This window comes from Ectothiorhodospira variabilis, assembly GCF_022227625.1.
GTDB lineage: Bacteria > Pseudomonadota > Gammaproteobacteria > Ectothiorhodospirales > Ectothiorhodospiraceae > Ectothiorhodospira > Ectothiorhodospira haloalkaliphila.
On record NZ_JAJNAO010000013.1, the window covers coordinates 1 to 57,256 of the forward strand.

Annotated in this window: 54 protein-coding genes, 1 tRNA gene and 1 pseudogene (1 of these 56 cut by a window edge); 33 read left to right on the plus strand and 23 right to left on the minus strand. The window is 59.8% G+C overall.

The annotated features are described in order from the left end of the window. The first annotated feature begins 97 nt into the window (after window positions 1–97). Window positions 98–1,249, plus strand: coding sequence for a transposase (locus tag LPW30_RS12245; protein ID WP_239680986.1), 1,152 nt, complete (start codon window positions 98–100; stop codon window positions 1,247–1,249). A 141-nt stretch (window positions 1,250–1,390) separates the two neighbouring features. Here LPW30_RS12245 and LPW30_RS12250 read toward each other — a convergent pair whose 3' ends face one another. Further along, a complete protein-coding gene (locus LPW30_RS12250; RefSeq protein ID WP_238624599.1) occupies window positions 1,391–1,753 on the minus strand; it encodes a HepT-like ribonuclease domain-containing protein in 363 nt (120 codons plus the stop codon). Further along, a complete protein-coding gene (locus tag LPW30_RS12255; protein ID WP_239680987.1) occupies window positions 1,750–2,040 on the minus strand; it encodes a nucleotidyltransferase family protein in 291 nt (96 codons plus the stop codon). Before LPW30_RS12255 ends, LPW30_RS12250 begins: the two co-directional genes overlap by 4 nt. A gap of 503 nt (window positions 2,041–2,543) precedes the next feature. Here LPW30_RS12255 and LPW30_RS12260 point away from each other — a divergent pair. Beyond that, the gene (locus tag LPW30_RS12260) at window positions 2,544–3,062 is read left to right on the plus strand and encodes a coiled-coil domain-containing protein (protein WP_239680988.1); all 519 of its coding nucleotides are present in this window, start codon (window positions 2,544–2,546) and stop codon (window positions 3,060–3,062) included. A 342-nt stretch (window positions 3,063–3,404) separates the two neighbouring features. Here the strand turns inward: LPW30_RS12260 and LPW30_RS12265 are convergent, their stop codons facing one another. Then, on the minus strand, window positions 3,405–3,806 hold the full coding sequence (locus LPW30_RS12265) for a CCDC90 family protein (protein WP_239680989.1): 402 nt from the start codon (window positions 3,804–3,806) through the stop codon (window positions 3,405–3,407). 222 nt (window positions 3,807–4,028) lie between these two features. On the opposite strand from LPW30_RS12265, the gene LPW30_RS12270 reads away from it, so the two are divergent. Beyond that, window positions 4,029–4,439, plus strand: a complete 411-nt coding sequence (locus LPW30_RS12270; protein WP_025282622.1) for a coiled-coil domain-containing protein — start codon at window positions 4,029–4,031, stop codon at window positions 4,437–4,439. A 170-nt stretch (window positions 4,440–4,609) separates the two neighbouring features. On the opposite strand, the gene LPW30_RS16060 is transcribed toward LPW30_RS12270, so the two are convergent. Then, complete coding sequence (locus LPW30_RS16060) at window positions 4,610–4,732, minus strand: hypothetical protein (protein WP_274520833.1); 123 nt, start codon at window positions 4,730–4,732, stop codon at window positions 4,610–4,612. 97 nt (window positions 4,733–4,829) lie between these two features. Here LPW30_RS16060 and tnpA point away from each other — a divergent pair, with 97 nt between their 5' ends. The 8 genes from tnpA to LPW30_RS12310 all read left to right on the plus strand — a co-directional run bounded on the left by tnpA (window position 4,830) and on the right by LPW30_RS12310 (window position 11,260). After that, window positions 4,830–5,234 carry an IS66 family insertion sequence element accessory protein TnpA gene (tnpA, locus tag LPW30_RS12275; RefSeq protein ID WP_025282621.1) on the plus strand — a complete coding sequence of 135 codons (405 nt, stop codon included), beginning with the start codon at window positions 4,830–4,832 and terminating at the stop codon, window positions 5,232–5,234. After that, window positions 5,231–5,596 (plus strand): IS66 family insertion sequence element accessory protein TnpB, encoded by a 366-nt coding sequence (gene tnpB / locus LPW30_RS12280; RefSeq protein WP_025282620.1) that lies wholly within the window; start codon window positions 5,231–5,233, stop codon window positions 5,594–5,596. Before tnpA ends, tnpB begins: the two co-directional genes overlap by 4 nt. A gap of 59 nt (window positions 5,597–5,655) precedes the next feature. Then, a complete protein-coding gene (tnpC, locus tag LPW30_RS12285; protein WP_239680990.1) occupies window positions 5,656–7,155 on the plus strand; it encodes an IS66 family transposase in 1,500 nt (499 codons plus the stop codon). A 59-nt stretch (window positions 7,156–7,214) separates the two neighbouring features. Beyond that, window positions 7,215–8,447, plus strand: coding sequence for a tyrosine-type recombinase/integrase (locus LPW30_RS12290; RefSeq protein WP_239680991.1), 1,233 nt, complete (start codon window positions 7,215–7,217; stop codon window positions 8,445–8,447). A gap of 188 nt (window positions 8,448–8,635) precedes the next feature. Continuing rightward, window positions 8,636–9,397 carry a tyrosine-type recombinase/integrase gene (locus LPW30_RS12295; protein WP_051582526.1) on the plus strand — a complete coding sequence of 254 codons (762 nt, stop codon included), beginning with the start codon at window positions 8,636–8,638 and terminating at the stop codon, window positions 9,395–9,397. Continuing rightward, window positions 9,394–10,410, plus strand: coding sequence for a tyrosine-type recombinase/integrase (locus LPW30_RS12300; protein WP_239680992.1), 1,017 nt, complete (start codon window positions 9,394–9,396; stop codon window positions 10,408–10,410). Before LPW30_RS12295 ends, LPW30_RS12300 begins: the two co-directional genes overlap by 4 nt. Before the next feature lie 189 nt (window positions 10,411–10,599). Beyond that, window positions 10,600–10,758, plus strand: a complete 159-nt coding sequence (locus tag LPW30_RS12305) for a transposase domain-containing protein (protein WP_274520835.1) — start codon at window positions 10,600–10,602, stop codon at window positions 10,756–10,758. Between the two features lie 13 nt (window positions 10,759–10,771). Then, window positions 10,772–11,260, plus strand: coding sequence for a hypothetical protein (locus tag LPW30_RS12310; RefSeq protein ID WP_239680994.1), 489 nt, complete (start codon window positions 10,772–10,774; stop codon window positions 11,258–11,260). Here LPW30_RS12310 and LPW30_RS12315 read toward each other — a convergent pair. The 3 genes from LPW30_RS12315 to LPW30_RS12325 all read right to left on the minus strand — a co-directional run bounded on the left by LPW30_RS12315 (window position 11,240) and on the right by LPW30_RS12325 (window position 12,410). Next, a complete protein-coding gene (locus LPW30_RS12315) occupies window positions 11,240–11,680 on the minus strand; it encodes a secondary thiamine-phosphate synthase enzyme YjbQ (protein ID WP_239680995.1) in 441 nt (146 codons plus the stop codon). The two genes, LPW30_RS12310 and LPW30_RS12315, sit on opposite strands and share 21 nt — an antisense overlap. Before the next feature lie 112 nt (window positions 11,681–11,792). Continuing rightward, window positions 11,793–11,869: transfer RNA gene (locus LPW30_RS12320), tRNA-Val, on the minus strand. Window positions 11,870–12,176: 307 nt separating this feature from the next. Then, complete coding sequence (locus LPW30_RS12325; protein WP_239680996.1) at window positions 12,177–12,410, minus strand: helix-turn-helix domain-containing protein; 234 nt, start codon at window positions 12,408–12,410, stop codon at window positions 12,177–12,179. A 101-nt stretch (window positions 12,411–12,511) separates the two neighbouring features. Between LPW30_RS12325 and LPW30_RS12330 the strand changes: the two genes are divergently transcribed. Genes LPW30_RS12330 through LPW30_RS12345 form a run of 4 tightly spaced genes read left to right on the plus strand, consistent with a single transcriptional unit; the run spans window position 12,512 to window position 15,201 of the window. Further along, window positions 12,512–12,754, plus strand: a complete 243-nt coding sequence (locus LPW30_RS12330; protein ID WP_239680997.1) for a hypothetical protein — start codon at window positions 12,512–12,514, stop codon at window positions 12,752–12,754. Continuing rightward, window positions 12,747–13,958 carry an Arm DNA-binding domain-containing protein gene (locus LPW30_RS12335; protein ID WP_239680998.1) on the plus strand — a complete coding sequence of 404 codons (1,212 nt, stop codon included), beginning with the start codon at window positions 12,747–12,749 and terminating at the stop codon, window positions 13,956–13,958. The genes LPW30_RS12330 and LPW30_RS12335 overlap by 8 nt, the downstream gene beginning before the upstream one ends. Further along, window positions 13,955–14,236 (plus strand): hypothetical protein, encoded by a 282-nt coding sequence (locus LPW30_RS12340; RefSeq protein WP_238625347.1) that lies wholly within the window; start codon window positions 13,955–13,957, stop codon window positions 14,234–14,236. The genes LPW30_RS12335 and LPW30_RS12340 overlap by 4 nt, the downstream gene beginning before the upstream one ends. Further along, on the plus strand, window positions 14,227–15,201 hold the full coding sequence (locus tag LPW30_RS12345) for an HD domain-containing protein (RefSeq protein ID WP_238625346.1): 975 nt from the start codon (window positions 14,227–14,229) through the stop codon (window positions 15,199–15,201). The genes LPW30_RS12340 and LPW30_RS12345 overlap by 10 nt, the downstream gene beginning before the upstream one ends. A gap of 175 nt (window positions 15,202–15,376) precedes the next feature. On the opposite strand, the gene LPW30_RS12350 is transcribed toward LPW30_RS12345, so the two are convergent. Genes LPW30_RS12350 through LPW30_RS12360 form a run of 3 tightly spaced genes read right to left on the minus strand, consistent with a single transcriptional unit; the run spans window position 15,377 to window position 20,820 of the window. Beyond that, entirely contained in the window at window positions 15,377–17,740 is a 2,364-nt protein-coding gene (locus LPW30_RS12350; protein ID WP_239680999.1) for a tyrosine-type recombinase/integrase, read from the minus strand. After that, on the minus strand, window positions 17,730–20,021 hold the full coding sequence (locus LPW30_RS12355; protein WP_239681000.1) for a hypothetical protein: 2,292 nt from the start codon (window positions 20,019–20,021) through the stop codon (window positions 17,730–17,732). The genes LPW30_RS12350 and LPW30_RS12355 overlap by 11 nt, the downstream gene beginning before the upstream one ends. 4 nt (window positions 20,022–20,025) lie before the next feature. Beyond that, window positions 20,026–20,820, minus strand: coding sequence for a hypothetical protein (locus tag LPW30_RS12360; protein WP_238625343.1), 795 nt, complete (start codon window positions 20,818–20,820; stop codon window positions 20,026–20,028). Between the two features lie 728 nt (window positions 20,821–21,548). Between LPW30_RS12360 and LPW30_RS12365 the strand changes: the two genes are divergently transcribed. After that, window positions 21,549–22,061, plus strand: a complete 513-nt coding sequence (locus LPW30_RS12365) for a type IV toxin-antitoxin system AbiEi family antitoxin domain-containing protein (RefSeq protein WP_239681001.1) — start codon at window positions 21,549–21,551, stop codon at window positions 22,059–22,061. Then, window positions 22,061–22,334 (plus strand): annotated as a pseudogene (locus LPW30_RS12370) (IS66 family transposase); the annotation flags it as partial. The gene LPW30_RS12365 and the pseudogene LPW30_RS12370, both read left to right, overlap by 1 nt. Here LPW30_RS12370 and LPW30_RS12375 read toward each other — a convergent pair. Next, the gene (locus LPW30_RS12375; RefSeq protein ID WP_420797721.1) at window positions 22,312–23,976 is read right to left on the minus strand and encodes a DUF7379 domain-containing protein; all 1,665 of its coding nucleotides are present in this window, start codon (window positions 23,974–23,976) and stop codon (window positions 22,312–22,314) included. The pseudogene LPW30_RS12370 and the gene LPW30_RS12375 overlap by 23 nt on opposite strands. A gap of 482 nt (window positions 23,977–24,458) precedes the next feature. On the opposite strand from LPW30_RS12375, the gene LPW30_RS12380 reads away from it, so the two are divergent. Further along, window positions 24,459–25,157: an outer membrane protein gene (locus LPW30_RS12380; protein WP_238625340.1), complete on the plus strand. Its 699-nt coding sequence runs from the start codon at window positions 24,459–24,461 to the stop codon at window positions 25,155–25,157. 377 nt (window positions 25,158–25,534) lie between these two features. Here LPW30_RS12380 and LPW30_RS12385 read toward each other — a convergent pair whose 3' ends face one another. The 3 genes from LPW30_RS12385 to LPW30_RS12395 are packed head-to-tail and all read right to left on the minus strand — an operon-like array spanning window position 25,535 to window position 29,435. Further along, window positions 25,535–25,750 carry a hypothetical protein gene (locus LPW30_RS12385; protein ID WP_239681002.1) on the minus strand — a complete coding sequence of 72 codons (216 nt, stop codon included), beginning with the start codon at window positions 25,748–25,750 and terminating at the stop codon, window positions 25,535–25,537. A 56-nt stretch (window positions 25,751–25,806) separates the two neighbouring features. Further along, window positions 25,807–27,234, minus strand: coding sequence for a hypothetical protein (locus tag LPW30_RS12390; protein WP_239681003.1), 1,428 nt, complete (start codon window positions 27,232–27,234; stop codon window positions 25,807–25,809). Continuing rightward, window positions 27,234–29,435, minus strand: coding sequence for a hypothetical protein (locus LPW30_RS12395; protein ID WP_239681004.1), 2,202 nt, complete (start codon window positions 29,433–29,435; stop codon window positions 27,234–27,236). The genes LPW30_RS12390 and LPW30_RS12395 overlap by 1 nt, the downstream gene beginning before the upstream one ends. Window positions 29,436–30,195: 760 nt before the next feature. Here LPW30_RS12395 and LPW30_RS12400 point away from each other — a divergent pair. Further along, complete coding sequence (locus tag LPW30_RS12400) at window positions 30,196–32,448, plus strand: S8 family serine peptidase (RefSeq protein WP_239681005.1); 2,253 nt, start codon at window positions 30,196–30,198, stop codon at window positions 32,446–32,448. Between the two features lie 38 nt (window positions 32,449–32,486). Here LPW30_RS12400 and LPW30_RS12405 read toward each other — a convergent pair whose 3' ends face one another. Next, window positions 32,487–33,404, minus strand: coding sequence for a response regulator (locus LPW30_RS12405; protein WP_238625333.1), 918 nt, complete (start codon window positions 33,402–33,404; stop codon window positions 32,487–32,489). A 378-nt stretch (window positions 33,405–33,782) separates the two neighbouring features. Between LPW30_RS12405 and LPW30_RS12410 the strand changes: the two genes are divergently transcribed. Together LPW30_RS12410 and LPW30_RS12415 are read left to right on the plus strand one after the other, a co-directional pair. Continuing rightward, on the plus strand, window positions 33,783–34,040 hold the full coding sequence (locus LPW30_RS12410; protein WP_239681006.1) for a hypothetical protein: 258 nt from the start codon (window positions 33,783–33,785) through the stop codon (window positions 34,038–34,040). 99 nt (window positions 34,041–34,139) lie between these two features. Next, on the plus strand, window positions 34,140–35,921 hold the full coding sequence (locus tag LPW30_RS12415; protein ID WP_239681007.1) for a hypothetical protein: 1,782 nt from the start codon (window positions 34,140–34,142) through the stop codon (window positions 35,919–35,921). Here the strand turns inward: LPW30_RS12415 and LPW30_RS12420 are convergent. The 8 genes from LPW30_RS12420 to LPW30_RS12455 form a co-directional block, all read right to left on the minus strand. Continuing rightward, entirely contained in the window at window positions 35,884–36,522 is a 639-nt protein-coding gene (locus LPW30_RS12420; protein ID WP_238625329.1) for a response regulator, read from the minus strand. The genes LPW30_RS12415 and LPW30_RS12420 overlap by 38 nt on opposite strands. Then, entirely contained in the window at window positions 36,519–37,034 is a 516-nt protein-coding gene (locus tag LPW30_RS12425; protein ID WP_238625328.1) for a response regulator, read from the minus strand. The genes LPW30_RS12420 and LPW30_RS12425 overlap by 4 nt, the downstream gene beginning before the upstream one ends. A 151-nt stretch (window positions 37,035–37,185) precedes the next feature. Beyond that, window positions 37,186–39,474, minus strand: a complete 2,289-nt coding sequence (locus LPW30_RS12430) for a GAF domain-containing hybrid sensor histidine kinase/response regulator (protein ID WP_239681008.1) — start codon at window positions 39,472–39,474, stop codon at window positions 37,186–37,188. Continuing rightward, on the minus strand, window positions 39,471–40,619 hold the full coding sequence (locus LPW30_RS12435) for an FIST signal transduction protein (RefSeq protein ID WP_238625326.1): 1,149 nt from the start codon (window positions 40,617–40,619) through the stop codon (window positions 39,471–39,473). Before LPW30_RS12435 ends, LPW30_RS12430 begins: the two co-directional genes overlap by 4 nt. Then, a complete protein-coding gene (locus tag LPW30_RS12440; RefSeq protein WP_239681009.1) occupies window positions 40,600–42,648 on the minus strand; it encodes a PAS domain-containing sensor histidine kinase in 2,049 nt (682 codons plus the stop codon). The genes LPW30_RS12435 and LPW30_RS12440 overlap by 20 nt, the downstream gene beginning before the upstream one ends. A gap of 374 nt (window positions 42,649–43,022) precedes the next feature. Further along, window positions 43,023–44,255, minus strand: coding sequence for an FprA family A-type flavoprotein (locus LPW30_RS12445; RefSeq protein ID WP_238625323.1), 1,233 nt, complete (start codon window positions 44,253–44,255; stop codon window positions 43,023–43,025). A 232-nt stretch (window positions 44,256–44,487) separates the two neighbouring features. Next, the gene (locus tag LPW30_RS12450) at window positions 44,488–45,111 is read right to left on the minus strand and encodes a hypothetical protein (protein WP_238625322.1); all 624 of its coding nucleotides are present in this window, start codon (window positions 45,109–45,111) and stop codon (window positions 44,488–44,490) included. A 64-nt stretch (window positions 45,112–45,175) separates the two neighbouring features. Next, window positions 45,176–45,628 carry a low molecular weight protein-tyrosine-phosphatase gene (locus LPW30_RS12455; protein ID WP_239681043.1) on the minus strand — a complete coding sequence of 151 codons (453 nt, stop codon included), beginning with the start codon at window positions 45,626–45,628 and terminating at the stop codon, window positions 45,176–45,178. Between the two features lie 315 nt (window positions 45,629–45,943). Between LPW30_RS12455 and LPW30_RS12460 the strand changes: the two genes are divergently transcribed. The 12 genes from LPW30_RS12460 to LPW30_RS12515 form a co-directional block, all read left to right on the plus strand. Next, entirely contained in the window at window positions 45,944–46,912 is a 969-nt protein-coding gene (locus LPW30_RS12460) for a type IV pilus biogenesis protein PilM (protein WP_239681010.1), read from the plus strand. Continuing rightward, on the plus strand, window positions 46,909–47,514 hold the full coding sequence (locus LPW30_RS12465; protein WP_239681011.1) for a PilN domain-containing protein: 606 nt from the start codon (window positions 46,909–46,911) through the stop codon (window positions 47,512–47,514). Before LPW30_RS12460 ends, LPW30_RS12465 begins: the two co-directional genes overlap by 4 nt. Continuing rightward, window positions 47,511–48,164, plus strand: a complete 654-nt coding sequence (locus LPW30_RS12470; protein WP_239681012.1) for a hypothetical protein — start codon at window positions 47,511–47,513, stop codon at window positions 48,162–48,164. Before LPW30_RS12465 ends, LPW30_RS12470 begins: the two co-directional genes overlap by 4 nt. A gap of 32 nt (window positions 48,165–48,196) precedes the next feature. Next, window positions 48,197–48,532 carry a general secretion pathway protein GspB gene (locus LPW30_RS12475; protein ID WP_238625317.1) on the plus strand — a complete coding sequence of 112 codons (336 nt, stop codon included), beginning with the start codon at window positions 48,197–48,199 and terminating at the stop codon, window positions 48,530–48,532. Further along, the gene (gene mshL, locus LPW30_RS12480) at window positions 48,529–50,247 is read left to right on the plus strand and encodes a pilus (MSHA type) biogenesis protein MshL (RefSeq protein ID WP_239681013.1); all 1,719 of its coding nucleotides are present in this window, start codon (window positions 48,529–48,531) and stop codon (window positions 50,245–50,247) included. Before LPW30_RS12475 ends, mshL begins: the two co-directional genes overlap by 4 nt. Window positions 50,248–50,298: 51 nt before the next feature. After that, window positions 50,299–52,026 (plus strand): GspE/PulE family protein, encoded by a 1,728-nt coding sequence (locus LPW30_RS12485; protein ID WP_239681014.1) that lies wholly within the window; start codon window positions 50,299–50,301, stop codon window positions 52,024–52,026. Beyond that, window positions 52,026–53,246, plus strand: a complete 1,221-nt coding sequence (locus tag LPW30_RS12490) for a type II secretion system F family protein (RefSeq protein WP_239681015.1) — start codon at window positions 52,026–52,028, stop codon at window positions 53,244–53,246. Before LPW30_RS12485 ends, LPW30_RS12490 begins: the two co-directional genes overlap by 1 nt. Before the next feature lie 302 nt (window positions 53,247–53,548). Further along, complete coding sequence (locus tag LPW30_RS12495; protein WP_239681016.1) at window positions 53,549–53,971, plus strand: prepilin-type N-terminal cleavage/methylation domain-containing protein; 423 nt, start codon at window positions 53,549–53,551, stop codon at window positions 53,969–53,971. Between the two features lie 566 nt (window positions 53,972–54,537). Then, window positions 54,538–55,014, plus strand: a complete 477-nt coding sequence (locus LPW30_RS12500; RefSeq protein ID WP_239681017.1) for a pilus assembly FimT family protein — start codon at window positions 54,538–54,540, stop codon at window positions 55,012–55,014. 119 nt (window positions 55,015–55,133) lie between these two features. Continuing rightward, window positions 55,134–55,940: a PulJ/GspJ family protein gene (locus LPW30_RS12505; RefSeq protein WP_239681018.1), complete on the plus strand. Its 807-nt coding sequence runs from the start codon at window positions 55,134–55,136 to the stop codon at window positions 55,938–55,940. Between the two features lie 68 nt (window positions 55,941–56,008). Continuing rightward, a complete protein-coding gene (locus LPW30_RS12510; protein ID WP_239681019.1) occupies window positions 56,009–56,389 on the plus strand; it encodes a hypothetical protein in 381 nt (126 codons plus the stop codon). A 23-nt stretch (window positions 56,390–56,412) separates the two neighbouring features. Then, window positions 56,413–57,256 carry the 5' portion of a DUF6701 domain-containing protein gene (locus tag LPW30_RS12515; RefSeq protein ID WP_239681020.1) on the plus strand. Its footprint extends 92 nt past the window's final position, so the window shows 844 of its 936 coding nt (coding positions 1–844); its start codon is at window positions 56,413–56,415; the stop codon falls past the right edge of the window.

The window sequence follows — 57,256 nt, forward strand, 5'->3', positions numbered from 1 at the left end:
AGGGGGAGGAGATCCAGTTTAGTCCACTTTTGAGTTTAGTTTAGGACACCCACTTTGTTATTGACGCCCACCCACCACACCCCACTAAGCTCACCCCATGACCCAGCCCCGCGCCTCCCAGATCTGCCTTGATGACACGCCCTGGTATCACGTGGTGTCCCGCTGCGTGCGGCGGGCGTTTCTCTGTGGCCGGGATTCGATCACCGGCAACGACTATGAGCACCGGCGCGGGTGGATAGAGGAACGCGCCCTGGGGCTGGCTTCCGTGTTTGCCATTGATGTGGCTGCCTACGCGGTCATGAGCAACCACTACCACCTGGTGCTACGGGTGGATGCTCAGCGGTCCAGGCGCTGGGATGACCGGGAGGTGCTGTCACGCTGGACGCGTCTGTTCAGCGGCCCGGAGGTGGTGCAGCGCTACCTGTCGGATGCCTGGGAGACGCTTTCAGCGGCAGAGGTGGCGAGTGCCGAGGCCTATGCCGATGAGTACCGCGGCCGGTTGCATGATCTTTCCTGGTTCATGCGGGTCTTGAACGAGTCCATTGCCCGCCGCGCCAATGCGGAAGACAAGGTGCGGGGGCGGTTCTGGGAGGGTCGCTTCAAGAGTCAGGCGCTGCTGGACGAGCAGGCGTTGCTGGCCGCCATGAGCTATGTGGATCTGAATCCGGTTCGGGCGGGGGTGTGTGAGGGCCTGGAGGACAGCACGCACACTTCCATCGCCCGCAGGTTGAGTCAGCCTCAGGAAGAGGCTACGGCCACCCGGGTGGGTGAGGCGCTGCCCGAGCGCGAGGATGACCGCCCTCCCCTCCTTCACAAAGCCAATACAGACGCCCCCACCGACCCTGCCATCATCAGTGGGATCTTCAATAGTGAGGTCCTGCGCGAGGAGCGCGTGTTGCGGTCGTTACAGCCGGCTCCACTGATGCCTTTTGACGGCACGGGTCGATTCGAGGCAGGTATCCCCTTCTCATGGCCGGATTATATGGAACTGACCCAGACCCTGGGCCGCTGCGTTCATCCCACCAAACGGGGACGCATTCCGGAAGGCACACCGAAACTGCTGGCGCGCATGGGTATGGGGACTGAAGCCTTTATCGCGCATGCTGGTGATCTGTTTCATTCCTTTGGCTCGGCCATCGGGGCGCCAGCGAGTCTGGTGGATCTGGCGGCGCGAAGGCAGTGTCGGTATCTGCGGGGTATCCGGACGGCTCGGGATATGTTTGGGCAGGAGCTTTTGGCAGCGTCTTGACCACCTGGCTCCAGTAGCCCGTACGGGGAAACGATATCAGTGCGCTCCGATTTTCGCGGCCGAGGGCCGCTCCCACCTATCTTGTTGCCGTTCCATCGTCGCACGCGCATGGCCATTCAGCAGAACCAGTCTTGCGCGCGATCAACCAGCATCCTCGGCTTTTTGACGCACGGCAGGCAGCTGCTTGATCAACGTCGGCAACCATTTCTGTACCGTCTCCCACACCACATCGAGGTCGATGTCAAAATAGCCGTGGGCCATGCGATTGCGCATATTGCGCATGCTGCGCCATGGTACTTCGGCGTGCGCTTGGGTGAACTCGGCGTAGCTATCCATCACCTTGGTAGCGGCCTCGCCGATGATGATAAAGTTCATGATGACGGCCAGCTGGGTGCGTTTGTCGGCCAGGAAGTCGTCCTTGGACAATCCTTCCACGAAACTGCAGGCATCGGCTGCGGCCTGCTGTATGTGGTCAAGATAGTCGGGGAGCCGATTTTCACTCATACCGGTTCAGCCTCCGCAAGCACCTTGACCCGGAACTTCGGCGGCAGGTCGCCAGGTGTCAGCAGATCGATGTCCACGCCGAGCAGTGTTTTGAGCTCTTCTTCCAAATCGCCCAAGTCCAACAGCGTTGCACCAGGCAGCGCGTCAACCAGTAGATCAAGGTCGCTGCCATCCCGGTCGGTGCCATGCAGCACGGAACCGAAGATGCGCGGGTTCGCGGTGCGGAAGCGACCGACTACCTGACGCACTGCGTCTCGCTTCATATCAAGTGCAGCAGACGGTCGCATGAATATCCTTTCTTATCGAAGCTCGTTGGGACAACATGAACCGATGATAGCACTGTTCAAGAATCATCTCCGCAATAGTGAGACCCTGCGCGAGGAGCGTGTGTTGCGGTCCCTGCAGCTGGCTCCGCTGATGCCTTTTGACGGCACGGGCCGATTCGAGGCAGGTATCCCCTTCTCATGGCCGGATTATGTGGAACTCACGCGGACCCTGGGCCGCTGCGTTCACCCCACCAAACGGGGACGCATTCCGGAAGGCACACCGAAACTGCTGGCGCGCATGGGCATGGGGACTGAGGCCTTTATCGCGCATGCTGGCGATCTATTCCGTTCCTTTGGCTCGGCCATCGGGGCGCCGGCGAGTCTGGTGGATCTGGCGGCGCGCAGGCAATGTCGGTATCTGCGGGGTATCCGTACGGCTCGGGGACAGCAAGGGCCACGTCGCTTGGCGTTCAGCCTATCGCCTCATCTGGCACCCCCAACCAAGCGGTGTCATACTGCCCACCATGACCTCCGTGATCGAACTCTACGAACAGATCAGCAGCGCGCCAGACGAGAAGACCCGGGCGCGATTGATCGTGGAAGCCATCGAGCATGTGGAACGCCGCTTCCCGGCTGTGAACGATCTGGCTACCAATGCAGCGCTACGGGAAACTGAGCTGCGGCTGCAGAAGGAGATCGAGCAGCTGCGGGCCGAAACGCGGGAGATTGAAGGGAATCTGCGCCGGGATATCGAGCAGCTGCGAGGGGATCTTCAGAAAGAGATCGAGCAGCTGCGGGCCGAAACGCGGGAGATTGAAGGGAATCTGCGCCGGGATATCGAGCAACTGCGAGGGGATCTTCAGAAAGAGATCGAGCAGCTGCGGGCCGAGACTCGACAGATTGAAGGGAATCTGCGCCGGGATATCGAGCAGCTGCGGGCCGAGACTGCGCACCACAAGGTAGATATCATTAAATGGACGCTAGGTGCGCTGCTGGCCTACGCCGTCCTGATCCTGGGTGCGATGCGATTTTTCGCTGGTTAGCATCATCCCTTTGCGGGCAGGCCCCGCTCCCACGAAACGGCAGCCCTCACCTGGGGTCAGATCCTGCAGCAGGCCGGCACCTCCACGTTTTGCCAGACGCTACTTGGTGGCGCTTGGCGGCGAACATGGCTCCCACTTCATCATTCGAACGGCCACGGTATCTGCGGGGCATCCGAACGCGGCTCGGAATGTGTTTGGGCAGGAGCTTTTGGCAGCATCGTGAACGACGGGGCACGCAGTGGCCCGCGCGGTGCGGGGAATGTTCATGTCCATCTGGCCGACGTGGGGGCAGCAAAGGAGGTTGAGCAACTGCGGGCCGAGACTGCGCACCACGCCGCCATGTCATCCCAGTAGGTAGCGCAGGCCTCCCAGGATGAGTGTCGCCTGAGCCAGCAGTAAGCCTCCGGTCCAGGCCACCGTCCATTTGATGGTTTCAATCTTGCTTTGGGCGATATCGCCCCGAACTTCGGCGACGTCCTTTTTCACCTCCCCCCTGAGCTTTTCAATGTCTTTCTGCACGTCCCCCCTGAGCTTTTCAATGTCTTTCTTGACCTCGCCTCGAAGTTGCTCTATTTCTTTCTGCAGCCGCAACTCTGTTTCACGCAGTGCCGCTCCCGTGGCCAGGTCGGTCACCTCAGAGTAGCGTTGTTCCATTTGTTCGAAGGCCTCGGCGATCAGGCGAGCGCGCGTCTTATCATCCGGGGCGCTGGATAGCTGTTCGTAGAGTTCGATGACGGAGGTCATGTGAGTATCCTTGACGATTTACCCTTCCATTATCTCAGGCCGCGAGGTGAGCGGCAATAAAGGGGCAAGCTACCCTTGCCCTCCATGGGAACTGCCCTCGCCCTCGGCCGGCGACAGGCGGTGTGTACGAAACCCGAACTACGGGGAACGGTCATGTCCATCGGGCCGGCGTGGGGACAGCAAGGGCCACGTCGCTTGGCTTGCGGTGTTATACTGCCCGCCATGACCTCCGTGATCGAACTCTACGAGCAAATCAGCAGCGCCCCGGACGAGAAGACCCGGGCGCGCCTGATTGTGGAAGCCATCGAGCATGTGGAACGCCGCTTCCCGGCCGTGAACGATCTGGCCACCAATGCGTCGCTACGGGAAACTGAGCTGCGGTTGCAGAAGGAGATCGAGCAGCTGCGTGGGGATCTTCAAAAGGAGATTGAGCAACTGCGAGGGGATCTTCAGAAAGAGATCGAGCAACTGCGGGCCGAGACTCGACAGATTGAAGGGAATCTGCGCCGGGATATCGAGCAACTGCGGGCCGAGACTGCGCACCACAAGGTGGATATCATTAAATGGACGCTAGGTGCCCTGCTGGCCTACGCCGTCCTGACCCTGGGCGCGATGCGATTTTTAGTTGGTTAGCATCGTCATCCCAAGGTAGCCGTAGCGCAGGCCTCGCAATTCCCTTTTTTGCGATCGCAACTCCGTTTCACGCAGCGCAGCACCCGCAGCCCGGTCGGTCACCTCGCCACATCCCTTCGCGGGCAGGCCCGCTCCCACAGGGGAAGGTTCTATGGGGCACCACTGCCCCCTCAAGCCCCCCACACCCCGATGCACCGCCCTTCCACGGTCCGCTCCATCTCCCAGATCCGTTCCTCCCAGCTCACCTCGGGATCCCGGTTGAAGATCACCAGGTGGGCCTCGTCAGCACCCACCTGGCTGTACGCGTCCTGTAGAACCCGTATTCCCTAAATCTCCCTGATTCCCCATTGTGCCCGGCACGATCTCACCCAACCAAGGAGATGAGCCGGCATGAGCAGGGGCATTCAACAACGCAGGCGCGCCTTCTGGCAGGACCTGGTCCGGCGGTGGGCGGTCTCAGGTCAGAGCAAAGCCGCCTTTGCCCGCCAGCATGGGGTGTCACCCCGGCAGTTATCGCAGTGGGCAGCGCGCTACCCGGAATGGGTGGTGGTCGCGGCCGGCCCCCAGGAGAAGGATTCGTCACCGGGCCGCGCGGCCGATGTGCAGCGGTTTTTGACGGTGCATCCGGTGGAGGACGAGCCTGCTCCCGCACCCACTGCGGTCACCGAGATGACACCATCGCCCCAGCCTGGCGGGCCGGTGGTGGTGGCTCTGAGTAATGGTTGCCGCCTAGAGCTCCATCCGGGGTTTTGCGCCCAGACTCTGCAACGAGCCATGGAGGTCCTGGAGGCATGATCGCCTGGCCCACGGGGGTAGCCATCCATCTGGCGGTGGCGCCGGTGGATTTCCGCAAGGCCTTCGATGGTCTGTGCATTGAAATCGTTGAGGCTCTGGACCGTGATCCGCTCAGCGGCGAGCTGTTCGTCTTCCGCAACCGGGCCGGGGACAAGCTCAAGGCCCTGTACTGGGATGGCCAGGGCTTTGTGATGATCTACAAGCGCCTGGAGAAGGGGCGCTTCAAGTGGCTCCAGCAGGTGGATGGGGATGCAGAGGGTGAGGTTCGACTCTCCCGCAGCCAGTGGCAGGCGCTGTTCGAAGGCATCGACTGGCGGCGCCTGGAAAGTCCTCGAAAATGCCTTGCCACAGCCACCCGCTGATAGATAAATACCATCGATAAGTCAGCCACTTAGCTTCGCATTCATGGTAGAATACGAGCATGTTGAGTGGTGCTGCACAAGGCCTGACTTCATCGCTTTCCAGCCAGGGCGAGGCGCAACTTCGCGCCGCCCTGGCGGAGCGTGACGAGGTCATCAGGCAGCAGTCCGACTTACTCGTCCAGCAGCAGTCCACGATCAATGAGCTGAGCGAGCAACTGCAGGATCTCAAGCGCCAGATCCTCGAGGCCCAGCGCAAACGCTTTGGGCAAAGCTCCGAGCGCGGGTGTTACCTCCAGGAGGATCTCTTCCATCCACTGGAAGCCCCGATCCCCGAGCCGGAGGAAGAAGAAACCACCGAGGCACCCAGGAAGCGGCGCAAGACCCAACCACCCCGAGGTCGTCGCCCCCTGCCACCGGAACTGCCCCGGGAGACGCAGCGCTACGACTACGACGATGAAACCCGGGCCCAACTGGAAGCCCAGAACGGCGGCCCGCTGGTGGAGATCGGCGTCGAGGTGACCGAGACCCTGGAGTACCAACCCGGGCAGCTTTACGTGAAGCGCCACGAGGTGCCCAAGTATGCAATCCAGGGGGATGACGGAGAGCGCACCATCGTCTCTCCATCGCGCCCTTCGCCACCGATCCCCGGTGCCCAGGTGGGTGCCAGCCTGCTGGCCCATACCGTGATCAGCAAGTTCGCGGATCACCTGCCGCTCAACCGCATCAGTCAGCAGCTGGCCCGGGATGGTTATGACATCCCTCGCCAGCGGCTGTGCGACTACGTGCTGCTGTCCGCTTCGGCCCTGGCCCGACTGGCCGACTTGGTCCGCCAGGATGCCCTGGCCAGTCCGGTAGTGCACAGTGACGACACCACGGTGCCGCAACTGGAAAAGGGCCGACGACAAACCCGAACCTGTCGCCTGTGGCTCTACCTGGGCCGCGGGCGGGAGGACGGCATCATCCCGGTGTTCTACGACTACACCACCAACCGATCCCAGGAAGGTCCGCTGGAACACTTGCGTGACTACGAGGGATATCTGCAAGCCGATGCCTATGCGGGCTACCTCAATGCCGAACGGATCCAGGAGGCGCTGATCTGGTGTGCCTGCTGGTCCCACGCGAGGCGACCGTTCGAAAAGATCGCCCGCAAACACAAAAAGCGTGGCCGGGTACATCTGGTGATGAAGCTGATCGCGGCGATCTACCAGGTGGAATCGCGCCTGCGCCAACAAGGGATCACCGACCCCGAGCAGATCCGCGAGGCGCGTCAGCGCCGCACGGTGCCCATCCTCAAGCGCTTGCGTCGCCTGCTGGATCGCATCCTGCCCAGCCTGCCGCCCCGGGGAGACTTCGCCAAGGCGATCGGTTACGTCCTCAACCACTGGCAGGCCCTGATGCGCTTCACCGAGGATGGCCGCCTGGAGCCGGATAACAACCGCGGCGAACGCGCCCTCCGTGGGGTGTGCGTGAGTCGGAATTATGACGAGTCCCCGATTATGTGGAGACCAGCATCTGGAACGAGGTTCACAGCGGGACCTGCGGCACCACCGGGGAGGTGACAAAGCTTCCCAAAGAGCGCATAACCGGGAAGTACTTACGCCGATGGAGGGCATAGACCTTGTCGGACGTCTTTGGCATCACGCACCCCGAAACGGCTCAGCGAGGATCATGGACATCGCTCCGTGATCTGTTTCGACACCACCTCATTGAGAGGGGCTACGCGCTCGGCACAGCGCGGATGTACGAGCAGGCGATCCTCCAGTACGAGAGGTGGGCATGGCCGGAGCCCGTTGCCGCGATCGACGCGGCCTCGGTCGAGGAGTTTCTCGCCTACTTCCGTGAATCTTGGACTAAACACCAGCCCTCCCAGCTAGAAGGGACAGTGCGCGCTGCGCTTCGGCAGTTACTCAAGATGCTCGGTCGTCCGATCAAGCGGCCGTTGTGGTGCCCGGAGAGCAGTCACATGGTGGCTTTGTACGATGCGTACATGGCGGATGTGGCGGGACTTGGTGAATCGACTCGCCGATATCGTCGGCGCGAGGCCGGTAACCTGCTCAATGCCTTAGTAAGCGAGGGCCAAACGGGTCTCTGGTCCCTGTCCCCGAGCGAGGTCAGGGACTATGTGCGGGAGCGCGTCGAAGGCCTTAAACCCAAGAGTGTGGGTGTCATTTCGGTCGCGATCCGCAGTTTCCTCAGATATGGTCATCTGTGCGGCCACTGCGGACCGGAGTTGGCCCGATCTGTCCCGGGGGCAGCAAGTTCCTGCACGCGGCGCTTGCCGAAAGCGTTTGATCCCGAAGTTCTTCGGCAGCTTCCAGCGAGTTTCGATCTGACTCGGGCAACCGGGCAGCGTGATTATGCGATGTGCCGCGTCCTCATGGACTTGGGGATTCGCACCGATGAAGCTGCACGGCTGCAACTGGATGACATTGACTGGCATCGAGGCACGGTCACAGTGCCTGCCGGAAAATCAGGTCGATCGAATACCCTGCCACTGCCCTCAATGACCGGCGAGGCCATCGTAGCCTACCTTCGTGGTGGACGACCACGCACTCAGTCTCGCGCGTTGTTCGTCCATCACAGGTCACGGAGTGGCTACCCAGTAACGGCTGCAACCGTCCGTGCGGCACTACGCGCGGCATTCCGCCGCATTGGGCTACCGGATTCTCTTAGTCAGGTTCACCGGCTTCGGCACAGCGTTGCGACGCGGCTGCTTGAGACCGGGACACCGCTGAAGAGCATTGCAGATGTTCTTGGCCATCTCAGCTACGACACCACGGCCGGCTACCTTTCTGTAGACGTCGGGCGGCTGAGAAAGGTCGCCATGCCCTGGCCGGAGAACATGTCGTGAGCGTCAGGTGCTGGCACGAGCGCCTCGATCGTTATCTCGCACAGCGACGAGCACTTGGCTATCTCCTGGCGAGAGAGAGCCACCAGCTCCGATCTCTGGCGGACCTACTCGAAGAGCATGCTGCGAATGCCTCTTTCACGACGGCCCTGGCTTTACGATGGGCCCGGCAGGCGCCCTCGGGCTCGGACATGGCCCAATCCCGTCGCCTTCAGATCGCGCGCGGCTTCGCACGGTTTCTGCTGGTTGATGACCCTGGTACGGAAGTACCGCCGCAGCGCCTTCTCGGTCCCACGCACCGACGCGTCCCGCCCCGGATCTTCACAGAGAGTGAGGTGAGGGCATTGATGGAGGCTGCTGACCAGCTTCACCCTGCGGGATCGGCGCGTGGCTTGTCGATGCGCGTACTTATCGGATTGCTTGTGGCGACAGGACTCCGCCCCGGTGAGGGGGTACGCCTCAGCAACGAAGATGTCGACACTGCAAGGGGCCTGATCGTCGTTCGTAGTGGTAAGTTCGGCCATGAGCGCGTCGTTCCCCTCCACGAAAGCACGGTTGCCGCCTTGATCAGCTACCGGGTCGCCTGCGCCGGATTGACCATCGGATCAGAGTGCGGAGCGTTCTTCCGTCGCGGCAACGGTGAGTCCTTGGAAATCATCCACGCTGATTATGCGTTTCGATGCCTATGTCGGACGCTCGGTTTCAGCGGCGCGCCAGCCGGACATCGATGGCCAAGGCTCTATGACCTTCGCCACACCTTCGTATGCAGACGGCTGCTCGCCTGGCACGAAGCCGGTGAGAGCGTTGATGTAAAGATGCCCTACCTTGCGGCGTACCTTGGTCACCAAAAGATCAGCTCGACGTACTGGTATCTGAGCGCAATCCCCGAACTGATGAACGTGGTCAGCGAGCGCTTCGCAGCCTTCGCGGCCAGAGCGGAGAAACCACTGTGACCAAGGCACCCACTGGGGCTGACTCACCGAAACTCGGGTGGCTTCTTCAGAGTTACTTCTACGACTATCTGATCGCACAGCGCCAGGCGAGTCCGCGGACAGTGACTGCATACCGGGACGTATTCCGGCTGCTACTGCGCTTCGCCGTACGCCGCGATCGGCACGCCCTTGCGGAGATGGGGCTTCAGGATTTGAACCGTGAACTCGTACTCGCCTTCCTGGATCACCTCGAACGCGAGCGAGGCAATACCGCTCGGACCCGCAACGTCCGCCTTGCTGCGATCCGATCATTCGTGAGCTATGCGGTTCTTCAAGACCCGCTTGCCCTCTCGACTGTGCAGCAGGTACTGGCTATCCCGATGAAGCGGCATGACCGCGGGCCGATCCACTATCTCTCGGTTGTCGAGATGAACTCGCTTCTTGAGGCGCCCCAAACATCCACTTGGAGCGGTCGACGTGACCAAGTACTCCTGCGAACCCTTTACAACACCGGAGGCCGTGTTTCGGAGATAGCGGCGTTACGACGAAAAGACGTCGACGCCGAGGATCGTCTGGTGGTCCATCTTCGTGGCAAGGGCAGGAAGGCAAGAGTGATTCCGCTATGGCGTGATACAGCGAGCCTCCTGCGGAAGTGGCTCGAAGAGCTACCAGACGAACCTGGAACACCGCTCTTCCCGAATCGTGCGGGGCAAGCCATGACCCGAAGCGGAGTGTCTCAGCGCCTGAAGGTTGCCGTGGCGGCCGCCGGTTGCTCTTGTCCCTCCCTGGGCAGAGCGAAGGTCACACCGCACGTGATCCGTCACACGACCGCGATGCATCTCCTGCAGTCTGGTGTTGAGCTGTCCGTCATCGCCCTCTGGCTTGGACACGAGAGCATCGAAACCACGCACGGCTACGTGGAAGCGGACCTGGCCTTGAAAGAGCAGGCCTTGGCCCGACTCGCACCACCGAGCATTGAGTCCACCCGCTATCGGCCGCAGCCGGAACTCCTCGCCTTCTTGGACTCTCTCTGATTATGCGAACAACAAACGGGCGGCATCGCGGCATCGCAAGGAGATTCGGCCGAGCCACCACCCCGCCTACTCCACATAATCGGGGACTCGTCATAATTCCGATTATGCTGTGCTCCGCATAATCGCAAGAACTGGAACTTCGCTGGCTCCGAGAACGGAGGCCACGCCCTGGCGATCCTGCTCACCCTCCTGGAGACCTGCAAGCAGAACGGGGTGAACCCCCGTCACTATCTGATCGATGTGCTTGAGCGCATCCAGGATCATCCCACCAACCGTCTCCACGAACTGCTGCCCTATCACTGGGAGCCGCGCACCCAGGCCTGCGGAGAGAATGCCAGCGGGGAGTGAGGAGTGGGTATACGTGCCCTACCGGACGCGTACCCTGGCTGGCATAGGCGACCGTCTGGACAAGCCCCTGGCTGATGACGCCCTCCAGGGTGCCACGCTGCAGCTTGAGCTCGATGACAATACGCTGCATCGGTCCATGAAAACCCCTGGCCGGGTCCGTCGGCCATTCAATGAAAAGGTCCGTGCGCTTGCGGCCCAGGCCATATTCCCGGCTGATGCGGCCACCGCCATTGACGATCCGCTGCAGGAACGCCTGCATCAGCAACTGCGGGCCCGCCTCCTTGTAGTCAAAGCGCTCCAGCCAGGCATCAGCCTGTTCGCGGAAGAACTGCTGGAAGGCACGCAGCAACTTCGGCAATCCATGTGGCGGGACCCCATGTCGCGCGGCAATAAATCCATCCAATGGACCCTCCGTGATGCACTACCTTTCATCCCTGATTGCCCTCACTGGCGACGGGGTATCGGGGTGCTTACGATGGCTTTACTCTGCCCTTGTCCTTGACCCACGTCCCAGGCAAGTCACCACAACCTCGCGAGCATGCCCACGGGCGCGATGTTCCCAGAGAAAGACCCCCTGCCAGGTGCCAAGCATGAGCCGACCCTGAGCAAATGGCACCGTGAGGCCACTGCCCGTGAGAATGCTGCGGATGTGCGCCGACATGTCGTCCGGCCCTTCCATATCATGGGCATACCTGGGATCGCCATCCGGCACCGTGCGGGTCATGTACCCTTCCAGATCCTTGAGCACTGTGGGATCAGCATTTTCCGTGATGGCAAGAGAGGCGCTGGTATGACGACAGAAGATCTGGCAGATACCGACCTGCAAGCCCGATGCGATTAGAGCGTCATTCACCGCCGCCGTAATCTCCGACTGCCCCCGACCCTGGGTATTGATGGTGATGCTCGCTTGATGAATGTCCATGACGCTACCCTCAACGTGCCCGATTTCAGCATCAGGATAACGGATTCGACACATACGAAAAGGCCCCTTCCTCAAGGTGGAAGGGGCCTTTTCAAGTTGATTCAAAACGATCTGGTAGGCGCGATTGGACTCGAACCAACGACCCCTACCATGTCAAGGTAGTGCTCTAACCAGCTGAGCTACGCGCCTGTCGTGTTCGAATGGCGCATTATACAGGCTGCCTTCGGGGTGTCAACACCCAATTCAACTCATTGATTCGTCACTGCTTTTTCCTTCCCCTTCTCGCCTCACTGGACCACCGAAAGCCCCAGATCCCCTACCCTCCTGGCGGCCCACTCCCGGGCTCCCGGCAAGCTGTAGCCCATCTGTAGCCCAAATATAGCCCATTTTGTAAACCAGGGGGCTTGGGAGGACCAGCCAGCAGTAGACCCAAGTGAGTACAACCTCACCGGGGCCCGGGCTTGTCAACCCCTGCCGCATCCCCCTCCCCTCTTCCCTATTCGTTCGGGATTTCCTTTACACGCTCTGCCAGTTCACAGACCGAGCAGTCGAAGTAGGCGCAGAGCGCATCCAGGTTGTCGGTGGTCGTGTTGTACCCCTTCTGATTGGCGATCTTGGAGAGCGTAGTGCGGTTAATGCCTGTCGCCTGTGCGATTTCCTCGTACGTAAGTCGCCTGCCCTCCTGAAAGGACTTTTCTGCCATGAGCTCTTTGAGCCTGAATCGGATCATCTGAATGCACCTCAAAAACCACAAACGTGCTTGACAAGCACATTTGTAGGCTATACTATTTGTTGCGTAGAGTTAACAAAAACCTATTAAAGGAGACGAAAGTGACTGACAAGACCTATCTTACACCCGAACAGACGGCGGCGCGACTGCAGTTCAACCCCAGGTACTTCCGCAACGTCGTCATGAAGAAACACCTGCTGGAAGGCGTCCACTACGTGCGTGCCTTCGATGGCCGCAAGCTTCTGATTATTTGGGAGCGCGTCGAGGAGGAGCTTCTCGGCGCAGGTGGGACCGGCAACACCCCGGTGATCCCCATGGCCCGCGGGGGGCGCTGCCATGTCTAAGGTCCGCGTGCACAACAACGGCAAGCTGTTCTTCGATTTTCGTTACCAAGGTGTGCGGTGCCGCGAATACACCACATTGGAGGACACAGCCAAGAACCGGAAACTGATGCAGAAGGCCCTGGACCGCATCGACGCGGAGATTGCGCTCGACACCTTTGATTACGGCAAGACCTTTCCCAACAGCACCCGTGCCAATCGGTTTGCATCGCCCAATCAAGACAAGGCCAGTGCAGCCCCTGGAGCAGTCATCGCGGATAGCCAGGACACGCCCAAACTCAAGGCATTCGCCCAAACCTGGTTCGCCGAGAACGACCTTCGCTGGAAGCGCTCCTACCGGAAGAAGCTGCACGACATCTGGGAGAAGAAACTGCATCCGCAGTTCGGAGAGAAAAAGGTCAGCGACATCTCCAAACCCGAGATCCTCCAGTTCCGCGCACAACTCGCCAAAGTCCGCCGCGGAAAGGAGGAAGGCCTTTCACCCTCCCGGATCAACCAGATCATGAATCTGCTTGAGCAATTGCTGGAAGAAGCCGCCGACCGGTTTGACTTTAACACGCCGTTCAAGGGAATCAAGCCGCTCCGGATCCCCCGCACCCAGATCGACCCCTTCTCGCTGGAAGAGGTCCAGCAGTTCCTGGCCACCGTACCTGCCAGTTGGCGGCCCTACTGGTTGGTGCGTTTCTTCACCGGCATGAGGACAAGCGAGATCGACGGCCTGAAGTGGAAGTACGTGGACTTCGAACGTCGCGAGATCATCGTGATGGAAACCCGCGTCGAGGGTGAAGAAGACACCCCGAAAACCGACGGGTCACAACGGGCGATCCAGATGTCCGATATCGTCCTTCAGGCACTCGAGGACCAGAAGGCCCACACGGCAGAACTCAGCGAATACGTCTTCTGCACCCGCTACGGCTATCCGCTGACCTACCGGAACGTCAACAACCGAGTCTGGTATCCCACGCTGGCAAAGGCCGGTCTCAAGCGGCGCAACCCGTACCAGACCCGTCATACCGCCGCGACTCTCTGGCTGGCTGCAGGTGAAAGTCCCGAGTGGATCGCCCGGCAAATGGGCCATTCCAACACCAAGATGCTCTTCACCACCTATTCCCGCTACGTGCCCAACCTCACGCGCCAGGATGGGTCCGCCATGGACCGTCTGCTCAAGTCCCGGTTCAACGAACAGGCATGGAGGGCACCGGAATGACAGGCATCAACCACAACGCATCGCACACATACCCACCCGACCGTGTCGTGCTGAGGATGGCCTCCGCACTGCACACCACTTTCCAGATCCCCGAGGGGGTTGGACTCTGCCAGGCCCTCGGCGCCCCGAATTGCGACAACAATCGGGAGGCTTTGGTGCACTGGGTGGAACAACAGGTAGATCAACTGGAGCCGGCCGTCTGGACGGCGGTCATGAGCCAGTTGGTGGGAGAACTGGACGAAGTACTGAGACGCGAGGAGAAACGGTCATGGCTCTGAAAGTAAAAGATGTTCAACGGGTGCTGGAACACCCGGAAATGGAGGTGGACACCGTGCTCATGGGGCGGTTCGGCCTGGAAATCACCAACACCGCCATCTCCCAGAACGGCGAGTTGTATGGTGCGGCCCACCTGTACGACTATACCGGTTCTGTCCGAGTCTATACCTCGGCCGAGCATTGGGGAGGCAGTTTGCCCCAGGAACTGACAGACGCAAACCTGGCCATCCAGTTCGAGTTCTCCCGCAATGGCGATCTCGTCCCCGTGGCCTTGCCAGTGAAACAGGAGGTCATGCCGCCGCGGTCCAGCATTGAACTGCTGCCGGCTCATCGCGTACCCAAACCCGAGGATCTGCCCAGGCTGGTCGCGCTGGCAGAAAGCCTTGAAAGCGAGGCCTACCGGCAGTTCATGGTCTCGGTGTTTTCCGATCCACCCTTCGCTGTCGACTTCCTCACCCTGCCCGCCGCATATCGTTGCCATCATGCAGAACCCGGTGGCCTGCTCAGGCACAGCCTGGAGGTAGCGGAAGGGATCCAGCGGCTGGACCTCAAGATGCACCCACTCAAGCGCGACGCGGGTATTCTGCTCGGTCTGTTCCACGATGTGGGCAAGGTGCTTCTGTCCCAGGACAAGGCGCGCACACTCCCATGCAGGTTTCACCATCATCCCGACCTGATCGGGATCGTCCTGGATGATAGCCTTTCCATGCTGAAATGGCTGGATCCCGATGCCTACTGGGCCTTCTGGCAGGTCATGCATGCCTACCAGACCAAGAACTATTTCGATGCCCCATTGGCAAAAGTGGTGGCCGGACTGGACGGGGTCAGCGCCCAGCAGGATGTCGAGACCCGGGGACGTGACCAGAGGTCCAACCGCAGCTATTGGCGGCACATGGAGTCTCGACCTGGCGGCCCGCTTGTGCGGGTCTGGTCGCCGCCAGACGACCGCGATTTGATCAGTCCCTGATTGATCCGCGGATTCGGGGGCACTGGTACGCTAAGTAATAAACCTTGTCGCGACGGAATGCTGTGGCAAGGCCTGCCCCCCTCCCTTCCTAATCTGGGTTTAGGCGATGCCCGATAGTGACGCCGGATGTTCTCGGCACCTTGACTTGGTGCACTACTGACTATGGAGTGACCAGTTAAAATACGCTGGGTGCCCGACAATCTACCTTTATCCGATTTGCATGTGACACCCACTCATCAGCAGACGTTAAAGCGTGGCTATGAATCGGCCCGAGTGTATGCGTATAAGTTAAAATCAAGGTTCTCAGATTCGCATGCCCTATGATTTTTGCAATGTGTACAAGAAACTTCTCCTCACCCGCCGAGGCTTGAGGCTCATAGGCCTCGAATAAACCGCGAAGCCGCTGCAAAGAAGTGTCGCTAAAAATGGCATGATCAGCATGGATCAGGCTCTCTCTGATATCGGCATGATAGGCAGCGTATCCACGTAACACCAACCAGGAAGCTGCACAGTGCCTCAGGCCATGGAAGTCGATATCGGTCCGCAAGGCCTGCCTCAGTATGTGAATCGGTTCTGCGATCACCTCCTGCCAAGTGGGCCTGCGATTGACGATAAGTGGACCTACCATGGGCATTTTCCCCAAAGCCATGCCGCCCTTTTCCCGCTTAGCCATCATGAAGCGGTCATGACACCACGACATGAGAATACTTAGAGTGTCGTCTGGTACAAGACGGTGGAGAGGTACGGACCTACGCCCGGCTGGCGTTTTGGTCTGTCGTATGAGCACATAGAACTCTTCCAAACTACTCACCACGTCAGTCACTGTGAGATTCAGAATCTCTGAAGCCCTTAATCCCCCATAGAATCCCAAGGCCAGTATAGCCTGCAATTCCTGTCTTTTTTCTTTCGGTAAGTCCTCACGTTTATCCAGCATCTGGAGCACGAAATCAAACTGCGCAGGGGTGATCAGTATCCTGCGACCCACATGTACTTCTTCCCTATTATTTTTTTGATCAAACCGTGGTAAGTCGTTAGGCGATATCACACCAATATCATCCCGCGCGCAATACTTGAGGAACTGCATCCATTTCTCAATGAACTCTCGCTGCGTCTTGTGAGACCACCTTGGATTTTCGAGTAGTTGAAGAGTGATATGCTCAATAAACTCGTCATCCCAGGATGCCATATCAACGCTTTCCGCGATATCGAAAAGACGCGGCTGGAAAAGTCTCCCAACATACGACCGAGCAGTACTCAGCCGTATATCCTTGTTTCCAAGCTTTTCTGCCAACCAGTGCAGCGCCATATGAAGGACACTTCGGGTCGATGGCTGTAGCCGATCAGCTCTTTCAAGTGCTGCCACGACCAAGTGCGAGAATACCTTGCCCTTGGACCCGACCAGGAGACCTCCCTCCCGATTCGCGCAATGCCTTTCGCATTCACGGAGAAAATTTTGCAATTCATGGCGAGCTGCAGTGCTCCAATCCCCCACGGGCTGTTCACTGTCCGCGCTCACTCTGGGCTGAGGCGCAGGCAATCGCCCAGCAGACTCGGCGAGATAGGCTGAGGATCCAGACTCTGGCCGGGTGCGCCTCGAGTCCCTTGAGTGCTCTGTACGGTGAAGCTCCAAGTCCAGCGGGGCCACAGGGAGTGGATAGACAGCAAGAATTTCGAGGATCGCCGGGGGTACGCCATGCCGTCTGGCCAGCCAACGCCCTGCTTGGGATAACCCCGTCCAGGTACGGGGCAAAGCAATACCCATCTGGCGCGTCGTCAGTGCATTGGCGACCTTTTTAAGATACTGGTTCAGGATTTTTCGAACGCGGTCATCAAGGCACCCTTCTTTGACCTCCCCCCCCTGAATTGCCTCGTGAAACAACAATGCTTGGGGCCCCAACGACGACTGGATCCTGCGATGGTGCTGTAGCAACAGATCGCGCAAGGGTCTGGGCGGTATGAACCAATGGCAGCAATCATGACCGGCGGCTCCGTGGATGGGTATGAAGATTCTTCCCTTGTTCGGTGGCGTTATATCCAGGTCACAGACTCGCAGTCTTGAAAGGATGCCGGCTGCCACTTGCCCACTGGTTCCGCAGCGCGTCACCAGCAGCAAGGCCGCCAGGAACAGACACCCCTTTGGGTCGCGAGAGTGGTGAGTCCATTCACGCCTCATTAGTCGCTCGAGGCGATCCACCTCAAGCGACTGCGCCGCCAGTCTTTGGCTGGATGGTATGGCAAGTGGTCGCTGGGGTTTGGTTGGGCGTGGCGGCACTGCACACTGCCAACCCTGACGATTCAGCCCGGTCAGGAGTTGGCGCAGAAGACGGTCGTTGACCTTGCCCCTTGTTTTGGGATTGGCGCGGCGCAATGCATCCAGGTCAGATGCAGCGAGCACATTGCCGGGTTTTGCATATTCAATCACCAAAGATAGGAGGTGTTGCCATCTCTTTAACACGGTGGCCGAAGTTGACGAATCCGTCACACCCAACGAAGTGAGAATCTCCCCGATCCGATCCGGCTCTTGGTCGTCAATACTCATACCGTCCCATGGGATTTATTGCCCTGAAGCCCCCTCTTCTCACAAAATCGGACAGTGCCTTTTTGGCATGATCCGAGTATGGAGTGGATGTCATTGAAATGGTTGACTCGCGAAACCACCCTCCTCCTGAATGACCCAGCATGGCATTCAACTCAGATTCTGAAATACAATTGCGCAAAGTGGCAACAAAGGTATGGCGCGTGGCGCGTGGCTCCAGGCCATGATTGATGCCTACCACATCAAAATCCCTTTGCTGCATACGCCTGACGCGGATACCCCGTGCGGTTTGCTCCATCCAAAGGGGCAAATCCTGGTCTTTTTTATAAGTACTTGAGAGCTCCATTCTCTTCAATGAGGGGGCACATGTCATCAGTTCCTCTGTCAACTGCCGATGCCATGTCATCTGATCGACAACCGATTGTAGTGCGGGAATCATTCGCCGCTCCTCATAATCCGTGCTGTCCTTGTCCTGTACGTGCCAGCATTCCCCAATCAAGCGTAGCTGGGTGCGCTTAACAATCGGGCGAATGCCAGTACTGAACAGCAAGGCCAGATAGGTCAATCTCGCATGCGTCTGCTGGAGATTAAGAAGGGTTTCCGCGGTGACCCCGGTGATCCCCTTCTCTCTGTAGGTTTGAGATGCGGCCTTGTCGAATTCATCTGAAAGATGAGTGAAAACACCCTGAAAGTGCTCAGGTGGTAATGCCCGGCTCGATCCCGCAAATCCACCTTTTTCAGTGTGCGCTGCATCCGGATCCACATCATGAATAGGAAATGCCCCAGAATCATCAAGCCCAAGCGGTTTGGCCAGCGACCTGAGATGGCTGGTTACGCTTGAAAAGAGGACATTGAGTTCTCGATATTCAAGTTGACGATAGGCTGCAGCTCCCCTTGATGCATGGCCAAATTCCCCTCGAAGTGCCAGTGCCGCTGAATTATCCTTGGCCAATCCCTGGATAATCGCCTCACCGGTCGATCGAATCCGGTTGGCCGTTGGTGTCAGGCCTGGATGTTCTTGAAAGGCCCGACGCAATGCATGATCTATGTAGCCGGGTGCCTGACTTAGTGGATACCTCTGGCCTGAATCCGACAGGATCGAACCAATTTCGGTCGGGATTTTGAGAAGTACCAAGCGATGAGCAGAACCAGCCGGGCCGCTGGGACCATCAGATAGATGAATTTCGAGTACGTCAGTTTGCCGATGATATCGGCAGCCGCCTTCATCTGCGACGGCATCGTTATCCTCATTGATAAACTCGAGATTCCTGATCCTGCGCGCAGAAAGCCCTGTCGTAGACATCAACCAGGCGCAGGCCCATTCTCCCCATTTTCTAGAATGATACAAACGGTAGATTGCCTGGATCAGCAAGTTGACCGGGAGTCGATGGATATCTGCCTCACTGCGCACACCACGTGTCGTCTGAATCCAGGGAAGCATGGCCGATATCCGCCGATCATCGCCCGGTGTACGTAGATCTGCAACACGGCGACAGAACAACACAGGCACATCAGGGTCCGACGGTTCCCCAGAAGATAACTCCATCGTCATGTTTTTGGGGGTTGAAGGGACGAACTCGGGAATGTCCGGATCCAATGGATCCCCCTCCCACAACCCTGCCCCACCATCGGGCACTAATGGGTATTCATGGAGATCTTTTTCACTTAATAAAGGTGGTGGCTTAATTTTCTTGGTATGTGTTTTTGAGTCGTATGCGATATCCCTTCTTGCTCGCGGAACACCGGGCACCCGGTGCCCCATAATCAGCCCTCGGCAACGAGTCCATTCAGCATGGGTAAGTGATGCTAGACCCTCTTCATTTTGTAGGCGTTTTTTAAGTTCAGCACGTAGATCGCTTGGTGGCGGGGATGCCGACAGGATCTCCTTCAGTGCCTTTCGGACGACCAAGCAATCGTTATAGTAGGCATCCGGGCTGGTATAGTCCGACTCATCTCCAATCGCATCTGCGCCCAAATAGGTGGTAATGACTTCATGCGCCTCGGGCACCGCACCAAACTCTTCCCTTATAGCCAGATGTGCCGCAAAAAGCGGATAGGTCGTGCGCAGGGCGGAAGGACGATCTTTCTTTATATTTCCCCAAAGATGCCCAAACTCATCGAATTCACTCCACCTCTCCGTCCACTCTGTTACTTTTTTCAAAGCGTCCAAGCTCACAGGAACACCATAATCGTACACAAAATCCTGGATAACAAGTGGTAGATTTCCAATGTCGCTTTCCCACAGGCGCAATACCTGAGATGGGGTGTAGGCATTAGCGCTCATCTTTTTAACCTCGCTTCTTGCTCCACCACTCTGACACCTTGAGTGCAGTTTTCCTTAATCCTTCTGAGTTTTCGGCGTCACAGGCATATTCCCAATATGCGACACTTAGCCGCTTTTCTATTTTACTTTTAGTAGACTCATCCAGACAGGTATTAAACTCATCCCACCCAGGCAATTTAGGTTTAAAATCCTCTTCATTATTAAAACGCCTCAACCTGTCATAAAGCTCGCGAGCACTTTTGTAGTAGTCAGCAATTATACTCGCATCGTCTTGCAAAGTCCTCTTTTGAACTCTTCCTTTTATTAAGGGGACGAAGTACCGCGGCTTTAATATCTGACCCCCTCTAACACCCCCTAAGACATATTTGCCAACTAAATCCTGAAGCTGCTCATCTATAACTAGTGGCCTCAATAGATATCTTCGACGATGAGGATCGAGGTTTTCAGACGCCGCACGCTCTAAATTGTGGAGTAGAAATCGGACCAACTTTTCCATACCGGGATCGTCAAATAAACCAGAGTCATCGATAACACAAACATACAGCTGATCCGACATAGACAGAGAAGGCGATAGGACAGTTGGAAGTATCCAGTTTAGCTGCTCATCAACCCCATTATTGCACCAAATAATTGGCGGCGAAGATAGCAATACAGGTTCGCGTGAAGGTGGGCATGACGTATCGACCCATTCACCTGGAATCTGGCACTCTGAAACTTGGCGAAGTGCTATCTTTACAGGTAGAAACAATTGCCCTGCGATTTGGATACGTGCGTTACCTGAAAGCTTCTGTGCCGGCATAAATTTTCCTCCCGTAGCTCCTTTTACGGCTTTCCTTGATAACAGCAATGTTTGCCAGCCCCCCCCCCGGACTGGGAGCTATCACAGCCTGAATTAACACTGAGCAGACGGCAACAACCGAGCCCTTCCAAGCTATCCCACTGCCATGCTTTATGGGTGAATATACAGTCAAAGGAACAAAAAATCAAAACACGTGATTGCCGCTATGGCGGCCTCGGCGCGATAATGATTTTCCTAAAACATTCACAGCAACGATTTGCTGCCTTGGGCGTGTATGGGTTCCTGCAGCCAGCGTTGTAAGAAGGTGATCCGGATGGCGCGACGCCTGGAGTGTTCTCGGGACGAATGCTGGAGGATATGGTCAGTTATCGTGGCGCCGGACAAGAAGGGCCATCTGCCAACACTATCTTCAGTGGCGCTTGACTGGCTCCATTCTGGAACCAAAAAGGATTTACGGTGAGCCCACGTCTTGCGCTAACATCCCGCACCGCTGCCGTCGGAATCTCCCGGAACGGCCAGCACACGGATCACGTCACGGCATTCACCCCCGGTATCGTGATCCATCCCGCCCCATACGCTTCACAGCAGCCTGCCGCCGGGTCCGGAGTGACCGGCATATCGATGCCTGGACCGGTATCCGGCCAATGACGGCCCGGCAGGGGCGGCATGATGACCTGGAACGTCCCCATTCACCTTTCGATATCAAGACGACACCAGACGATCCATCAATGACTCAGACCCTGAATCACCTCACCGCCCAGCAACTCTACGAACTGGCAGAGCAAAAGGCGCGCGAAGAATACGAGCAACAGGAAGCCACTCGCCGCGAGCAGCTCCAGGCACTCAAGGCCGAGCGTCGGGAACTGCTGAGCAGTCAGCGGGAGGCGCAGCGACGTCTGCAAGAAGCCCAGCGGGCAGAACTGGCCCATTTGGACGGTAAACTCCTCGAGCTCGGCGCACGCCTGCCCAAGGACAGCCCCCTGCAGCAGGGCCGATCCATCCAGCGCCCCCAGGCCGCCGAGCAGTGGTTGCAGATCATCGCCCAGGCCCCGGAGATGACCCTGGCGGACATCCGGGAACGGGCGGCCCAGGAAGGCCTACCAACCCACAACCTTCCGCAACGCCTGGCTCAACTCAGGCGCCAGGGTCACCTCGAACAAGTGCGCCGCGGCGTTTACCGGATGGTTCAGCAGGATCAGGCGGTCGCCCACCCTGACAGCCAGGTGGTTGGCTGGTCGTGAAGACCTTATTCACCCAGGCGAAAGAGGAACTGAACTTTATTCGCGCCCAACTGAAGGTGCTGGAGTACTGGCAGGAAAAGGCCGTGTTCGAGCAGGACAGCGAAGAACGTATCGTCGCCGACCCCGTCCGGTTCATCCGCTGGGCACGTGCATCGCCACCCCCCTCCCTGCTGGCTTATCTCATCACCTCCAAGTATGCCGACGGCCTGCCACTGTACCGGCAGGATACTCAAGCCCCTTGGGCATGAAGTCAGCCGCACGAGCATGGCTCACTGAGCAGCGCCTTTTTGAGATATGCGTTATCCAATTGATCACCAACCATCCGCGTGTGCAGCCCTCGGATCGGCTGATCCAGGCCATCTGGGGGTCGCATTGGTCTCAATGGCTCTGCCCTGCCCTGCTCCTGCACAGCCACTACCCAGTCATGTTGACGCGTGGCCAACAGAACGCAGATGGCCGCATTGAGGCTGCGGCGAGTGATGCGCCTCCAGCCTGGCGTCACCAGTTCCGGATGGAAGGCGCCCGTGATGGGGATCAGCGTGGTCGACGAATTGGGATCCTCGTACTGGAGGATGCGCTGATTGATTTCGCTCCCTCCATCCATGGCCCGCAAACCTTCAAGACGGTCAAGCGCCTTATCCGAGTGCTGGGCCAGAGTGCTCAGGAATGTACGGGTGGGTCCGGGGGGGGAGAGGTGGCGCATGGCCGTGAGCAGCCACTTCAGCCCACGCAGTGCGGAAAAATAGCCGACGTGATTGGCGCCCGCCACGGTAACGCCATGCTCAATGTTCACCGTGTGGCTGCTCATGGTCATCTGCTTGAGCACCAGCGCGCCGCGTGAAAAACCGATGGCACGCACCGGTTTTTGCAACTGCTGATCGCAAAGGATCTCGTCAAAACGACTGACATTCTCCTCCGGTGATACGAAGATGGTGTCATGATCCAGCGCGAGAATCTGCTCGAAGTGGCCAGCCGCCATCAAACTCGAAAGGAAGTCGGCCTTTTCATAAAGATCACCGAAGGTACCCGCGGTGGAGGAGAAGGTTCCATGGAGCAGCAGCAGCGTTTTCGCACCCGGTTCAATCCGATTGAATCCGACATCTACAAACCCGGAAGACTCAGGCAGGTATCTCAGCAGGTTATGGCGCGACAGACCCAATCTGGCGGCCGCCCGTTTGATCACCTCGTGGCTGGAGGAGTTGCGGCGCTTGAACACGAGCACCTTGATGACCATCTTGTAATCCGACGACGGTAACCCCCTGAGCGCGTCACCTTCGTCGGTGAGTTCGAACTCCGGCTCCGGGTACAATGGGACGCGATAGTTCAGTCTGTCGCGCTCGCCGCAATCGTTGTCATCATCGGTGGGTTCCGGAAGCAGGTACTCCACGTGCGAGTCATCGGCGTCCTGCAGTTTCCTCTTGCCTCGCCCGGTGCCCCGGGGCATGCGCTGCAGGTAAACCAGCGCTCCTTCGTCCGATTGCACGAAGACGGTCAATCGCCCATACGGCATTTCACCGAACGTGAACTGACGGAGCTGCGCCGTCAGTTGGGTATCCTCAAGGCTGATATATCGCTCCAGCACCGCGGAATCCGGGTCGCGATTGAAGAAGGCCTCGCGTCCTTGCCGCACTTGGGCGATTTCGTCCAGGGTTGCCTGCCCGGCGTATTCAGACACGGAATGCTGGCTGCCCCGGGCCGAGCAAAGCAGGTTGCCCTTGAGCGGTATGTGCTGATCCCCCTCCCAGGGACCCAACGTCCCCCAGATGTTGTTGCCCCGGGTTCGCGTCCGGCGCTGTATGAAGGATATATCCGCCAGGGTGAAACGCCTTCGTGCCGCCGGCCCCAGGGGTATGAAGCTGGCCCCATCCCGATCTGATGTCAGATAGCTTGCCGCATCGTCGAGCTTGATTTCCATGACCCTGCCCTCTCAACACGTTCCCCACCCAAAGCATAGACGCTTCCTTACGTCATTGCTCTCACTCTGTCAGATAACCCCTCCGAAATGGATTTTTTTGCGAAGATCTGCCTCATCGGCAATTCAAGCCACCTGAGTGGTGATCCCTCAGCATGCTTTATTTCTGACGCATATCAGACCTTGGGTATTTCAAGGAATCATCCATAATGGCCATATGCACGTTAAGTCACGCACCACTCAAAGGTACCCCTGATCACCCTATTGCGAATCAAAACAAGCAGTCAATCACATAATAAAATCCAACTTGGAAAGAATACCCGGCAACACTTATTGATGCGCCCATCAAGGCAGACCCGGCACTTGTTCAGCTGGTCAATACGCTGGCAGGATGAGGGTTGATAAGGAAAGATGAAAGACTTCATCTGGCTATTGGAGTCTCTCGTATTTGTGAAGTCCACGCACGGGAAAAGGACCGGAGGACCATGATGGAAAAGCAATTTTTTTATAAGCGAGGTTCGTTGCTCGCATTGGCCCTGTCAGGTGGGTTTCTGACAATCCCATGCAGCCTTCACGCTCAAAGCATTTTTTCGGGGCCTTATCTTGGGGGAGCGGTCGGCCTATTCTCGGATATCAATGCAGAGTTTGAAGTATCCGACTCTTCTTCACAAAATACTATTCGTTTCGGCGCGGATGACATGCTTTCACGCTTCGACCTTCGCACAGGATTCGGTTATGTAGTACCCGGCAGCCCGGTCTATTTTGGTGCGGAAGTCAGCTATACCATCGCCAATGCGTTGGACGAGGAGGTATTCTCATCATCCGGACCCGGAGGCCGGGAAACATGGGATCTTGAGGGAGATAAAGGCTTTGCCGTGAAGGCGAAACTGGGCTATGTTGCCACACCTAGAACACTTCTATACTGGACTATGGGCTACCAGCAAAGAAATTATGAACTCACGTTGATAGGTCCGGGTGTGCGAGATTCTGACGACGAGGACTTCAGCGGAGTGGGGTTTGGTTTTGGAGCCCGATTTGCCTTATCCGACAATGTTCATCTGAGTGCTGAGGCCTTTCGGACGGATTACGGTTCCGAGTCCTGGACTGACGATGGTACGCGACTGAAGATTGACCCCACCGAAACCCAGTTCGATGTGGGCCTGATCTATCGATTCGACCTATAGATCTTGTCGGCATCCGTCCAATAGTGCTCCCAACTGGCTGTTACGAAGCATGCCCCCAACAAATCCCCTGCCCCAGCACCCGCTCGACGCGACGATGATCTTCTCGCCGGTCTCGTTGTCAATGATGAGGTTTTCTTCGCGAATGCGGTGGTCTGGTACCAGCATGCTGCTCTCCTTGAATTGAGGATCCATCCGTCGGGTAGCGGGGCGGCGGTAACGTCGCCTCTCTATCCGACCGCTATTAGGTCGGTCTCCCGCAGTCCTATTCCTGCCCCCCACACTTATATTGGCCCAACAACCTGATTCCACCCGATTATACTGCACTCATATTACACTTTTTCACCAAAACCGGCCCCACTCCCCTCCCTAATGTCTCATCAGTCATCATCATCGTCCCTTTCATTCCTGCTATCCCGACTCTCCGAACGGACAACCGTGGGACCCTGTCTGCGCTCTTCTTCTCTTTTTGCCCACCACTCCTCGCGATGCAGGTCATCAAGCGTTTCCTGTTTTTTTTCCTTGCCCTTGTTTTTCCAGATGATGAAGCCAATGAACCCGGCCATCACCAACATACCGATCAAGGTTTCCCCCATGATGCTCTCCTCGCATGTTCCAGAGTAAATTCAATATCCAGGCCTGCATGATAGCCTTATCGGCGAGCACTCCATGCCTCCACGGCATGAAGCATTTCCACGTCAACATCCTTGCCGGTGCAGTGTGCCCATATCTCAGGGTCTGTGGGCAGCGGGTGACGTGAGCAGCCGAATCCTGAACGCATGCAGGGTGCCCCGGCATCACCGCATGTCGTACCCGGTGCAGAGTCCGGGTGGGCTTCAGGATGGTAGGACATTCTGGCGCTTGTGCCGGCTGTTGGATGACCGCGACGGCACAAACAGGTGTAAATATCAGAATCCACCCCCTGGCCCAGTTCTTCAAGCACCTGTTTCTGTCGCCGGTAATCCAGGGAAAGGATCTCCTCGGCAACCATCCTCGCGTCTTCCTTATTCTGAGCGGGCGGCTCTATCCTCGCAGTGGCTCCAGCCACGTCCGGATCGGGGCCTTCCATGGCAATGGGAGAAGGTAAATCAGCCTCATCTCCCATGAAGGTCAAGTCAACGAGACTGGCCTCCTCAACCATTTCAGCGAGCCTGGCGTTACCCTTATCCAACTGCGACTCCAGTTCCTTTTCGAGATCGGCGATCTGTTCGTCGAGCGCATTGATCAAGTCAACCGCGGTGGGTAACTCATCTTCATCCATTGCCTCATCATAGAGGCTCATGATATTTCCGACGACGGTGGCAACCGCTTCACTGGCATGGTGCGCACCACGGGTCGCATGGCCTGCATAGTAGTCGGCAATAATCTGTAGCAAGCCCTTACTGATACTCTGGACAGCAATCGCACTTTTGTCGGCTTCCAGTCGAGCGATGAACGCCCCCAGCTCGTTGATCTCATCACGAGTTTCGCTCAGCTCTGTTTTCCCGGATTCAGAAAATCGGTCTCCATACCTGTCAAGCGTGCTGTCCAGGTTTTTGTTGAATTCCCCAACTTCAGTAGGAGTGAATCCATCAATGCGTTTCTGGACAGCCTGCTTCCAGCCACTCTGCTTGCTGCTCCAGTCTGCAATCTCCTGGCTCATTTCGCGCCCCCACTCACGAGGCCTGACCCGCCATGGGCCCACCATGGCTCCCATTTCACCGTAGTGGTCGCTCAATTGCTGCCTCTGTTCGGTATCCATGCGATCCCACAAGGTTCTCCTTTGCTCGTCACTTAAATCATCCAATCTCCTTCTTTCCCCTCCCCAGACAACGACCGTTGCTTGCCCCAGCCAACGTCTGACACGCTCAAATTCAATTTCATCAGACTCCATCCAGCTGTCATCGATCTCTTTGAAGGGCGATTCTATCCTTTGGCCAGATCCAGCCACACCCGGTTCGAAGTCCTCCAGGTCAATGAGAGAAGGCATGTGCCCAGGATCCTCCTGGCCGTGCTCACCGGACTCTCCCAGGATCTTGGCGGGAAGCAATAAGATGATGGCCAAGAATGAAGTTACTGCATAATCCAGTATGCGTCTCATCAATCCGCTCCTTCCTGATGCCGCAGGCTATCGGCCAGATTTTCCAGGAAACGTTCCGGACAAAACTCCTCAATATCGGTCAGACGTTCCCGTTGAACACCATCCATGCCCGGCGGGGTAAGCCAGCCGGACTGTATGCTGTGCAGCTGCAGACGGGCCGGGATACCCTGCCTGGTGGCCGTGCTGGAACGGACAGCCACATACGGTTCGGAGGAAGTCACACCAAAAGGCGCACGCAAGCTTGCCACTCCGGGCAACCCTGCACGGATCCACTCTTCGCCGAGGTCAATATTCACCGTGCCATCCCAAGCTTGCGCCACCTGCTCAGGATCCATCACACGAGACCAGACGCTACGCCCTGCGCTGCTGATGCGGATTTCAAGATGGTCGGCCAGTCGCCCATCCTGATGACGCACCAGTTCGACCTGATCGCTATCGAGGTTGTTTTCGGTCCGACCAGCACTGCGCGCCAGCCAGATCTCCATACCGGTAAAATCTTCCGGATCCACGTTGAAGCGCAATCGGTAGGGGGTTTCTTCCACCCGATCATCAATGTCCACCAGGCGGTGGGTGGAGCGAATCCCGGAAACCTTGCCAGGGGCGGAGGCATCAATGGACACCTGCATGCCTTTCGAACCGAAGGACGTGTCTGAATCAAAGTGCCCGGAACGTCCCTGGCGGGTGGAGGGCTCCCATTCCTCTCCCATGTCCCTGGAAAAGCGTGTGGTCATGGGCAAGGGATCCACGCCGGGCGCTGGATCGGTCCTGAACTCTTCAGTGCCGGGATCATGCTCCAGCCGTATCTGCTGCAGCCCAAGCAAGGAAGGCTGGGATCCGCTTGACGGAAGCGCATGAATCCAGGCTCGCAAGGGTTGCCCGGGTTTTAACTCCGGCCAGTCCAATTGCTTGGCAGGGAGACCATCGGCCTCAATCAGAACGCCCCCAACGGTCAACTTCAGGCGTACCTCGCCGGGCACCTCCAGAGATGGTTGCTCGACCACGGATTCGACACCAGTGCCGACCAGGCGTTGAGCCCGCATTCCCGGTTTTTCTCCCCCAGGCCCCTGCCACGTCAATTTGAAGCGTGAACTGCGATCAGGATCCTCACCCAGTCCATCCTGGGTGGAGAGTATCACCCCGAGGCCGGTGGTCTTCTGATCGTCAAGATCAAGCACCAGTGTGGCGGATGCATCGGATCTTCCAAAGCAGGGCCACAGGACTGATCCCGGCGTGGCAATACCTACCCGGGCGCTGTCTTCACCTTCCGGCACCTTGATCGTGAGGGTGTTTTCCTGTCGTTGCACATGCTGGGTCAGTGCCTCATCGCCATCGGTCCATTTGTCCCACTGAACCCCCGGTTCCCGATCCTGAAGCAATTCCTGCACATCGGCGTCATGCAAGATGCAGGGCAGCACGCCAGTGTCAAATTGTTCAAATGCAAGCGAGACCTGCGTCAATGCAAGACCGGCACCCGCGCCCTCCTCGGGTGCCTCCGCCACGGCATGTGGATGCCACCCGGACGGGGCCGGGTGAGTTTGTGCATCAGGTATCCTGCTCACGAGCAAGGGATTTCCCCGTACATCCCGCAATTCCAGGCCACCATCAGGATGCAGCGCCAGAGCGATCTGGCCCTCTTCCTCGGATGAACCACCACACCCATCATGAACGAGGGCATCCTGATCCCGGATGGACAACTCGCACCGGTAGCCGGAGGCATCTCCGCCTTTCTCCAGGCGCACCTGAACGTCATGATCTGCCACCGCACTCCCCCTGAGAGCGCCTGCTGATGGAAACCGGGTGTCGGCAACCAGGGCAAAAATCGCGTGATCCGTATGTTCTGGATCAAAGAAGAACGTGAGGACTGCCGTCCTGCCCTCGTCCAGTCTCGGCACCGGCACCAGGGGGCTTGAGGACTGGATGCCGACCGCCAGGCTTCTTGGTGGATCCTGGATGTCCACCTCGAGACCCTGGTCGTCCATCACGGCAAAATCCTTGAAATCAAAAGTGTCACGGCGGCTGACCGGAGATCGTCCAAGTGCATGCTCATGCGCTTCCCAGGCCTCCTGCTTGTCTGCAGCAAACAGGATCCGGGTGTCGTCAGACTTGTCTGGCTGGGGGTGGGAGGTCTGTCTTTCAGCTTCGCTGAGTGCATCCCCGGATGTATCCTCCTCTGCCAGGATCTGGTGGGACGTGCAGAACATCAAAAGCAAAAGCACAGGAAGGCGCAGGCGGTGGGTCAATAAACTTCCGCGCTCGGCCACTTGATTCTCCTCAACGCGCATCTCGGGCCGGGACACTGTGACAGACCGTTTCCATGCCCTGGGCTCCCCCGAGTGGCGTGGTCACTTTGTGCCGAACCAGCCCTGTGTGTTTTCTGCCTCTTTGGGCGCGGTCACCTCATGGACAACGGAGTCCATGGTGAGGCCATGTTGTCGGGTGAATACCCCTCCTGTCCACCCCCCCAATCACTCAACATATCGTTTGATTGCAGAGGCGTACGGTGAAATGCAGACCGTCGCCGCCTACTGTGACACCCCACACTATTGGAGGCCTTCAATCCCGCCCTCTTGGGGCGAGATTGACAGGCCTTCCCGAGCTGAGTCCAAAAGCTGGGTAGCTGTCCGGTTCGAGCGGGTTTGCTGCCGCTGGTCAGCACAGATCCAATGTCACCCAGGTTGACAATCGAAACCATCCACTTCGGATGCATCTCCCTCCCCTCCTCTCCCCCCATGCATTTCAATCCCTGAAAATATATAAAAAAAACAGGGATTAACCACCAATTCCAAGCATTCTGATCAGCGGTACATTTTCCCCCACCAACCGGAGAACACACCATTATGGATTTGATTTAACTTGACTCCTGCCTGACAACCAAAACCGACACCCGGTCACACCGTCAGGCCGGACAGGCACGTCCGTTCCAAGCCACTCGCAGCCCGCGATACTGCTCGAGGCACGGTCATGTCCTACGTCCGCCACCGCTCCATCCACCGAAAAACCGTTTGCATCACGCTCACGCTCCTACTGACCCTCACACTACTCCCAGGCTGCGGAGGTGGCAGCGGTGGCAAGAACGTCCGTACCGATCCAAACCAGGGTGGAGGCATAGCCGACCGGACTCAGCAGGACGACAGCGCACCGCCGGCCACCCAACTCAACCAGGGAGAAAGCCTCGTCGCGGTGGCCGATACCGGTCTGCGCCACACCCACCAGGAACTCACCGGCCGGATCATTCATCAATACGATGCCGTGTACAGCCACTCCGAACACAACGGCTCAAACACCGCCACCGCCGACCACGACCAGTCACGGGCACCCCCCCACAACCCCCACGGCACTGCCGTTGCCGGCATCATCGCCGGGAATCGCACCGGCAATGCCCCCATGGCCCGCCTCATGGACATCCGGATCTCCAATACCGAAGACGGCAACACCACCCGCAGCGTCATCCTCCACGGCATGGGACATGCTGCCACCCAAAATGCTGACGTCTTCAATCTCAGCTATAATGCCGACCTCACCCAGATACCCAATCGGGAGGAGGCTATCCGCCAAACCGCGGCAAGCGACATGATCCTGGTGGAAAGTGCTGGCAACAGAAGCACCCTGCTCCAGCCGTTGCATACAAGCTCCGCAATCTACCACCAGTACATCATCGTCGGTGCCCTCAATGCGGCCGGCAACGATCGCGCCGACTTCAGCAATCACCCGGGAGGCCATGCCGCCACCCAGGCACGCTACCTTCTGGCACCCGGCGAGCAAATCCGTACCGCCCACAGCAGTGGTGACCAGGCCTATACCCGGTTGACCGGTACCTCGGCGGCCGCCCCGGCCGTGTCTGCGGCGGCCGCCACCCTGCGCGCCCACTGGCCACACCTGGATGCCAACACCCTCACCCAGCGCCTACTGGACAGCGCCGACCGCCACTTCAGCCCTCTCTACGGCGACCGAAGCTGCGGTGACAGCGGTAACGTGGACTGCGGTCTCTATCACTATGGCCAGGGCCGCCTGAATCTGGAGGCAGCCCTGGCACCCCAGGGTGAGCTGCAAATCGCCATGGGCGCCACAGTGGATACCGCCGAAAGCCAATCACAGCCTGGACAAACCCACCTGCAATTGCCCGCCGCCTTTGGCGATGCCCGCCTGCCGCCTCAGGCACTGTCGCAAGTGGCCGGATTCGACGCACTGGGTCGGGATTACCTGATCGATCTCTCTCCAGGACTGCGCACCCCCGACGACCCATACCGCACACTGCACCGTCGCGTTCAGCAGGCCATCGCGGCCACGAACCATACCCGGTTCCAACACGACAACCATGATCACAACCTGCATGCCCTGGCCGAATACAATGGGGACGGAATGCCGGTCACCATGCAACTGACCTGGCACAGAACTCACGGTGGCATCACCGGCTACCAATTCGCCGCCGGCAATCCGGCTCCCGGACACCCCGCCGAGCACATGCCCCTGCTGGCCTATAGCGGCGGTACCTACTGGCTCTCGGAAGACGACACCCTCACCGGCCTGAGCGGCCACTACCGCCTGAACGAGCGTCTCACCTTGAGCGCCGATTACGGCTGGTCCGGCGATACAACCGGGCTCTCCCCCCAAGGCGCTCTGCAACGCCTGGACACCCGGTTGTCCTTCAGGGTTCTCGATCACCTCACCTGGCACCTGGGCAGCGCCCGGGTTACCGAACAGGATCGTCTCATGGGCAGCACCGGCGGCGGCGCCCTGCACACCCGTGGCAATCATGTGACCCAATTCATCTACAGCCGCATGGAAGCCGACCTCACTCCGCAACTGAGTCTGTTCGCTGAATTCGAGCAGGGCCGGGGTGACCGCGACCACCCCGATAGTCTTATACACAGGCTGGAACAAATGACCCTGCGCCAGGCGGCGGCCGGTCTGGTGCTGCGTCAGACTGATACCCAGTGGGTTCTGGTGTACCACGAACCCCTGCGGGTTCATCAAGCCCGCGCCCACTTGCGGATCCCCAGCGGGCGCACCATGGATGGTCGGATCCTTTATGACCACATCACCGCCGACCTGGCGCCCGACGGCCGTCAGCGTAATCTGGAGCTGGGCCTGCGCCACCCCCTTGGCGCCTACGCCACCCTACAGGCCCACCTCCTCCATATTCAGGAACCCGGCCACCGCGCCAGTGCCCCCTCGGACATCCTTGGAGCGGTGAGCTACCAGCGCAGATATTGAACCAAAACAACGACCGCTCCAGCGACAGCCAGCATCCTTCACAGGTCAAGCAACTGCTCGTTGAGGCACTCTTCAAGAAACTGCTCCATGCGCAGAGCAGCATCGTCCGTGAGCCACAGGAAAACGCGTCGGCGATCGGAAGGATCCCGCTCCTTGCGCACCAGCCCTCGGGAGACCAGGTCCTCCACGTGGCGCAGCGCCGTGGTGAGAGGAATGCCCGAGCCGACGGCAAGACTGGAAACATAATCGGGGCGTCCCGCCAGGCGGGCGATCATCAGGTCGATGAGGATGTTCCAGGTGGCGCCGTTGCACACCTCGGGATCGAAAAAACGTGCCCGCGTCACGCGCGCCTCGGCCGAGGCGCGCAACAGACGGTGCGCCCCCTCCTCCAGATGATCCAGGTCGTCGCGACGATCATCCCGGCCAGCCCCCCCGGCCAGGCTCGCATCGTTATCCGACTCCCCGTCCGGACCCACATCTTCCTTTTCCGAATGCAGATAGCGCAGACGTGATTCGATCTTGCTCAGCTGCCCACGGGTGAGGTTGAGCACCTCCCGGAACTGACGCCTCTCCAGGTCCCGCCGCAGGGCCGTGCGGATGGCCTTCACGAACTCCTGCTCCCGAAACGGCTTGAACAGAAAATCCGTCGCCTCCATGCGCAGCGCATGCTGCACATGATCACGCGAGGCGTAGCCGCTCATGAAAATGATTTCAGCCCGCTCCTCCCCCTGCTCCCGCGTGAGCGCGCGCACCAGATCCAGGCCATCCCAGCCGGGCATGCGCACATCCGACACCAGCACGCGGATGTCGGAGTCCTCCTTGAGCTTACCCAGCGCCTTCTCCGGATTGACCATGGTGATGGGCTTGAAACCCGCTCGAGACGCCATCGTTCCCAGTTCTTCAAGAATCTCCGACTCGTCGTCGAGGATCAGGATCTTGCAATCTTCATCCGACATGGATATTTCCAGCCTCCTGCCCGGTAGCGAAAACGATCACGAAAACGACACTCATTCGCCACCACCGTGACCGGTTAACTGCGACGGCATCGGCGCCCGAATGACGCTCATCACTTAAATTCATTCCATCTGGATGAGTCTAGCGCCCATATTGCCCCAACTTAAGGATTACTCGAGGAATATTCACTCCATATTGGAGCTTTCACCGGAAGCCCTGCGACTTACATGTGCCCCAGGTCCCGACGATGACACCGCAAGACCGGTCATCCGAAGCGCCTGACCCACCCCATCCCGTCCAAAATGGACCCAATTCACGTTTTTTTTCACCAAAGGAACGGGCATCTTTTTCCAGACACCGAAGATCACCGGAGGCACGTCATGGAGAACGGAGTTCCACGCCCCATTGAAGTCTACCGCGAAGTGCGAGGCATGGCTCCTGCATCCATCCAGGACCACCCCAGGCCCGTGATAGCCAGTTATATGGTCATGCCGGAGAGGGCGAGGGAGCAGCAGTTCGTGAACCGGACTCATGACACCCTGCCCCTACTGGTCGCACTGTGCCTGGTTGCCCTGATGACCACCATCTCTGCCGCGATGCTGGTCATCCTCGTCAGCCTTGTCACCATGCTCACTTGAACAAGAGATACCGCTTTGGACGCACTGGCCTTTCAAAACCCCGCTCCCACAACGGACCATCCGGCCGCGGAAGAATATTTTGGCGGCGCCTTTCGAGCCATGCTGGGAGAGCAACCCTATCCCTGGCAATTCCGGCTCTTCCAGCGCCTCGTGGAAGGCCAGCCTCCCGAGCACCTGGCAATCCCTTCCGGCTGCGGTAAGAGCGCCGTGCCGGTGATCTGGATACTCGCCGTCGGTTTCGCCGCACTGCATCAAAAGCCCGGCCCCGCCCATCGACTGGTGATCCTGCGGCACACCTTGCCCCAGTCCGACAGTGAATCCCAGGTGGCGAGGGCCGCCCTGAACGCCCTGGTGACCGCCAACCTTAGCTTCGGGGCCACCACCCCGCTCACTCCCGTACTCCAGGGGCTCCAGGCCCTGTCACCTCATGGTCGCACCACCCCCCTGCGTCTTCAAGAGCATGGTGGGCAAAACCCGCCATCGCCCGAAGGCGATGACTCCGACCGGACAGCCACTATCGTGTTTTTCGATGCGTTACCGATCCACATGGTTCCCAACCCGCCGCTGAACACGCTGCAAAGCCTGGCCAGGCAGATCGGTGTGCCGCAAGACGGCGCCCTGTGTCTCTGGCCCCAGGGACACCTGAGCCTTGCCACCGGGGCATCCGCCCCCCTGGCCGACCCCGAGACGAGCGTGCTGGGTCTGGATGCGCATGACCGCGCGGATCACCGGCTGGCCCAGAGGCTGCGCCCAAGACGCAGCGTGGTGATGGATCCCACGCAGGAAGACAACAGCGTGCGCACCATGCTTGGCTGGGCATTGCAGTTCGAGTCCCAGCGCAAATGGGTGCTCATCTGTACCACTGATCCCTCCAAGGCGGAAGCCATTCACAAGGGCCTTTCAGCCAGCCTGCCCCCCAACCGTTTGCTGCGGGTGGGCAGCGAACAGCGGGCTGCAGAATGCAGCGCCACCTTCGAGTCGTTATGGGCGCGGGATCTGTTCACGGAGCCGCGCTCTGTCCCCGCGGAAACCACGTATCTGCTGTGCACCGACGAATACCGATGGGTGGGCGACCTGGATGTGGACGTGGGCATCTTCGACCATGCCAGCGAATGCCAGCAGGCGTGGCGCGCTTCTCGCGTGAACCGCTCCGCCCGCCCCCGTGACGGCGTGGTGATCCAGCTTGAGCGCACCGAGGATAACGCGCACATTCACCACATTGCCAGCAAAGGCCAGCCCACCACGACCATGCTCTGGCGTTCCAACCTGCCGCTGATCCAAGACGTGCCACGGTGGTTGAACACCTTCCCGGTGCAGCCCCGGGAGCGCCTGCACACCACACAGAGCACCGTGCATCGTTTTCTCAAGAACTACGCAAGGCAACGCCCGCACGAGCAATTGCTGCTCATCCCCGCGCAGGGCGAACCGGCGTATTGCAGCGTGGAGCGGCTCATGCGCGAACCCCTGCTCATGGAACAGGCCACCCTGATCCTCCCCTCCAGCGCGGGTGGGCTGCGAGGCGGATTCCTGGCGGCCGAGGCCGGTTATCCGGTCAGGGATCTGGCGGACGTGGACAACATCCGCGAACGCTGGGTCGTCTACCGCAGCGGTCGCTACTGGCATGGCCGGCGCATACAGGGAATAGACCGGGCCCAGCGCCACACCCTGGGTGCCGGCCAGCCCCGCCAGGCCCTGTCCGCCCTGGAGAGAAAGACCGGCCTGGAACTCGTGTACGAAACCCTGTCGGATGCCTATCCCCGGCAGACCATCGAGCAGGGCTCACCGGAAGCCTACCAGACCTGGCTCATACACCCCGAAATGGAAATACAGGCCGGACTGGATCCTAGATCACCAGAGGCGGCAGAATGCGATCCTCGCTGACGCAGGAGAGGATGTCGTCGATGTTCTGGTCTGGCACCAGCCCATACAACAGCATCCAGGCATCCCGGGCGGTCCTCGGATAGCCCTCGCCGCGGTCGTCGCTGGCCAGGTAATCGGCGGCGAAACGACGCCGCAGGCGGGTGAGTCCGCAACTGCGCAGTACCGCATTGCGTACATCCGGCATGGATACCGGCTTGAGCAGGAAATCATCCACGCCACGACGGAACAGGCGGCGCACCAGTTCGTGGTCGGCACCGCCGGTCATGGCGACGACACCGGCCGGCACACGGCACGCCTCGGCGGCATGATGGCGTGCATGGTCAATCAGCACGAAGCCGTCGTTATCCGGCATCATGATGTCCACCAGAATACAGTCCGGGTCCAACCCCTCCCTGAGCAGATCCAGGGCCGTGGCCACGCAGTCGCAGGCAAACGCGCGGATGCCCAGGCGTTTCAGGTAATCGCCCACTTCCTGGCAGATGGCCACCTCGTCGTCCACCAACAGCACACAAAGCGTATCGGCCTCATCCCTTGAGACCAATGCAGAAGATGCCTTGCTGTCATCGGGATGGTCATCTGGCTTGAGGGCCATTGAACTCATAAATGCCCATCCTGACCCAGTTCTACCTCGCGGCGATTCAACCCCTCAAGGGTTATGGCCTTGAGTTGACGCAGTGATACGGGCTTATTCAGGAATGCCAGCGCGCCCTGCCCCTCGGCCTCCTCGGCCAGGGCCGCCGTGCCATGCCCGGTGATCACCACCACCTGCACGCCGTGAAATTTCTTCCAGCGCTGGAATCGGCTGTCCTTGAGCAGTTCCATGCCGTTTCCATCCGGCAGGCGCAGATCCAGGAAAACGATGGAGGGCGGCGTCTCGTCGTCCATGCGACGGCGCACCTCGCCAAGCTGGCAGGCATGCCAGCACAGGATACCCTGGCGGGAAATGGCGGAAGCCAGCTCGCTGCGAACCAGGGGATCGTCCTCCACGATCAGTGCCCACCGGTCCAACTGGGAGGCGCTGGAGGACAGGGGCCCCACTGTGTCTTCCCCGTTCATGGACGCGATGAACTCCAATTCATCCTGATTCAGGATAGGCGGTTTGAGTGAGGACATGGCGGCTCTCGACGGCAGTGATCATGTTCTCATCATTAGAACACTGCGCACTAACATCGGCGGCAGAAATGGAACCGAAATGGATGCGATACTTCCAAAGGCAGCCCATGCCTGTTTGAGCCTGTCGAAGTTTTACCTCCAGATCGGAGGCTTATGTTCCACGGACCGCGCCTTCATTCAGCCATTTGTTCAGCATACTCGAGAGCTCCTTTCGCGTGTAAGGCTTGGGCAGCCAGTCATCCATGCCCGCCTCCAGATAGGCCTCGCGCTGATCCTTGGTGAGCGCCGCCGTCAAGGCGATGATGGGCACCTGCCGACTCCTGCCCGCGCCACGGCGAATTTCCCGCGTGGCGCGAATGCCATCCATGACCGGCATCTGGCAGTCCATCAACACCAGATCCACATGCCCAAGCCCCCGCTCCTTACCATAGGCCACCGCCTCAGCACCGTTGCTCAACAACTCCACCTGGCATCCCAGTCGTTCCAGGGTTTCCGCTAACAGTTCGCGCACGTCTTCATCGTCCTCCACCACCAACACCTTGGGCACACGGGATGCCCCACCATCCCCTTCGCCTTCTGCAGAAGGCGTTCCCGGTGTTTTCCGCGTCAGAGTCTGCGGCGGCAATGCCTTGAAGCGCCCGGTGGCATCCGCCTCATCAACGTTGGCTGGTGGCAGTGATAACCGAAACCACACCCGGGTGCCCACATCCTTTTTGCTCTCCACCCCCATGTCTCCGCCCATGGCCCGCACCAGGTTCTTCACGATGGGCAGCCCCAGGCCCGTTCCTCCAACGCGTGTCATGCCCTTCTGGGAGGCCTGGAAAAAGGGCTCGAACAATCGCTCCCGCACCGAGTCATCAATGCCGATGCCCGTATCCGTCACCTCAAACCGCAAACAGTGCCTGCCCGACTCCGACGGGGGAGCGGCATCCAGATCCTGGCATACGCTCACGGCGATACGGCCAAGCTCAGTGAACTTGATGGCATTGCCCACCAGGTTCCAGAGCATCTGACGCACCCGCACCGGATCCACCATCACGCCCTTGGGCAGATCATCGGTGAGCATCACCGATAGCCGGTTACCCCGCGCCCGCGCGGAGGGCTCCAGCAACTGCAGGCTCTCCCGAATCAGGCGCGCCAGCTCCACCGGTTCGGGATGAATGCGCACCCTGCCCGCCTCGATCTCACTGAAGTCCAGGATGTCATTGATGATCCTGCGCAGGGCCTCTCCGGACTTGAGCAGGGACCGGGCATGGCGCTGCTGACGGCTGTTCAGGGGCGAGTCCAGCAGCATTTCGGCCAAACCCATCATGGCCGTGATCGGGGTACGGATCTCGTGGCTCACCGTTGCCAGAAAGCGTGACTTGGCCTCGCTGGCCGCCTTCGCCTCCATGGCCAGTTCATTGGCCTTGTCGCGGGAGTGGATCAAGGCCCGCTGGGCACGACGAATCTCCCGTTGCTGACGACGCCGGATCTCGGCATTGGCGAACATGTCGGCCATGGTGCGCAAGATGGCCACGTCCAGGCTGCCCCATGCGCGATGAGCCCTGACGGCATCAAAGCCCACGAAGCCCTCACAGTGTTCGCCCCCCATGATGGGAATGGTGATATTGCTCTTGATCCCCTGGGGCCCCAGCACATGGCGAAGCGGATCATCCTCACTCAGGGCATGCACATCCGGCACGTTGTATACCTCGCCGGCGCGGTGGGCATTCACCCAGGCCTCCAGGCCGTGCAGCGGCGTCTGTTGCAGATTGGCGATCTCGCTGCTCACACCTTCGGCACACCACTCATGGGTGTTGGTGGCGGTGTAGGCCTCCAGGTCGTAGGTGAACAGGAATGCCCGATCGGCCCGTACCAGGCGACCGATCCTCTCCAGACCCTCATTGATCAAAGGATCCAGCTCGGACTCCCGGGCATTCATGAAACGCAGGGAAAAATGGGTGAGCAGCCGTTCGAAATGCCCCCACCGCTCCAGTTCCTGGTTTTGCCGACAGGCCAGGCAGGATTGCGCCAGCTTGTCGGCCACGGCGCCAAACGACTCACAAAAGGAGCGGGAAAACGGCTCACCGGCCGCCAGCAGTATCAGCAACCCGTAGCCGGGCAGCTTGAACACATGAAAGGTGTGTTCTCCCCGGGAGAACACCTCCATGCCATGCCCATCCCGGGCCTCCAGGCGTTGCCACAGCACCCGGGGCGGATGCGCCACCAGAAAGCCGGAAAACAAACGATCACGGCCCATGCGCATGGGTACTGCGCGGGCTACCAACCAGTGATGCTCGGGGCCATCCTGATCACGCTGGATGACCACCGCCCCCAGGCTGTTGGTCATGCGCACCATGCTGGAGAGCGCCTCGCCCAGCATGGTATCCAGATCCAGGCTGCGCCCCACCGACAGGGAGATGCGCAGCAGCACCTGGGTCTCGACCGCCAGATTCACGGGCCGGATCCCGGTTCACGCTCAGCGAGCAGCCCCAGCACCACCGCCTTGTTGTAGAACTCCAGACACTCAAGGCCACAGTTGGCGATCTCCCCCACCGAGAGCATCCCCACCAGCGGGTAATCCCGGCGCATGGCACGCAACTCCGCGCTGAACCCATCCGCCATGAACAGCGCCCTGGAAATGCAGTCGCACACCAGGCCGAATGCCGGTGGCGTGCTGCCGGGGTAGCCCGCCTCGGCCTGCGCCACCGCCCGATCGGCCGCCCGGATCAGATCCGGTGGTGCCCCGTGCAACAACTCCACGAACATGCCTTCGGGCACGTCGGCCACGCAGGTGATCGTGCCCTGTTCATCCACCGACAGGGGATCGCGCACCACCCGCTCGCCACGCAGCCGGCACATGCCCAGCGGGTAGGAGCGCGCCACGGAAAAGAAGTTGTCCAGGGTGATTTCCACGCCCGAATGGGCCCTGATCAACTCGGCATACACATCGAATGCAGGACGCGCATTGAGGCTCATCACCCGGTTTTGCTCGACCCGAGACACCTTCACCGGCTCTGACACGGGCACCCACCCATGGGCCACCCCGATCGACGAGGGCATGCTCAGGCGGGCCAGAACAGCAGCATCCGACATCACCCCGTCCGGGGTCAGCACACAGGCCCGACCCGAGCCATCCAGGGCCCCGGCCCCGGCTCCCAGGTAGTTGCAATCCAGTCCCAGCTGGTCGAACATTGCCGATACCAGGTCGGCGATGCGGGTGGAAAAGGCATCCACGAAGGCCACCAGAGTGCATTTGCCCTCCCCCTGCGCATCACAGGCCAGATCCCTGGAAAGGGCATCCAGGGCCGCCCCGGGAAGGCTCAGCCCGGTCACCGTGGAAATCAGCGGCGCCACCGGCAGGCCCACGACGATCGAGCCCCGGGAGAGCTCCTCGCCATTGAAAATCAACCCCGGAAACAGGCCGCCGAACAGCGCCAGCTTCTGCCGGGACAGCAACTCTTCCAGAGCGGGGATGTCATCGTGATCCCCCACGCAGGAGAGGATCATCAAGCCCTGCACCCCGGGCGCCCGATGGGCCCGTTCCAGCACGGTGGCGAGCCCCTCGCGGGTGCCCGAGCGTTCAAGCCATATGGACGTCATTTGCCGGCACCTCGACTGCGGGCAATACAAAGGAAAACACGGCGCCTCCGGCCTCGTTCCAGCAATCGATGCGGCCTCCCAGGTCACGCATGATGCCGTAGCTGATGGACAATCCCAGTCCCGTGCCCTGTCCCACCGGTTTGGTGGTGAAGAAGGGCTCGAAGAGATGCTCCATGGCATGCCGGGGGATGCCGCCGCCGTTATCGGCGACCTCCATCACCGCCTGCCGCTCGCCCTTTTCCACGCGCACAAAGGTCCGAATCCGCAGGCGTGCCCGGTAATCCATGTCCCCACTCTGATCGTTTCGGGCCACCTGTGCACGCAGCGCGTCGCGGGCATTGCTCACGCAGTTCAGCAACACCTGCTCCAGGGGTTGCAGCCGGCTGAACACCATGGCGGGTGGGGAGGCATGATTCACTTCCACCTGCACACCGCTCACCGTAAGCTGCTGCCCCATCAGTGACAGCACGCCATCCACCACGTCGGACAGGGCGATGGCATGATCCTCCTCCTCGGAGCGTCTGCCGAACACCCGCATGTGGTCGATGATGTCGGCGGCACGGCGCGCCTGATGGGTCACCCGCTGGAGCCGGGCCTTGACATACTCCACCGTCTCCGGCGTGGCACCATCCTCCACCAGTGCCTCATGGGCGTTGTCCGCAGCAAGCTGAATGACCTGAAGGGGCTGATTCAGCTCATGGGCCACGCCCGTCGTCATCTCGCCCAGGGTGGCCATCTTGGCCGCCTGCACCAGTTGCGACTGACTGAATTTGCTCTCACTGATGTCCATCATGAGAGCCACCACTTCGGCGGGATCATCCGGCGGGGTCTCAATCAGGTTCATGCCCATGTACACCCATCGGTAACGGTCCGGAGATTCACGCAAGCGCAACTCCCCGTTCACGTGACCACGCTGGGTGAGCGTTGACAGCATGGCAGACAGTTTTTCCGCATCCACATCGTGCAGACGATCAAAAAAGGCCTCCGATGAGGGAATGGCCTTCAACCCGGTGATCTGTTCCACCGCCCCGTTGGTGAAGGTGGTCTGGATACTGCAGTCCGGCCTGAGCTGACCGCACCAGATGGCAATCGGAGATCGGTAAACAATACGCTCCAGCCGCCGGGTCTGTCGCTCCAGCTGCGTGCGCTCCGCCCGCAGGTGCTCCGCCATGGAGACCAGGGCCACGTTCAGGGAATCGGGCTCCAGCATCCGGGAAGGAATCCTGGGCATGAAAAATTGCTCACCGATCCTCAAGGCCGCCTCGGTCGTCTGCTTCAGCGGGCGGTTGATGATGAGATCGCTCAGCACAAACGACAACAGCAGGCAGACCACCAGCAACACAGTGGCGCCCGCCAGATAATGCATCATCTCCGCAGCCGGCACCTGGGCAATGGCCATCACTGGCGAGAGTTGCAGATGCAGGGTGAAAAAGAGCACGGGTGGCAGCAGCGAGACCAGCACCAGAATGTTGAGCAGCACGGCGCGCAGGGCATACACCCGCGGCATCAGCGCGGTGCGGATCGACTCGCGGGTGCGCACCAGCAGCAGAACCATCAGGCCCACCATCGCCGCCAGCACCACCGCGGCAAGGGCCTGCTTGAACAGCACCACCGCACCGGTGATCATGTCCAGGCGCGGATCCACATGCACCAGCATCCACCAGAGCGGCAACCCCAGGGCGGCCCAGAAAAGCAACACCGCCAGCGGCAGATCCACGCCACGGCGCTCCACCAGCCAGGCCACCAACAGCAACTCGGCCAACAGGATGGGCAAGGCCAGCCAGGTGTTCCAGAGCCACAGGGTGGGGAGGGCCGCCAGCATCAGCCCCAGAACGGCATGGGGCAGCCCGAACAGAATGAACAGAAGGAGCCCGACGGCAAGACCGGGCAACAGCTGGAGCTTAAGCTCCCCCACGGGCAGATACAGCAGATCCGCCGTCAAGCTGTTGAACAACAGCGCGACCGCGCCAAGACCCAGGGAGATTACCCAACGCTGCCAATGCGGGATTTCCCCGACTGTCCTGGCCATTCGCACCTCCTCTTCGCGCATCCTGGATCTCTAGCGGACGACGTCCGCCCCGCTCATCCCCTGGCAGGCGCTACCCATCAAGCGTCGCGATCAGGACGTGCCGCCCACGTGCAGCATGGCCGCGAACACGAACCCCATCGAAAAACCGATGGCCAGACTGACCACGACCACGAAAACATATCCGATTTCCATCATTCTTTCCCCCTTTGGGCCTGGGTCGGGAGCATTGCCCCCGTTTCCGGAACTATAAGCCCCGGCTCATTCACGGCCCACACGGGAAAGATCCATAATGGAGGCATTCTACAGGCAGAGGGATACATCGCTCCACAACGGAGCGATGCACGAGACATGATTCACACTCAGGAGGGGACGGCTCAGGCGGCCTCCTTATCCCGCAAGCGCACCCCCAGGGAATAGCCATAGGCCAGGCAGGCCTCCACCGCCGCGTCATCGGGGGCAAAGCGCACGAACACGCCATCTCCCACCATCTTCAACTTCAACTGCTCCAGGGTGCCCGGGATGATCTTTGCCGACTCACCACTCCAGCCATACGAGCCGAAGGCACCGCACAGCTTGCCCTTGTCCCGCACCGGGTTGATGGCCGCGAACAACTTGTACACCGGCAACAGGATGTTCTGGTTGATGGTGGGACACCCCACCACAACGGCCTGGCAGCGGGCCATGTGCTCCTCCAGCTCCCCCTGAGGCATGGTCTCGATGTCCGCCACATGGGCCTGAAACGACCCGACCTGGTTCAGCCCCCGGGCAATGGCATGGGCCATGGCCTCCGTGTTGTGATGCGCCGACACGTACGGGATGAACACATAATCCTGCTGCGGATACTCCAGTGCCCGGCGCGCGTACGCTTCCGAGAGATCCACCCACTTGCGCCAGTCCGACATCAGCAGCGGGCCATGCCCCGGGAGAATCCCCTGCACATCCAGGGCACGCACCTGCTCGATACCCTTGAGCATGAACCGGGAAAACGGCTTGAGGATCACATCAAAGTAGTACTTGAAGGCATCACTGAAGTCCCCCACCTGGTCATCCAGCATGGCCGGATGGGCGTAGTGACAGCCAAAGGAGTCACAGGTGAACAGCAGCCTGTCTTCCTCAAGGTAGGTGTACATGGTGTCCGGCCAGTGCAGGTGCGGCGCCGACACGAAGCGGAGCGTCCTGTTGCCCAGGTCGAGGGTGTCGCCCCCCTTCACCACCTGATGGGGAAAGTCACGCCCCAGGAACTCGCGCAGATAGCCAATCCCCTGCCGACTGGCCACCACCGTGGCGTTGGGTGCCAGCTCCAGCAGGCGATTCAGGCAGCCGCTATGATCCGGCTCGGTGTGATTGAAAACGATGTAATCGATCAGGGCCGGGTCGGTCACCTGCCGGATCCTGTCCACGAACGCCTCAAAGAACCCGTCCTTGACCGCGTCCACCAGCACCTTCTTGTCCGCATTCACCAGATAGGCGTTGTAGGTGGTGCCATGCTCCGTGGTCATCACCACATCGAAGGTCACGATATCGTGATCCAGCACCCCCACCCAGTGAACATCCGGGCTCACCTCGATCGCGCCACCGGCACGCCGTTGATCACACGCTGTACTCATCCCGTTTTCCTTCATCTGCCAAGAATTTCAGGGCCGACCGCGGTGCCGACCCTCGCTGCACCGCATCATACCAGTGAACGGATGCGATTCAGACTCAGGCCAGACCGAACCGTGCCGTGGCAGGCCGGGAAAACCTCCAGAATGGATCTTTTTTCCAGACTCCAGACCACGCGGGGGCGCGCGATGCCAACCGATGCGGCAACGGGTCGGTCAGGCGGCGGGGAGAGGCGCGCTACAGCGTCAGTTGAGGTGAGGTGTCTCGTTCCTCGAATGCCCGAAGCACCTGGGCAAGATTCCTTTCGGGCACCACGTCCTTCAGGTTTTCCCGCAGGTCCATGTCTTCCATGCGACGGTTGATGTGGGACAGCCACTCGATGGCATCGGAAGACACCAGCTTCCGTCGCACCCGGGTGAGTGCCGCGCCGCGCATGACCGCCTCAACCAGCACGGCGCTGCCCGGCGGGCGCAGCAGCAGGTCATCCACGTCCTTGCTGAACAGGCGCTTGAGGGCGGCCAGATCGGTGGCGCCGGTCATGCCGACGATGGCCGGCGGTACCCGGCCACGCAGCCGGGCCGCATACCGCACGGCGTCGATCAGGCGGAAGCATTCGGCCTCTTCGTGCGTGGTATCGATCAGGATGCAGTCCGCCCCCATTCGCGCCTCGATCTTCTCTCGGGCCTTTGCCGGATCCGTATCCCGCCACACCTGAACCCCCCGCTCGCGCAGCAGGCCAAGTGCATCGGATTCCGGAAACTCGCCCGGCACCACGATCCAGCACCCGAGTTGTGCTACGGCAACCCGTCTGGCGGATGCGCGCGCGGGGGAATGACTGGCCATCCTGTCGTCTCGTCTCATGGTTCCGCTCCGTGTCTTGGGTCGATCCATCATGTTCAATGCACCGGTTCGACGCCCGGATCCGCTAGGCCGCCACCCAGCGTCTGGACCAACCCCGGCAGGCCAGTTCGATCTGCTCCAGCGCACAGGCCACGGCCGCGTGACCGCGACCATAGGGGTCCGCCACTTCGCCGCCCTGCCAGTGTCCCAGCAGGAACACCCGCCCCCGCGCGAAGGGGGCTCGCATGAAAATGTCCTCGCGTTGCCAGTGCTCCATCACCAGAACCAGATCAGCCTCGCGCACGTCATTCTCGAACAGCGCTCTCGGCACATGCCGCTGACCCACCGGGTAGCCCTGTTCAGCCAGCACCTCCCGAGCCACAGGATCCATATCGACGGCCCAGGGCGGCACACGCAACCCGGCGGACGTCACCCGGGCCTCCGGCAGTGCCGAGGCCAGCACCACCGCCGCCATGGGACTGCGACAGATATTGGCCGTGCACACCACCAGTATCCGCTCTTGCATTGCATCGATCATCGTGTTCAAGGCCGTCACCTCTGTCGCGAAGGACCGGGTCGCACCACGCCAGTGCTGTGATGGAGTGCTCAGATTAGAGGATGGTGACAACAGACTCACCCGGAATCCCTTCCATTCCGGTGGCAATTCAGCTAAGCACTTTGCCCCCATGCCTCCCCATGCCTGGCCATGGAACATCCCTGGCCCCGCCCAATCGGCACCTGCGGCGACACCGGTCACGGCGCACTCATCCATTTCGGTGCATTTCCAGGTTCGACCACCCGGATCGCCGCAATACACTGGGCTTCATGCAAAGGAAACAAAGGTAGTTGCAAGGTGCTGAAACGACGCACCCCCATCTCTTCGCGCCACCGGGTCGGCCTCTATCTGGAGCCCCGGGGCCTTGCCGTGGTGGTGGTTGACCCGGAGTCCGAGCCCCGCCCGCGCCTGGTGGGCCATGCCTGGGTCGACGGTGACGACCCGGTTCGATGCATGCAGGGCCTGGGTGAACAGGTACGCGCCCTGGGGCTTCGCCGGCAACCGGTGCATCTGGTGCTGCCACCCCACGAGTACCACTGTTTCCTGATGGAGCCCCCCCGGGTGGATGCCAACGAAATCCACGAAGCATTGCGCTGGAAACTGGCCGACTCCCTGGACTTCCCCGCCGACGAAGCGGTGATCGACACCTTCCCCACACCCCTGCAGGACAAGCGGGGCAACGGACCCCACTTGCTGCAGGTAGTGGCCACCCGGGCGGCGCTGATCCAGGAGCGGGCCACCCGGATCAAGGAGGCCGGCCTGAAGCTGGTCAGCGTGGACATTCTGGAAATGGCCCTGCGCAACCTCAGCATCATCCGTGGCCACAACCCCGACAACGACGCCCAGGCCACGGTGTACATCGGGCCGGATGCCGGACTGATCACCGTGATCCGTCAGCACCTGCTCTACCTCATCCGTCGCCTGCCGGTGGGTTATCGCCAGCTGCATGATCAGGATCCCGCAACCATTCAGCACCTGGTGAACGAAGTGCGCCGATCCCTGGATTACTACCAACGCCATGTCCCCGGTGGCGCGCATCTCAACCTGAATCTGGTGACGGGCTTCAACGGCGACGAGGCAGTGCTGGAAGAACTCAAGGCAAACCAGCTGGCCCGCTCCGGCCCCTGGGCACTGGAGGCGCCACAGCTGGCACTGGATCTGGAACAGGTGGTGGAACTCCCTGCCGACATTCAGGTGGCACCCGATGCCCGCGCGGCCCTGCTGGTGGCCGTGGGCGCCGCATTGCGCCCCGAGGATCCGGCATGAGGCAGCACATCAATCTCTACCGGGTGCAGGCCAGGCAAAACCGCTTGTGGTTTTCGGCGCAGAACATGCTGGTGGGTGCCGGCATCCTGGTGGCGTTGCTCGCAGGCTACAGCCTGGTGGAAGCCCAGCGGCTCGCCAGTCTCGAGCAGGCACTGAACGAGGCCCGTCAGGACGAGGCGCATGCCCTGGAAAGCCTGGAGCAATTGCGCGAAGGGCGTCGCGCCGCCAGGGGGACCGAGGCCCTGCGTGAGGAGATCGACACCCTCACGGCACGGCGCGATCAGCTCACGCGCGGCGTGCGGGGACTGCAAAGGCACATACCCGAGACCGGCATGGATCTGCGTGCCCCCCTGGAAGCCCTGGCCCGCGCCGATCAGCAGGGCCTGTGGCTGACCCGCGTCACCCTGAACGACCAAGGCCAGGGGCTCACACTGGAAGGTCAGGCCCTGGCCTCCCGGGTGATCCCTGCATACCTGAGCACCCTGGCCGAGGAAGACACCCTCTCCGGCCTGCGCTTCAATCAGGTGCGCGTGTATCAGCCCGACGACACCCTGCCCGGCGTGCGCTTCGTGATCTCCACCAACACCGGGAGCCAACGATGAAGATCCTGGTGCAACTCATCGACCGCATCAACGCCAGCAACCTGCGGGAACGCCTGCTCATGGCCGTGCTCCTGGGGGTGATCCTGCTCCTCGCGTGGGACTGGCTGGTGCTGCAACCCCAGCAGGACAAACGGCAGACCCTCCAGACCGAACTGACGCAGACCCAAGCCCGCCTGGGGGAACTCACCCAGCACATGGATCAGTGGCGCACAGACACGGAGGACAGCGTGCACACCGTCTCGCTGGAAGTGCAACGCGACGCCCTGCGCCAGGACGTGGCACAACTGGAGGCCCGCCTGCAGACCCTGCACGGTGGTTTTGCATCGCCCCGCGAGGCCGTCCAGGTGCTGGCGGGCATCCTGCAGGACCGCCCCGGCGTCAAGGTGGTGGAACTGGCCAACCAGCCCCCCGAACCGCTGAACCAGGGCCTCGATATCTGGAACGGCCCGAGCGGCATCTTCGTGCATCGGGTGCGCCTTGTGGTGGAAGCCGAATTCGATCGTGTGCTGGATTTCATGGGATTGGTGGAAGACCTCCCGGAAGGGGTCTTCTGGGAAACATTGCATCTGGAGGTGCCTGAATGGCCGGTGAACCGGGTCGAGATGACACTGTACGGCCTGTCCGCGGACGAAAGCTGGCTGGGACTATGAGGGTGCTGGCCGCGTGGGCGCTCCCGGGGCTGATGATGTGCACGCCGGCCCTGGCGGACAACGACCCGACCCGCCCCCCCACCCCGGCCGAGATCCGCATGTGGCAGGGTCTGCTGGCCCCGGATACCCAGCCCGCGCAGCAATGGGTGCTGGAATCCATCCTCACGGCGCCACAGCGGCGCATTGCCATCATCAACGGCCAGCGCGTGACCGAAGGCGCCACCGTGGACGGTGCCCGGGTGCTGCACATCGGCGCCCGGGGCGTGTCTCTGGACACCGGCGAACGCCGTATCGAACTGGACCTGGACACCCACGCATCATCCGAGGCTCGCGTGGCGGGCCCGACATCATCAACGAGGACTGAATGAGACAAATGGAGCAAGCCGCAACCCGCCCGTGGCTCAACAGGCATTGGCTGATCCTCCCTCCCGTGCTGGGTCTCATGGTCGGCTGTGCCAGCATGACCGAACGGCAGGCCGAGACCGCCGCCGCCATCGATGCAGCCCTCACGCTGGATGACATGGTGGCCGAACTGCCCGGGCCCGACGCCTCGGCGCTGGTGGGCCCGCCCGCACCGGTCCCCGCCGAGCCCGAGCCCGCCCCCGAACCCTGGGAGCGGTTCGACGTGGTGGTGCGCGATGCCCCGGCCCGGGAAGTCTTGATGAGCCTGGTGGACGGCACCGACGTGAACCTGGTGGTGCACCCGGAAGTGGATCAACGCATCTCCCTGGAACTGCGACAGGTGACGCTGCCGGAGGTACTGGAAGTCCTCCAGGACATCTACGGCCTGGAGTACCGCCGCAGCGCCGTGGGCTTTGTGGTGCGCCCGCCCCGCCTGGAAAGCCGGGTATATCAGGTCAACTACCTGGATGTGCAGCGCGACGGCCATTCCGCCATTCGCGTGAGCTCCGGCCAGGTCACCGAGACCGCTGGCGTGGGGGGCGCCTTCGCCAACAACCAGGGCACCACGGGTGGCACGCGGCGCAGCGGCGACGACGAACGCGGCCTGAACACCCGCATCCAGACCAACTCCCAATCCCATTTCTGGCAGGACCTGGTGGCCAGCCTGGAGGCCATCGTCGGCAATGAGGACGGTCGCCGCGTGATCGTCAATCGCCAGTCCGGCGTGGTGTCGGTGCGCGCCATGTCCGATGAGCACCGCATGGTGGCCGAGCTCATCGATGCCGTGCAGGGCAGCGTGCAACGCCAGGTGATCCTGGAGGCCAAGATCGTCGAGGTGGAACTGCGCGACGGCTTTCAGTCCGGCATCAACTGGGCGGCTCTCGGGCGCATCGACGGCCGCCGCGTGGGCATCGGGCAACTGGGTGGGCCCAACCTGCTGAACGAAGGCGGTTTCGCCGCCACCCGGGACCGTACCCTGGGCGACCTCTCGGAAGACTTCGACATCACCCTGTTCGGCGGCTCCACCGTGATCGCCGCCGAGGCTGGCGATTTCGGCGCCCTGATCGAACTGCTGGAAACCCAGGGCCGCACCCAGGTGCTCTCCAGCCCGCGCGTGTCCACGGTCAACAACCAGAAGGCCGTGATCAAGGTGGGCCAGGATGAGTTCTTCGTCACCGACGTGACGGCCCAGACCGCCACCGGCACCACCACCGCCACCCGGGCCAGCTCGGTGCAGCTCACCCCCTTCTTCTCCGGCATCGTGCTGGACGTGACCCCCCAGGTGGCCCCCGATGGCCAGGTGATCCTGCATGTGCGGCCCACGGTGAGCGAAGTCACCGAACAGGTGCGCAACATCACCATCAGCGACGAGGAAGAACAGGTGCTTCCCCTCGCCCGCAGCAGCGTGCGCGAGTCCGACAGCATCGTGCGGGCGCGCAGCGGTCAGGTGGTGGTGATCGGCGGGCTCATGCGTGAGTCCACCCGCGAGCAGCAGGCGGGCACCCCCGGCCTGCAAAGCCTGCCGGTGATCGGTCGCGCCTTCAGCAGCCGCCGCGACAGCTCGGTGAAAACCGAGCTGGTCATCCTCTTGCGCCCCATCGTGGTGGCCGACGACCACACCTGGGAGCGTGAAATCCACGAACATCGCGAGCGCGTGCGCGGGATGCGCAGAGGTGAATGATGGACATGCCAGCCCCCCCCCAGCGCCAGCAGCCGCCTTGGTGAGCTGCTGGTGGAATCCGGGTATGTGACCCGGAGCCAGTTGAACCAGGCCCTGGCACGCCAGGACCAGGACGGCCTCAAGCTGGGCAGCACCTTGGTGGACATGGGACTGCTGCGGGAAGTGGATCTGCTGCAGGCCCTCAGCCAGCAACTGAACCTGCCGGTGGAGGATCTGCGTCAGTTCCAGTTCCGGCCGCACACGGTTCAGCGGCTACCCGAGGCCTACGCACGGCGCCATCGCGCCATCATCCTGAACGACGAAGGCGCGACCATCCGCGTGGGCATGGCCGACCCCACCGACATCTTTGCCTTTGATGAGGTTCAGCGCCTCCTGGACAAGCCCATCGAACCGATCCTGGTGAGCGAGAGCGCGCTGCACAGCGCCATCGACCTGGTGTATCGGCGTACCGAGGAGATCAGCAACCTGGCCGAGGAACTGGGCCAGGAGCTCTCCGGGCGGGACTACAACCTGGATGACCTGGCGCAGGGCCAGCCCGCCCAGGAGGCCCCGGTGATCAAGCTGCTGCAATCCATGTTCGATGATGCCGTGCAGGTGGGGGCCTCGGACATCCACATCGAACCCGGCGACAACCTGCTGCGCATCCGCCTGCGGGTGGATGGCCACCTGCAGGAACAGGTGATCCAGGGGGGGCGCATCGCCCCGGCACTGGTCACCCGCCTGAAGCTCATGGCCATGCTCAACATCAGCGAGCGCCGCCTGCCGCAGGACGGTCGTTTCACCATGCGGGTGAAGGACCAGCCCATCGACGTGCGCCTGTCCACCCTGCCCATCCAGCACGGCGAGTCGGTGGTGATGCGCCTGCTCTATCAAAGCAGCGCCCTGCTGGACATGGCCAACCTGGGCATCCCCGAAGCCATGGTGCAACGGGTGAAACGCATCATCCAGCGCCCGGCGGGCATGTTCCTGGTGACCGGCCCCACCGGTTCCGGCAAGAACACCACACTTTATGCGGCGCTTAACGAGATCAACATCCCCGGGCGCAAGATCATCACCGTGGAAGACCCGGTGGAATACCAGCTACCGCGCATCAACCAGGTGCAGGTGCGCGAAAAGATCGGCCTGGACTTTGCCCGCACCCTGCGCAGCGTGCTGCGCCAGGATCCGGACGTGGTCATGGTGGGCGAAATGCGCGATCAGGAGACGGTGCAGATCGGCCTGCGGGCCGCCATCACCGGCCACATGGTGTTTTCCACCCTGCACACCAACTCGGCCCCCGACACCATCTCCCGGCTGATGGACATGGGTGCCGAAGGCTACATGCTGGCGGCGGCGCTGGATGCCGTGATGGCCCAGCGTCTGGTGCGCCGGGTGTGCGACAACTGCGCCCAGACCGAACCCCTCAACCGTCATCAGCGCGCCTGGCTACGCGGTCACGTGGCCGAGCACCTGCTCGACAGCATGCAGTTCCAGGTCGGCACCGGCTGTGCCTTTTGCGGCAACACCGGCTATCGCGGCCGCATCGGCGTGTATGAATTGCTGGAACTGGACGACACCCTCAGCGAGATCCTGCGCTCGGGCGACACGGCCACCTTCATGCAAAAGGCCCGCAAGGCCAGGGATTACCGACCGCTGCTGCACTGTGCCCTGGATTACGCCGCCCGCGGCCTCACCTCGGTGGCGGAAGTGATGCGCCTGGCCGGCCGCCTGGACGACGAGGGCGGCAACGATGAGGAACCCACCCAGCGGTTTGAAGTGATCCGGGGAGGACCGGGCTGATGCCGGCCTTTGCCTGGCGTGGGCGCAGTAGCGGCGGCACTCCGCAGGATGGCGAAATGGAGGCCGCCGACCGCAGCCAGGTGGCGCGTCAACTCCAGGGGCGCGGCATCACGCCCATCTCCATCGAACCGGTACGGGAACAGGCCGATGACCTGTCCCAGTGGCGCCGCTGGTTCGGTCTGGACAAGCCCAGCCTGGACGACCTCGTGCTGTTCAGCCGCCAGATGTACACCCTCACCCGGGCCGGCGTGCCCCTGATCCAGGGCCTGAACAGCATTGCCGCCTCCTCCCGCAATGCCGCCCTCAAACGCGGCATCAGCCGACTGGCCGAGGCACTGGAGTCGGGCAGCGGTCTGGCCGAGGGCCTGTCGCGCAGTCGGGATGTGTTTCCCGACATGTTCATCAGCGTGGTGCGCGTGGGTGAAACCTCCGGCAACCTGCAACAGGCCTTTCTGCAGATGGCCCACTACCTGGAGTCGGAGCGGGATTTCCGGCGCCGGGTGGGCGCGGCCCTGCGTTACCCCTTCCTGGTGGTGGCCGCCATGCTCATGTCGGTGACCATCATCCTGCTCTGGGTGATCCCCACCTTTGCCGATTTCTTTGCCCGTCAGCAGGTGGACTTACCTCTCCCCACCCGCATCATCATGGAGGCCTCCAACATCGTCACCAGCCTGTGGTGGGTGATGGCGCTCCTGCTGGTTGCGGGCTGGCTGGGCTTTCGCTTCTGGGTGCGCACCCGGGATGGACTCCTCACCTGGGATCACACAAAACTGCGCATCCCCATCTTCGGCAGGATCCTCGCCCACGCCACCATGGCCCGCTTTGCCCGCTCCTTCGGCATGACCATGCGTGCCGGCGTTTCCCCCGTCCAGGGCTTGTCGCTGGTCTCCCGCTCGCTGGAAAACGCCTATATCGGCAGCCAGTGCCAGAAGATCTCCAGCGGCATCGAGCGCGGCGACAGCCTCACCCGTTCGGTGCAATCCGCCGGGCTGTTCACCCCCCTGCTCATCCAGATGATCAGCGTGGGCGAGGAAACCGGCGATGTCGCCCAAATGCTGGAGGAAACCGCCGATCACTACGAGCGGGAAGTGGACTATGAACTGGGCAACATGTCCGCCCTGATCGAACCCTTTTTGTTGCTCTTTTTGGGTGTACTCCTGCTGATCCTCACTCTGGGGGTATTCCTGCCCATGTGGGATCTCAGTCAGGCATTTCGTTGATCATCGACAGTCATTGATAAATATCTTTTATTGGGGTATAGAATGAGTCCAAAACACACCATTATGGATTTTTTTCTACTTTGTGAATAGCTGTCCTGAGGTAAACTGAACACAGGGTCAGGCAACCACCTGGCCCCCACGAAACCCGGATCCACCTAACGCAATCACATGCAAACCTGCGACATGGCGGGACACAAAAAGAAGACACTGGACAAGAGTGCTGGGAGGTTGAGTGGTTAATCAACAGGGCGAGTGGCTGTCCCACACAATCATTATTACAGCAAACCAGGAGCAAGACGGACATGGCTAGCGCGAGAAGGCATTCATCCAGTTCTCAGGCGGGTTTCACGTTGATCGAGTTGATCATTGTGATCATCATCATTGCAATCCTGGCATTGACCGCAGTGCCTCGATTTACAGAAGTCACTGAGGATGCACGGCAAAGCACCATCCAAAACGCTGCCAGCCAAGTCACCTTGTGGAATGTATCTAACTACAATCGCTACTTGAGAAACACTGACTTCGAAGAGGTCACTAACTGTACAGAAGCTTTAGCGCTAGCGGTTGACGATGACAATAGATTGTCCTCCGATTTCATTCTTGGGGGAACTAATGATAGTACGGACGGCTCTACTACCGGCGCTAGATTCGAATGCAGCATCACACGCAACGATAGTGATTATGAAGCGTCCTTCGATGCAATTTACGTTGCCGATCCCGACTAACGCCACAGCTTCTCGAATAAACCACCCAGATAGCAGGGGAGGCCGAACCTCCCCTGCAAATGAAGGGTCTTTATTTTACCGGCACCTCGGCCGTCCTTTCATTCAAACATCCGATCACTTTCTCTCAGGTACATACCGCACTGATCTTTCGATCCACATTCAATACTCTGCGACCCCAACACGGCAATTACTTCTCGGAACCCACATTGCTGAACACCCACACTCACCAGACTGGCCTTACCCTGATCGAAGTGATAGCGAGCATTACGCTAATCAGCATCATCTACACCTTATCGCTATCAATACTTTCACCTTTGCTGTACAGCAAGGAATTGCAAGTTCAGACTCAAACGCGCGCCCTTGCAGTCGGCTGCATGGAAACGCTATTACAGAAGACCAACCCTATCGACTCATGCATCCCCCAAAAGCTGGCCAGCACCTACTCTCTCGCCCCCCCAGACTTAAGTGATACGGCAAGCTCCAGCACGATAAAGGTAGTACACAACAGTGACAACCGCATTAAATTCAGCACCACACTATATCAAGTTATTGAATAGCGAGCCCTCATGAGCTTTCAATCATACAGAGGCGTGACCTTAGTTGAATTGATTATCGTACTAGCGTTTGTGACATTACTGGCTGTCACTACCTTACCACGGGTCGACTTCAGAGTTTTTTCTGACACGACCTTTGAACATGAACTGGGGGCCGCAATACAATATGCTCGCCGTGAAGCAATGAACACGGGATGCCAGGTGAAAGTGGTCATCAAACCCGCTAACGATGAGTTTAAAGTCGAGTATAAAGATACGACATGTAGCAACTCTCAAAACGGGCTACTTAACGGGCTACTACCTCACCCATTTTCTGACGAGCCTTATAAGGCACGTTCAAAAAGCGGAAACGTCATCAAGTCTGTCTCGGCTGATGAGATCATCTTCTCTCGCATGGGAATGCTTGAGGGTGAATCGGATATCGAGATAGAGTTTTCCAATGGCCACCGTATAACGTTAACAGCTGGTACGGGTTATGTTAAGAGATGAACGCAACCTCCATGCGATCCCGCCACTTGAGGACTTTACCCACCGGTACCCTACTGCTTCCATGCACGACCTTCCCACCAACAAGTTTTATATCAACACAAGCGACATGCTCCAAATCCATGAATTTTAGAAAGTTTCATGGATTCACGCTGATCGAGATGCTTTTGGTGATTACGCTGCTTGGCACTATTGGTGTCATCTCGGTGCTGATTATCCTCACTCCACTACAAGTGGGCATGGACATGAATCAACGCGCTCGGATGGTGGACAATGCCGACTTGGCACTGGCCCAGATGAGCCATGAACTACGCTCGGCCCTGCCCCACAGTGTGCGGATAGATGATTCTAAAAAATTCATGGAATTCATCCCGGTGATCGCTGCGGGCCGTTATCGGCGCGCAGGCGCTGGCTATTCACTAAATATTGATATTGATGAAGGCAGTGGCAAATTCGACGTACTCGGCCCCGAGTTAGAGCTACCCACTCAAATTGATCTAAACAAAGATCAGCTGTTCATTTCTATTTATAACACACCCTTATATGGTCATGATGCATACCGCAGCCAGAATATCGTGGAGCTGAGCCACCTCGATACCAGTTACAATAGAATTGAATACAAAATCCCTGACGAGACATCCGGCTTCTCGACCCATTCACCAGCTCAACGCTTTTACTTGTTCAAGGGTCCTGGACCGGTCAGCTATCGATGCGAGGGATCAGAGCTCAGGCGTCACGAGAATTACGAACGCTCACCCAGCCAGACCGACCCCATAGACGGTACATCCAACCTTCTACTCAGCGGGCTGAAAGACTGCGAGTTTAAATATAGAGCCGACCTGGGATTGGTCGAGATATCCATCACAGTCCAAGATGCCAAAAAACCCTTCGAGCTCTTCACCCGGGTGGCCGTCATCAACAGCCCATGAGACTCCCAACTGTACTCCTTGATGCAAGGATTGCCACGCCCGTTAGACAGCGCGGCGGCGTACTGCTGATGATATTGCTGATCATCACGGCAGGTTCGGCTGTGCTTGCCGCAGCGGTACTGCAAATATCCGTTCAGCAGCATGGCGGTCAGGCGCGAACCTATCTGGCGGAGCAAGCACGTTACGCGGCCTTGGGGCGACTGGCAGAGGCTCAGGAGTACATAATTAAAAACGGCAAGTGCCCGGCTACGCCCGATAGCAGGGCATTCCTTGATACCGGAATAAAAACCAGACTTTCTTGCAGACCCCTTGAAGGCGATGAGCCCTTTGAAAACCAAGAGCCCGGCATCAAGGTTTACGATCTGGAAGTCACGGCCTACCGTTTTGAGTCACTGATCAATGCTGAAATTCGCCGCAAGGTCAGAGCGCAGATTGTAGTGCAAGACTAAGCTCACGCTAGCAGGGCTACCTCATGATACGTATCCATCCAGCTTCAGTTCTACGATCCGGAATCGTCATATTGGCAGCTGTGAGTGCCCCATTCAGTCATGCATCATCCGGGGTCAAATACGAAATTAGCGGAGCTGGCATCAGCTCCATTGGGCAGATGGATGCAGACTGCTTCAAGGACGACCTCGCTTCAAAGTATATTTACTATGGCGATACACTCAGAATATCCTTTGACCTGATGTTAAAGGATTACGATGTTGAAGATGAGCGTCCTGAAGTGACGACCAACTCTTTCGAGTTCAAGATATTACCGAATGATCCTGAGCCTGAATACGATGTCGTTGGTATTGGCGGCTGGGGCAATGGCGACTCAAGGACAATCGATGTGCAGTTTACCATTGGACGGAACAACGACACTCCGGATGCACCTCAGTCTCTGAAAATATCCGTCCAATCGATTGATGGTACTGCACCAACCGAGCCTGTGTTGGTAGGAGATGGTGATGCGATTGAAGTGCGTTATGGTCGACTCCGACTGGATAACGCATTGGGCCGAGATAACACACTATCCATGCCTTGGCGCACGGAATACTGGACGAAAGGCAGCTATTGGAAGCCATTCGGCGAGCATGAGGGGTGCACGCGCTTCGTGGATCCCCAGAATAGTTATACATCTGACCCTAGCAGGGACCCAGACTCAGTGAAAGACAGCCTCGATAATGTCTACTTGGCTGATAGTAAAGACGGTCCAGTCGTGCTTATAGGGCAGGATCTTGGTCCCGGTTCCACCGGGGAATTGGTATTTGGGGTAGATAACATAACCAAACCCGGCTGGTTCGAAGTCCGGTTTGCGTCGGATGATGTAA

Excerpts from the sequence above, each read along its gene's own strand:
- LPW30_RS12245 (WP_239680986.1), top strand. The coding sequence starts at position 98 with ATGACCCAGCCCCGCGCCTCCCAGATCTGCCTTGATGACACGCCCTGG.
- LPW30_RS12250 (WP_238624599.1), bottom strand. The coding sequence starts at position 1,753 with ATGAGTGAAAATCGGCTCCCCGACTATCTTGACCACATACAGCAGGCC.
- LPW30_RS12255 (WP_239680987.1), bottom strand. The coding sequence starts at position 2,040 with ATGCGACCGTCTGCTGCACTTGATATGAAGCGAGACGCAGTGCGTCAG.
- LPW30_RS12260 (WP_239680988.1), top strand. The coding sequence starts at position 2,544 with ATGACCTCCGTGATCGAACTCTACGAACAGATCAGCAGCGCGCCAGAC.
- LPW30_RS12265 (WP_239680989.1), bottom strand. The coding sequence starts at position 3,806 with ATGACCTCCGTCATCGAACTCTACGAACAGCTATCCAGCGCCCCGGAT.
- LPW30_RS12270 (WP_025282622.1), top strand. The coding sequence starts at position 4,029 with ATGACCTCCGTGATCGAACTCTACGAGCAAATCAGCAGCGCCCCGGAC.
- tnpA (WP_025282621.1), top strand. The coding sequence starts at position 4,830 with ATGAGCAGGGGCATTCAACAACGCAGGCGCGCCTTCTGGCAGGACCTG.
- tnpB (WP_025282620.1), top strand. The coding sequence starts at position 5,231 with ATGATCGCCTGGCCCACGGGGGTAGCCATCCATCTGGCGGTGGCGCCG.
- tnpC (WP_239680990.1), top strand. The coding sequence starts at position 5,656 with ATGTTGAGTGGTGCTGCACAAGGCCTGACTTCATCGCTTTCCAGCCAG.
- LPW30_RS12295 (WP_051582526.1), top strand. The coding sequence starts at position 8,636 with ATGGCCCAATCCCGTCGCCTTCAGATCGCGCGCGGCTTCGCACGGTTT.
- LPW30_RS12315 (WP_239680995.1), bottom strand. The coding sequence starts at position 11,680 with ATGGACATTCATCAAGCGAGCATCACCATCAATACCCAGGGTCGGGGG.
- LPW30_RS12325 (WP_239680996.1), bottom strand. The coding sequence starts at position 12,410 with ATGATCCGATTCAGGCTCAAAGAGCTCATGGCAGAAAAGTCCTTTCAG.
- LPW30_RS12335 (WP_239680998.1), top strand. The coding sequence starts at position 12,747 with ATGTCTAAGGTCCGCGTGCACAACAACGGCAAGCTGTTCTTCGATTTT.
- LPW30_RS12340 (WP_238625347.1), top strand. The coding sequence starts at position 13,955 with ATGACAGGCATCAACCACAACGCATCGCACACATACCCACCCGACCGT.
- LPW30_RS12345 (WP_238625346.1), top strand. The coding sequence starts at position 14,227 with ATGGCTCTGAAAGTAAAAGATGTTCAACGGGTGCTGGAACACCCGGAA.
- LPW30_RS12350 (WP_239680999.1), bottom strand. The coding sequence starts at position 17,740 with ATGAGTATTGACGACCAAGAGCCGGATCGGATCGGGGAGATTCTCACT.
- LPW30_RS12355 (WP_239681000.1), bottom strand. The coding sequence starts at position 20,021 with ATGAGCGCTAATGCCTACACCCCATCTCAGGTATTGCGCCTGTGGGAA.
- LPW30_RS12360 (WP_238625343.1), bottom strand. The coding sequence starts at position 20,820 with ATGCCGGCACAGAAGCTTTCAGGTAACGCACGTATCCAAATCGCAGGG.
- LPW30_RS12365 (WP_239681001.1), top strand. The coding sequence starts at position 21,549 with ATGACTCAGACCCTGAATCACCTCACCGCCCAGCAACTCTACGAACTG.
- LPW30_RS12375 (WP_420797721.1), bottom strand. The coding sequence starts at position 23,976 with ATGGAAATCAAGCTCGACGATGCGGCAAGCTATCTGACATCAGATCGG.
- LPW30_RS12380 (WP_238625340.1), top strand. The coding sequence starts at position 24,459 with ATGATGGAAAAGCAATTTTTTTATAAGCGAGGTTCGTTGCTCGCATTG.
- LPW30_RS12385 (WP_239681002.1), bottom strand. The coding sequence starts at position 25,750 with ATGGGGGAAACCTTGATCGGTATGTTGGTGATGGCCGGGTTCATTGGC.
- LPW30_RS12390 (WP_239681003.1), bottom strand. The coding sequence starts at position 27,234 with ATGAGACGCATACTGGATTATGCAGTAACTTCATTCTTGGCCATCATC.
- LPW30_RS12395 (WP_239681004.1), bottom strand. The coding sequence starts at position 29,435 with ATGTTCTGCACGTCCCACCAGATCCTGGCAGAGGAGGATACATCCGGG.
- LPW30_RS12400 (WP_239681005.1), top strand. The coding sequence starts at position 30,196 with ATGTCCTACGTCCGCCACCGCTCCATCCACCGAAAAACCGTTTGCATC.
- LPW30_RS12405 (WP_238625333.1), bottom strand. The coding sequence starts at position 33,404 with ATGTCGGATGAAGATTGCAAGATCCTGATCCTCGACGACGAGTCGGAG.
- LPW30_RS12410 (WP_239681006.1), top strand. The coding sequence starts at position 33,783 with ATGGAGAACGGAGTTCCACGCCCCATTGAAGTCTACCGCGAAGTGCGA.
- LPW30_RS12415 (WP_239681007.1), top strand. The coding sequence starts at position 34,140 with ATGCTGGGAGAGCAACCCTATCCCTGGCAATTCCGGCTCTTCCAGCGC.
- LPW30_RS12420 (WP_238625329.1), bottom strand. The coding sequence starts at position 36,522 with ATGAGTTCAATGGCCCTCAAGCCAGATGACCATCCCGATGACAGCAAG.
- LPW30_RS12425 (WP_238625328.1), bottom strand. The coding sequence starts at position 37,034 with ATGTCCTCACTCAAACCGCCTATCCTGAATCAGGATGAATTGGAGTTC.
- LPW30_RS12435 (WP_238625326.1), bottom strand. The coding sequence starts at position 40,619 with ATGACGTCCATATGGCTTGAACGCTCGGGCACCCGCGAGGGGCTCGCC.
- LPW30_RS12440 (WP_239681009.1), bottom strand. The coding sequence starts at position 42,648 with ATGGCCAGGACAGTCGGGGAAATCCCGCATTGGCAGCGTTGGGTAATC.
- LPW30_RS12445 (WP_238625323.1), bottom strand. The coding sequence starts at position 44,255 with ATGAGTACAGCGTGTGATCAACGGCGTGCCGGTGGCGCGATCGAGGTG.
- LPW30_RS12450 (WP_238625322.1), bottom strand. The coding sequence starts at position 45,111 with ATGAGACGAGACGACAGGATGGCCAGTCATTCCCCCGCGCGCGCATCC.
- LPW30_RS12455 (WP_239681043.1), bottom strand. The coding sequence starts at position 45,628 with ATGATCGATGCAATGCAAGAGCGGATACTGGTGGTGTGCACGGCCAAT.
- LPW30_RS12465 (WP_239681011.1), top strand. The coding sequence starts at position 46,909 with ATGAGGCAGCACATCAATCTCTACCGGGTGCAGGCCAGGCAAAACCGC.
- LPW30_RS12470 (WP_239681012.1), top strand. The coding sequence starts at position 47,511 with ATGAAGATCCTGGTGCAACTCATCGACCGCATCAACGCCAGCAACCTG.
- LPW30_RS12475 (WP_238625317.1), top strand. The coding sequence starts at position 48,197 with ATGATGTGCACGCCGGCCCTGGCGGACAACGACCCGACCCGCCCCCCC.
- mshL (WP_239681013.1), top strand. The coding sequence starts at position 48,529 with ATGAGACAAATGGAGCAAGCCGCAACCCGCCCGTGGCTCAACAGGCAT.
- LPW30_RS12490 (WP_239681015.1), top strand. The coding sequence starts at position 52,026 with ATGCCGGCCTTTGCCTGGCGTGGGCGCAGTAGCGGCGGCACTCCGCAG.
- LPW30_RS12495 (WP_239681016.1), top strand. The coding sequence starts at position 53,549 with ATGGCTAGCGCGAGAAGGCATTCATCCAGTTCTCAGGCGGGTTTCACG.
- LPW30_RS12500 (WP_239681017.1), top strand. The coding sequence starts at position 54,538 with ATGAGCTTTCAATCATACAGAGGCGTGACCTTAGTTGAATTGATTATC.
- LPW30_RS12505 (WP_239681018.1), top strand. The coding sequence starts at position 55,134 with ATGAATTTTAGAAAGTTTCATGGATTCACGCTGATCGAGATGCTTTTG.
- LPW30_RS12510 (WP_239681019.1), top strand. The coding sequence starts at position 56,009 with ATGATATTGCTGATCATCACGGCAGGTTCGGCTGTGCTTGCCGCAGCG.